Source organism: Kosakonia oryzae (genome assembly GCF_001658025.2).
Lineage (GTDB): Bacteria > Pseudomonadota > Gammaproteobacteria > Enterobacterales > Enterobacteriaceae > Kosakonia > Kosakonia oryzae.
Genome location: NZ_CP014007.2, coordinates 456,108 through 513,190, shown reverse-complemented (window position 1 = coordinate 513,190; position 57,083 = coordinate 456,108). Strand labels below are relative to the sequence as shown.

Sequence of the window (57,083 nt, the reverse complement as noted above, 5' to 3'; positions counted from 1 at the left end):
ACGCGCTAAGCGGAGTATTGTTCGCCGGTTTGATAACGCCGGTACATCCTGCCGCCAGCGCTGGTCCCAGCTTGCGGGTCAGCATCGCCATCGGGAAGTTCCACGGCGTGATGGCAGCCACCACACCTACGGGTTCCCGGGTCGCCAGAATGCGCGAACCCGGCTTGATCGGCGGGATAATTTCACCGTTGGCGCGTTTTGCCTGTTCGGCAAACCACTGAATAAAGCTGGCGGCATACTCGACTTCCCCCTCAGCTTCTTTCAATGGTTTCCCCTGCTCGGTAGTCATCAAGCGCCCTAACCAGCTTTTATTTTCAATGATCAATTCATACCAGCGATAGAGGATGGCGGAACGCTCTTTCGCGGTTTTCGCCCGCCAGCCTGGGAAAGCCCGGCTCGCCGCAGCAATGGCATCTTCAGTCTCTTTTTTTCCTGCTTTAGCGACGCTGGCGATGATTTCACCGGTGGCCGGATTCAGAACGTCAAATGTGGTGTTCAGGGATTTCCAGACGCCATCCACCAGATAGCCGGCCTGAAACAGTGGGTTGTCCTGCAATACCTGCGTTGTCATTTGCTCTCCCGATCGGTGTGTTATCAGCTTCCACAAAGTATAGCCATAAAAAAACCGACGCTTTTTGGCGTCGGTTTTCTGTTTAGTTGCTGGTCAGCGCATGCTGATATTTGTGGAGCATCCCGATTAATCGCTGCACCGGTTCGGTCACCTGCGGCGGCGCATCCCAGATGCGCAGTTTCTCCTGGTAGATATCCAGCTCTTCCAGCAGTTGCGTAAAGTAACGCCGTCGTCTGTTATCCGATCCGGCCGAAATCACTTGCGACGCGGTACGGCGTAACTGGCGATGAAAAGCGGAAAGATCATCGTTGATCGGCACCGGTGCATCGCGCAGACGCTGGTGGGCAATAATCAACGTTAATGCCAGACGGAACTTCGCCACGTCGCCGGGGAATTTGTTCAGCAGTAAAAACAGTTGCTGATATAGCGCGGGCAGATGGTTCTCTTTCCGTCGCGCCGTATTGGTGGTCATTGCCGATACCGCCGCCGAAACAAACTGATTCAACAACGTACGCCCGGTACGTGCCTGCGAGTTATCCCGCACCAGCAGCAGTACCACCATAGCCAGCACCACGCCCACTAACTGGCCGAGCGCATTATCGAGAAACTGGCTGAATTTAAAGGTCATTGGGTTATCAAGCACCAGAATGTTGATGGTGCCCGCCAGCGTCGCCATCGATCCCAGACGGCGCTTCTGTACCTCAATGCCGATGAAGAAGGCCAGCACCGCCAGGCTGATACAGAGCAGCAGCATACTTTGTTGCGTCGAGGGAATAATCACCAGAAAGAACAACGCGCCGATCGGTAACGCCCACAGCATGCCGTAGATAAAGTCTTTTGCCACCATTTTCGGGTTCGGCAGACGCATCGCCAGCGAGGTAACAACGGCAATCATTACCATTGATCCACTGCCGGATGTCCAGCCGGTCCACAGCCAGAAAAGTGTGCCCAGCATGCACGATAAAGTGGTGCGCCAGAAGTTAACCATTGCATGGTGACGTTCGGCGGATTCCGGTTTTACCACCACTTCGCCCTGCAGAACCTCTTCTTCAACCGCACTGATTTTGGCATTACCGATGACACCGCGTTTCAGCAGCAGGTAGCGCGTCGCCGCGCCCACCCAACTGTAGATGGTTACCGGCGTATCGCGCTCACCGGTCCAGGCCACCACCCGGCGCATGCGTTTCAACTGCTTATGCACATCCTGCACATTGTCGATGGGATCCGCGAACAATTCACGGAAAGTATCAGTGACCAGTTCCGGACGCGTATTCTGAATAAGGTAGGTTTCGCAAGCCTGAGTAATCAGCGTTAATGACAGCGTGTTGATGACTTTTAACCGCCGGTTAGCACGCCCCCAGCGAGAGGATTCAATATTCAGGTTACTGCGCATGCCTTCCAGCACGGTGGTACGGCGCACCAGCGCAGCCCACGCTTGATCCACCTCTTCTCTATCGCCGTGCTTGATGCACAATTGCATCAGTTGATAGTGCGCCACCAGCAGAGCATCCAGCTCACGGTCAATCTCACGTTTGATCGAGCGCGGGGAAAACAGCAGATCGGCAACAATGGCACAGAGGATGCCGATGACGATTTCGCTACAACGCTCCACGGCATATTGCGGTGCCAGCAGCGGCTCCGTCTGAATGGTCACGACGATGATTAACGCGGTATACCCTGCCAGCCCCCAGGCGTAGGAGTTTTCAACGCGTACCAGCGAGGAGAGCCAGGTACAAAAACCGGCCCAGATACAACACACCATCAGCATCAGCAGCGGCGTACGGATCAATACAATGATGATCGCCAGCCCGGCAATACAGCCGATAAACGTCCCGACAATACGCAGCATCCCGCGGTAACGGATAGCGCCAGAATAGGGCTCGCCACCGGCGGCAAACGCCGGGCCAGCCGCAACGATCGCGGCGGTCAGCACCGCCCAGCGCGGTGTTTCAAGCTGAAAGTGAAAACCGACAAACAGTGCCAGCACCACGGCAAAGGCCAGCTTGACGGCAAAGCGCAAATGCTGGCTGGCTATCGACAACAGCCCCATAGCGATTACCCCAGCTCACGCAAACGGTGGGCCATTTTACGGAAGAAGGAGTCCTGGCTTTCGTCACGATCGGTTTTCCCGGTCACCACAACGGTCGCGGTCGTGCCCGCAGGCCAGAGATTTCCCGGCTGTTTATCGAGGCGAATACGCACCGGCACGCGCTGGGCCAGCCGCACCCACTCCAGGTTAGAATCGATGGTCGCCATCCCTTTGCTGTCGTTGCTGCTGCTGGAGTTGGTCACACCGGCGGCGATGCTGTCCACCGTGCCTTTCAGCACCCGGTTGCTGCCGAGCGGCGTGATCTCTGCCCGGTAGCCAGGACGAACGCCTTCAAGTTTGGTCTCTTCCATATAAGCCAGAATATAGAAAGAGTTCTGTTTCACCAGCGCCACAGCGGTGGAACCGCGAGTAATAAACTCACCGGCGTAAACATTCAGGTTGGTGACCCAGCCGTCAGCCGGCGCGCGGATGATGGTGCGCTCCAGATCAAGTTTCGCCAGATCACGGGCCGCTTGCGCTTTCGCCAGCTGATGCATCGCCGTTTGCAGTATGTTGTTCGCCTGGTCGATCTCTTCGCGCGACATCGCCTGTACGCCCAACTGGTTACGACGTCCGGCCTCGCGACGCTTCTCGTTGACCAGCGCGTCGTAATAAGCAACATCCGCCTCATCTTCTGCCAGCGCTTTCTGGTAGCGGGGCTGATCGATGGTGAACAGCACTTGCCCCTCTTTTACCAGTTGGTTGTCATGCACGTTGACCGAAGTCACCAGCCCGGTGACATCCGGCGCGATGGCAACCACATCTGCGCTGAAACGCGCATCGCGCGTCCAGGGAGATTCGGTGTAATAGACCCAGGCGTGGAAAATTGCGATGAACGCCAGGATAACCAGAACGACCGTAATAGCGGTACGGGAGATATTTCTTGTTAGTGTTTTCACTTCGACCTCAAACAAACAGACGCGACAGCAGATAAAACAAGCAGCAGTACAGCGCAGTATTAAATAACGCAGGATGCCAGACGAAATCATAGATTCCGGTAGGGATCAGCACCCGTCGCACCAGCCAGAAAATCGCCAGTGACAAAATCAATTCGAAAAAAATCGGTGGGAACGACAAACCGAACACCACGATTACGGGAAACAGACTCATGTTGACCTTGATTCGAGAACAAGCAGGTGAAATTGTTTTTACGTCACCGCAGGAATAGGACAAGGAGTGCCAGGGCGAGAGTGACGTGAATATTCTTCAGAGATAGTATATTAACGTAACTGTTATGCTGTTATCTATATTGTGTGATCTAAATCACTTTTAAGTAAGAGTGAATAATGGAACGACTAAAACGCATGTCGGTGTTTGCCAAAGTGGTGGAATTGGGTTCATTTACCGCCACCGCCCGACAGCTGGAAATGAGCGTTTCGTCCATCAGCCAGACGGTGGCGAAGCTGGAAGATGAATTACAGGTCAAGCTGCTAAACCGCAGCACACGCAGCCTGGGGCTGACCGAAGCCGGAAAAATTTACTATCAGGGATGTCGTCGCATGCTGCATGAAGTGCAGGATGTTCACGAGCAACTTTACGCTTTCAACAACACGCCGATTGGTACGCTGCGCATTGGTAGTTCTTCAACCATGGCGCAAAATGTGCTGGCAAAAATGACGGCAGAGATGCTGAAAGAGCATCCAGGGTTGTCCGTTAACCTGGTAACCGGCATCCCGGCGCCGGATCTAATCGCCGACGGGCTGGACGTGGTGATCCGCGTCGGCGCATTGCAGGATTCCAGCCTCTTCTCCCGCCGCCTCGGCGCGATGCCGATGGTGCTGTGCGCGGCAAAAAACTATCTTGCCCAATACGGCGTGCCGGAAAAACCCACCGATCTGGCAAATCATTCGTGGCTGGAATATAGCGTCCGCCCGGATAACGAATTTGAACTGATCGCGCCAGAAGGGATCTCAACGCGGCTGATTCCGCAGGGACGTTTTGTCACCAACGATCCGATGACGCTGACGCGCTGGCTGACCGCCGGTGCCGGGCTGGCTTATGTCCCGCTGATGTGGGTGATCGATGAAATCAACAGCGGCCAGCTGGAGATCCTGCTGCCGCGCTATCAGTCCGATCCGCGCCCGGTTTATGCGCTGTATACGGAAAAAGATAAGCTCCCGCTGAAAGTGCAGGTCTGTATTAACTACATGACGGAATATTTTATTGAAGTGGGAAAGGTATATCAGGGAATGCAGGGGCGCAGTGCCTGAGCGGATAATCCTCTCCCCGCAGGGAGAGGATTTTAACGATTAAGCCGTACCGCCTACCGTCAGGTTATCTACTTTCAGCGTCGGTTGACCCACGCCAACCGGCAGGCTTTGTCCCTCTTTGCCGCATACGCCGACGCCGTTATCCAGCTTCAGATCGTTACCGACCATCGAGATCTGCTGCATGGCTTCGATCCCGGAGCCAATCAGCGTTGCGCCTTTCACCGCTTTGGTCACTTTACCTTTCTCAATCAGGTACGCTTCCGAGGTGGAGAAGACGAACTTGCCGGAGGTGATATCCACCTGGCCGCCGCCGAAGTTGGGTGCATAGATCCCATAATCAACGGATTCGATAATCTCTTGCGGCGTCGACTTCCCGGCCAGCATATACGTGTTGGTCATGCGCGGCATCGGCAAATGGGCGTAAGATTCACGGCGGCCGTTGCCGGTCGGTTTCATGCCCATCAAACGTGCGTTCATCTTGTCCTGCATGTAGCCTTTCAGCACGCCATTTTCGATCAGCACATTGTACTGCCCCGGCGTGCCTTCATCGTCAATCGCCACGGATCCGCGACGATCGGCAATCGTGCCGTCATCAACCACCGTACAAAGCTCTGAAGCCACCAGTTTGCCCATCTGCCCGCTGAATACCGATGTGCCGCGACGGTTGAAATCGCCTTCCAGACCGTGACCGACCGCTTCGTGCAACAGCACGCCCGGCCAGCCTGCGCCCAGCACCACCGGCAGTGTGCCCGCTGGTGCCGCAACAGCAGACAAGTTCACCAGCGCCATGCGCACGGCCTCTTTCGCCCACGCATCTGCACGTACATCGCCATCAACGTCTTGCAGGAACCAGTCATAACCGAAACGACCGCCACCGCCGCTGGAACCACGTTCGCGTTTACCGTCATCTTCCACCTGCACGCTCACCGAGAGACGCACCAGCGGACGCACATCGGCGGCCAGCGTACCGTCGGTCGCCGCGACAAGAATCAATTCATAAACGCCGGTCAGGCTGGCGGTTACTTCCTGCACGCGCTTGTCGGCCGCGCGCGCCACTTTATCCACGCGACGCAGAATATCCAGCTTCTCTTCGCGGCTCATGCTTTGCAGCGGATCGATGCTGGTATAAAGCGCGGTATGTTCCACCGCGCCCAGCGTCTTCACTTTGCCGTCGCCGTCTTCACGCACAATGGTACGCGCGGCCTGCGCGCTCTGCTCCAGCGCCAGCAGGCTTATCTGGTCGGCATAGGCAAAACCGGTTTTCTCACCGCTCACCGCGCGAACGCCCACGCCCTGATCGATATTGTAAGAGCCATCTTTAATGATGCTGTCTTCTAAAACCCAGGATTCGTGATAGCTCGACTGGAAATAGAGATCGCCATAATCAAGACGACGTGCGGTCAATTGACCGAGAATGGCAAACAGATCCTGATGACTCAGGCCATTCGCTGCCAGCAGTTGTTCACTCACCAGATTAAGACTCATCATTTTTTACTCATCGTTGCCGCCACATCGGGCAATAAAAAAAGCGATACAAGGAGCTTGAGGCAATTCGCCGATGCCGTCAAATCATTGCGTTTTGTCCGTACGCGGCTGGCGCAGGACTTCGTTAATCTGCGGCTGATCGACCGGGCCAGTAATGCGGTAGCGCAGAATAGAGACTTTATTCCATAGCGGCCCCAGCACTTTACTGGCGGCAAACACGGCCGCGCCTACGATCGGGTTGACGGCGAAAGCGGCCGCCACACCTACGGTCGCCGAAATTTCCGGTGCCACGACCGCTTCAACATCCAGCTCGCGACGCACCAGATCGACCGAACCTTTCATCGCGATATCCGCTTCCAGCCCGTCAACCAGCGTATCGTCGCTGTGCAATACGCCATCTTTGATCCATGCGGTGCTGCGGATCGAATCAAACCAGAACCCTTCACTGCTGAAGGTATCGCTAAAATCGAAGCGCAGTTTGCGCAGCAGCGCATCGACGCTGAACAGGCGCAGCACCTGACCCGCATGACCGGTGCTGATATCGGTGATCTGCCCTTTCCCCAGCCGCGTACGCAGAATGCCGTTCAACGACTCTTCCTGCGGCTGCCACGGCGGGCTACGCCAGTGCAGGTCATAATTAATATCGAAAGAGGAGCCACGAACCGGCGTCGGCACGCCAAAGAAACTCATTGCCGCATCGAGTTTCTCACCGCGCAGCACGCCTTTCAGCGATGTGCGTTCCGCTCCCTCCCGGTTCACCCATTCGCCGTCTGCCGTCAGACGCGCGGTGCCGCTGTCCACCAGGCCGTTTGCCAACGTCATCGTATCGCCGTTGATCGAAAAATCACCGTCGATGCGGCCATATTTTTGCCCCCACAGCCAGCATTCAGCACAGCGCAACTGCAAATCCGGCCAGCCGGTAAAATCAATACGGGTTTTGCCACGCAGCAACGTCGACGGCGACGAAATATCATCATCATTTGGCTGCGTATTCGACGGATTGTAATAGAGGTAACGAATGGCCGCCTGCCACGGCGCATTATCATGCAGCGTCAGCGTACCGCTAATTTCCCGCGCCTGCGCTTCAATGGTCGATCCGGAAAGCTGCGGCTGTGAAACGATACTCAGGTTATTCCACTGCTGCCCGCCCAGCGTCAGCGCTGGCGTACGTAACGTGATGCTGGAAGGGAAACTCGTTGAATTGCTGACATTATTCGCCACCCCCTGGCGGAACAGCGCCAGCCACTGCGCGCCGTTCATCGCGGGGAGATTCAGCTCCAGCCCGGCCTGTTCCGGCAATGGCGGAAGGGTGCGGCTATCCGACGTCCAGATCCCACGATCGAGCGTGAGTTTGTTGTTAAGCAGCCAGCGGCTATTGAAGTGATTATTGCTACCGGCGTTGCCGGTCAGCGTAAAGCTACGCAGATCGCCATCCACTTTTAGTTTTACCGGCAGCGCTTTACCTGCGGCTTTATCCAGCGGCGGCGGCAAGGTGCTGGCAATGTTACTCAGATCGCCATCAATATTGACCTTGTAGGTCGCACCGCCGCGATGCGGCAGCTCAATGCCAACATCCCCTTTCCACGCCACGCTGCCGCCGAGCGCAGACTCAAGTTGTGCGGGTAATACGCCCGTGCGCGCTGGCTGCCAGTTGCCATTGAGATTGACCGCAACCTGGTACGCTTTATCGCCTTCGGTGGTGGAAAAATCGAGGTTCAGCGGCTGATTAAACCAGGTTGCTTGTAACGGCTCGCTCTTCAGGGTGCCGTTATCGAAACTGAATTTGCCGCTGAGGTTTTTCAGCGTGCTGTTGAGCGGCTTGATAAACAAACTGTTGTTACGTAGCGCCACATCGCCTTTGGCGACGGTCATCTCGCCATCCAGAGGAATATCAAGATGTAAGCGAGCGCTTACATCACCATCAAGTTGCAGTTCATCCAGCGCGCTGGCCAACGTATCGTGCAGCGGCGTCTCTTTGAAATAGGGGCCAACGGCTTTGCCCGGACCGTTAATATCGGCATCAATCAGCAGCTTCTCTTTTTCGTAATCAGGAATAACCGCGTTCAGATTGCTGGCGGTCACACCGCCGAGAGCCGCCTTATCGCTTTTCATCCACAGACCGTCATTGAGGAAATCCAGCTCGATATCCAGCTTTTGCAGCGCCGGCCAGTCAGGCTGAAAAGCAAAGGTCGCATTGCGCAGCGGCACCAGCACTTCAAACTGACCTTCATTGTGCTTATAGGGGAATAAGTGCGGGTTGCCGCCGTACACCAGCGTGGCATCATGCGCCTGGCCGCCTTTAATGGCGGCGCTGAGATACGACACCAGCGCTTTGCCCATCAGGTTTTGTGGGAAGTAGCGCCAGGACTGCCCGGCGTCGGAAACATCGATCCCCGCCAGAATGCCAAGCCAAGGTTCATCATCCTGCGGCTGGAGATAACGGAAACCACCGTGGGCATGTAGCGCGTTCGCCTGCACATCAATGTTACGCCCATCAAGCTGGAAGCCATGTTCGTTCTTCTGCCAGTTCAGCGTGGCATCCGCTTTCTCAATCTCCAGCGGCGCCGGGAACACGCCGATGTACGGCATTTTCGCCTGTGTCACTGCGCCCGTTAAGCGCCCGTCAGCGAGGCTGCCTTCCAGCTTGCCGCTGAAATGTTCAACCCCCGGCAACAATTGCCACTGTTTCCAGCGGATATCTTTCCACTGTGCCTGGAAACGCGTTTTGTCGGCTGCCTGCAGCGGGATATCCAACGCCAGTTGCTCCAGCGAACCTTCCGGTTGCATGGTGCGCCAGATGTCGTACAGGGACGGCGAGATCTTCTGCGCAATCGGCAGCAGCCCTTCCAGCCCGCTCAGCTCAAGGTTGTTGGCGCGAACGCGTAATTCATCGCTGCGAACGCCGTTCACCTCACTTGCTTCCTGCGCCGGAACCCAGGCGAAACTCAGCGCGCCCTGCGGCCATGCGCGGTCATCAATAGCGATACGTGTTACCGGCACATCAAACTGCCAGCCTTGCTGTTGCCGGGAAACATGGACGGTCAGGTTATCGACCGTCAAACGGTGGGTGGTTGCCTGCTCTCCCTGCCAGCTTGCGCCGCCTTTTTTCAGCCACGCATCGCCGCTTTCCACCACGCCTTTATTCAGCGTCATCCAGCCCTCAAGGCTAAAACGGGCAGAATCGAGCGCCACATTGTCCTGCATCCACGTGCCGAGCCACGGTTTCACATCAATATCATCGGCTTGCAGCCAGACACGGCCATTATTCAGCAGTCCGTTGTCGTCGCGGAGATCCATCCGAACCTGCATCACACCGTGCTGCCCGGTCAGGCTCGAGAGACTGACTTGCCCCTCAGCGCGGTGCCGATCGTTGCCATTAAGCCAGGTAAGCTGCGGGATCGCCAGTTCGGCGCGTTGGCCGGAAAGTGTCAGAAAGCTGATGCGGCTGTCGCGGAGATCGAAATGATCGAACTGGCGTAAGAAGAGATCGCTGATGCGATCGCTGGCAATCGGCTCACCGTTGTCATTCCGTTGCAACGGCGTATTAGTGCGCGCGACCAGTTGATAAAAGGTGAGATTACGGAACTGCCAGCGCAGGTGCAGCAGGCTCTGCCAGACATCCAGCGCCAGCGTCACGCGCTTAACGGAAAGATCGCCGCCATCATTCAGGCGGGCCTGGATATCGCGCACTTCCAGCTCAGGGCCGAAATTCTCCCAGCGCGCCTGCAACTGGCTGGCCGAAACCGGAATGCCGGTTTGCGCCGTGATGCGCGTCAGGATCTCCTCGCGCCAGTTATCCAGGTGCGGCAACACCAGGCGCAAACCGCTCACCAGCAGCGCCGCGATAACAATCAGCGTCGCCCCTGTAAGCAGCAATATCCCCGGCAGTCGCCTCACGCCTCTCTCCTTGTCAACCCAATCAGACCCGCTTGTGTCGCAGCACGCTGCGTATTACATCATGACTACGTCAAACTGCTCCTGATTATAGAGCGGCTCGATTTGCACTTTTACCTGCTTGCCGACGAAGATTTCCACCTCGGCCAGCGCGTGCGACTCTTCGCCTTTCAGGGTTTCCGCTACCGCAGGTGAAGCATAGACCAGGAAGCGATCGGAATCGTAGGCATGGTGGACGCGGACGATCTCGCGCATGATCTCATAGCACACGGTTTCCACGGTTTTCACCGTTCCACGGCCATGACAGGTGGGACATTCGTTGCACAGGACATGCTCCACGCTCTCGCGCGTGCGTTTGCGGGTCATCTCTACCAGCCCAAGCTGGGAAAAACCGTTGATACTGGTTTTTACCCGATCTTTGCTCAGCGCCTGCTCCAGCGAATGCAGCACGCGGCGGCGGTGATCCTCATTATTCATATCAATAAAATCAATAATGATAATGCCGCCAAGGTTACGTAACCGTAGCTGGCGGGCGATCGCCTGAGTGGCTTCGATATTGGTATTGAAGATGGTGTCATCGAGGTTGCGATGACCGACAAATGCGCCGGTATTAATATCGACAGTGGTCATCGCTTCGGTTTGATCGATGATCAGATAGCCGCCCGATTTCAGTTCGACCTTACGCTCCAGCGCGCGCTGAATTTCATTTTCCACATCGTAGAGATCGAAGATCGGCTGACGACCGCTGTAATGTTCCAGTTTGCTGGTCATTTCCGGAATGTATTCGGCCGTAAACTCAAGCAGCGCCTCAAAGGTCAGCCGTGAATCAACGCGGATACGATCCAGATGCGCGTCGGCAAAATCGCGCAGTACGCGCTGCGCCAGCGCCAGTTCGCCGTAGAGCTTGCAGCGCGTCTGTTGGCGCTTCTTGCGCTCCATCACTTTTGTCCAGACACGCTTAAGATAAGCGGCATCAGACGCGAGATCCTCTTCGCACACGCCTTCGGCGGCAGTACGAATAATAAAGCCGCCCTGCTCATCGCAGTAACTGGCGACGACCTGCTTCAGGCGCTCGCGCTCGGCTTCACTTTCAATACGCTGGGAAACGCCAACGTGCGCCGCACCCGGCATAAACACCAGATAACGGGACGGCAGCGTAATATCTGTGGTGAGGCGCGCGCCTTTGGTGCCGAGCGGATCTTTGACCACCTGCACCATCAGATCCTGCCCCTGGCGAACCAGTTCGGAGATATCGCGAACGGTGAAGTTTTTCTGTTCTTCCCCGGCGACGCATTCGGTGTGCGGCATAATGTCGGAGGCGTGTAGAAACGCCGCCTTTTCCAGACCAATATCTACAAAAGCCGCCTGCATACCCGGAAGTACCCTGCTGACCCGACCTTTGTAGATATTGCCTACTATCCCGCGCCGTGCTTCGCGCTCGATGTGAATTTCCTGAAGAATACCGCCGTCAATATAGGCGACGCGTGTTTCCGATGGTGTAACGTTGACCAACAATTCAGCCGTCATGATTATCTCTTCCTTCACGCAGTGCGTTAAAATTGCTCAGCAATTCCCAGGTTTCCACCAGCGGTAAACCCACAACGGCATGATAACTACCGTTAATTTTCCTGACGAAACACCCACCCAGCCCCTGAATGCCGTACGCGCCGGCTTTATCCAGCGGTTCTTTGCTTTCGACGTAGGCGGCAATATCCTTTTCTGATAACACTCTGAAGGTCACTTCTGTTTCCACCAGACAATCAAGCAGATGCTGGCGATCGGCCAGCGCCACAGCGGTCATCACCTGGTGTGTTTGCCCGGAAAGCAGACGTAACATACTGGCAGCATGCGAGGAGTCTTTCGGTTTTTCAAGCACTTCACCATTAAATATCACAATCGTGTCCGCGCCTAACACCGGCAGATCGCGCGGTGCCATCGCTACGCCCGCCTGCGCCTTCTCACGCGCAAGGCGCAGAACGTACTGCTGCGCGCTCTCTTGCGGCTGGCGTTGTTCTTCAATTCCCGGAACGATACGTTCGAAAGCCACACCCAATTGGGTGAGCAGTTCCTGACGACGGGGGGAGCCGGAAGCGAGCCAGATATCTGTCATAACAACCTTTATTGCACCGCAAACTGCTGGCGGATCTTACGCATTAACAGGAAGAGCCATGGCCAGAGCACGCCATTTACGAGGCTGCTCCAGAAAATGTCGGGCTTGAACGAAACGTTAATGACCAGGAACTCAGCCCAGAAAACAATCACTTCGGTCGCCAGCGACAACAACATTACCACCAGCGCCTGTTGCCAGAGCGCCAGATTACGGAATAACTGAAATTTCAGTGCAACCAGATAGGCGACAATGCTTAATGACAATGCACGAACGCCAAGGGTGGATCCGCTAATCAGATCCAGTATGGCACCCATAGCGAAACCCGTACCGACATTTACGCGGTGCGGGAGCGCCAGGATCCAGTAAAGCAGAATAAGCAGCACCCAGTTTGGCCGGTAAACAAGAATGTCGTCCGGCCAGGGCATGATTTGAAGCAACAGAGCAATGAAAAACGAGAGCCAGATAACCCAGCGCCCCTGGCTACGGTAACTTGCCACTATTGCCCTCCCGGAGAGAGTTGCGGCGGCGGCTGTGTAATACCAGTTGCCGGAGCAGGCATCGGCGCAGGCGGCCCCATCACATCAGGCGAAGGCAGAACCTGCGGCATCATTTGCAGCAGACGTTCATTCGCCACGCGGTGCACATCTTCCGGCGTCCGAGGATTGGTGCCGTTACGATCTGCGCCCCACAGCAGCAACAGGTAACGTAAACGTTGCAGGCCCGCCGTCGGACGCGCCTGAATCACCGTGTACGCACGCTGCGTATCCAGTTTCACCGATGAAACAACGGCAACCGGATATCCTTCAGGGAAACGACCGCCAAGACCGGAGGTAACCAGCACATCGCCCACGCGAATATCGGTGTTCGCTGGCAGATGTTCCAGTTGCAGATCATCGGTACAGCCGTTACCGGCGGCAATCACGCGGATGTCGTTACGCAGAACCTGAATCGGCAACGCGTGCGTCGCATCGCAAATCAGCAGCACGCGGCTGGTCAGTTTCGCCACCGCGACGACCTGACCGACGACACCTTTGTCGCTGATCACCGGTTGGCCTTCGTAAACGCCGTTCGCGCTGCCCTTATCGATGACAACCTGATCGCTGTACGGATCGTTTACCGTCGAGATCACTTGGGTCACCATTTTCTGCTCATCCTGACGCAGCGGCGATCCCAGCAGTTCACGCAGGCGCGCGTTCTCCTGTTTGTACTGCCCTAACATCAGCAGTTCGCTGTTTTTCAGCAGCAGTTCCTGACGCAATGCCCGGTTTTCAAGCTCGAGTTGGTCGCGCGATGCCAGCGTTTGCGACACGCTGTCGAGTAATTCACGGGGACCATTGGAAATAAAATAGAAGGGGCTGACGGCAGTATCCATGTACGTTCTGATCTGGCTGAACGTACCGAGGCGGCTGTCGGCGATGATGACTCCAAGCGCCACCAAAACCGCCAGAAAAAGGCGAATCTGTAGCGACGGGCCACGGCTAAAAATTGGCTTCATAGGCTTTGCGTATTCTCAGGCCAGACAGAACCGGAGCGGGATATCACTCCGGTTCTGACGCGGACTATTCTTCGCTGAACAAGTCGCCGCCGTGCATGTCGATCATTTCCAGCGCCTTGCCGCCACCACGCGCTACACAGGTCAGTGGATCTTCTGCAACCACAACAGGAATACCGGTCTCTTCCATCAGCAGGCGATCGAGGTTACGCAGCAGCGCGCCGCCACCGGTCAATACCATACCGCGTTCGGAGATGTCGGAAGCCAGTTCCGGCGGACACTGTTCCAGAGCAACCATCACGGCGCTAACGATGCCGGTCAGCGGTTCCTGCAGCGCTTCCAGGATTTCGTTGGAATTCAGGGTAAAGCCACGCGGTACGCCTTCAGCCAGGTTACGACCACGCACTTCGATTTCACGCACTTCGTCGCCCGGGTAAGCGGAGCCGATTTCGTGTTTGATACGTTCAGCGGTCGCTTCACCAATCAGGGAACCGTAGTTACGACGGACATAATTAATGATCGCTTCGTCGAAGCGGTCGCCGCCAATACGCACGGAAGAGGAGTAAACCACGCCGTTAAGAGAGATAACCGCAACTTCCGTAGTACCACCACCGATGTCCACAACCATAGAACCGGTCGCTTCAGATACCGGCAAGCCTGCGCCGATTGCGGCCGCCATCGGTTCTTCAATCAGGAACACTTCACGCGCGCCTGCGCCCTGTGCGGATTCACGAATCGCGCGGCGTTCAACCTGGGTCGCGCCAACCGGCACACAAACCAGCACACGCGGGCTAGGACGCATAAAACTGTTGCTGTGCACTTGTTTAATAAAGTGCTGCAACATTTTTTCGGTCACGAAGAAGTCAGCAATGACGCCATCTTTCATCGGGCGAATCGCTGCGATGTTGCCCGGTGTACGCCCAAGCATCTGTTTCGCTTCATGACCTACTGCGGCCACACTTTTCGGTGAACCGGCACGATCCTGACGAATGGCCACCACGGACGGCTCATTCAATACGATGCCTTGTCCTTTTACATAAATCAGGGTATTCGCGGTACCCAGGTCAATGGACAGGTCATTGGAAAACATGCCACGAAATTTTTTCAACATACTAAGGGATAATCCTGAAAGCTGGGGCGGATACAAAATCCGCTTACTTTACCAACCACACGCAGCAGCGACAAGGCGTAAGAATCATCTGCTACGGTGAAAATTAGTGCAGTTTGTTTCCTTTGTCGCAAAACGACACGACTTCGGCCGGAAGCAGAAAAAACTCTTCTGTTCCAGCGTATTACTTTTGCGTTAATTCAAAGGTCAAACCGGTTTTTTATTACTGTCGCAATCCGGCGGGCAGGCAAGCACACCCCCAAAAATGACAGCGCGCATTATTCTACGTGAAAACGACTCAAACAGCAGTTCAAACCGAATATCTTTGCGAATATTTTTTCACATTGGTATCGAGCGGTAGAGAAGACGCGAAAAAATCGCCCTGTCCCCCGACAACGCCCCGATCCACCAGCGTCTGCCATTCAGCCCGCGCGCGAACGCCTGTCGCGAAAACGCGTGTCCGCGTGCCTTTGCACGCCTCCACAAGGCTTTGAACCAGCAACTGATTTTCGGTACGCTTTTCAATGTTCCTGACCAGTCCCGGATGCAGCTTTAATAACTCCACATCCAACACTTTAATCCAACTGGTGCTCACCAACGTCAGACCCGCCTGTACTACCGCTACGCGCGCGCCCAGAGCGTTAATTAATCGCACCACCGACTGTAACCGGCTGATATGTTGACAAACATCAGCCTCAGCAAGTTCAAAAATAATCCGTTTACGTTGAGATTTTTCGCATTCCATTAATGTGTCGCGCAGCCAGCGTTGAAAACGCGGGCGTACCAGAGACTGAACTGTCACCTGCATCGCCAGATTTTCTTCCGGCCAGAATCCCAGGAAGGGAATAAGACGGGTGATCTGCTGGCGGTCATACTCTTCGGAGAGGCCAAACTGGAGCACCATCGGCATATATTCTTCGGCGATCACTTCTTGTTCACCGTCGAAAATACGACACATCAGCTCACGGTGATGCACCAGCCCATCGCGATTGACCGCGGGTTTCTGATAAACGCGCGGCCCGCCCCGGCTCAACATCTGCTCTATCAGCGTCCGCCAGCGCACATTGCCACGCCCTTGCTCGGGTAAGGAATCATCATAAACCGACCAACTGTTACCACCCTGCAATACCGCATTGCGCGCCGCCGCTTCCGCGTGCTCCATCACTTGTTCCGTTGACTGGCCGCTACGCCATGCACAAACGCCGATGTGCATAATATCTTCGCGATTCTGCGCCTTATTGTGCGGCAGCCCATCGACAGATTTCAGGATCTGCCCGGCGATACTTTCCGCTTCCTTTAATGTCCGGTGCGGCAACAACACGGCAAAATCGCTGCGATGATAGCGTGCGAGCAGCGCGCCAGGGTAACGCATAATAAAAGTAGAAAGTAAGTTGATGAGGGTGAAGAAATACTCTTCCGCCGCCGTGGTCAGCCCCCAGCTCTCGCGCATGAGATCAAAATCCGGCAGGCGGATCATCATCACGACCCCGTGCGAACCGACTTTTTCCTGATCTTCCAGCAGTGTCGCCAGTTGATTATCAAAAAACAGACGGTTGTTCAGGCCAGTACGCGTATCTTGCGCCGCATAAGAGCGGATCAGCGTATCCATCCGGCTGCGCTGATCGCTGGCAAACTGGATATCTGTCAGCAGCACATCCAGCGCGCTGCTGGTGCGTGATGGCCACTCGTAGATGCTGCCGCGAACCTGCGGGCCCCGCTCGCCATTAAGGATACGCGTCGCCCGTCCTTCCAGCAGTTCCTGTCCGGAAAGCTGACGACGCAGCCAGCGCACAGCAAGAAAGATAATGACAATCATAAAACCGATCGCGACAGTCAACGGCGCCGTATTGACCAGCGAACGAAAGTAGTTGGCCATCGGATCCAGGTAGATAAGCGAAATCGTGAGGCCGGGGTTTTTCAGCGCCGGAACGGACAATTCACGGATCTGTAAACTACTGCCTGCCGGACGGTAGATGCCGTTGTGCGCATAGCTGAGCAGGGTTTTCTTCCCCTGCTTGATCTCAACTTTAATGATATCCAGCGGCACCATCAGTTCATCAAGCTGAGGCGAAAGCCGGTTGGCAGGGGTAGAAATCAGGCGGGTATCCACAACCGCAGCGACCGCCGCCACGCGGTTAGCCACCTTGTTTTGTATGGCATTATAAAAGCTCAGTGAGGAACCGATCAGCGTGACGAAAATCGCCAACGCGGTCAGCAGCGTCACAAAAGCGGAAAATTTCGTCGTTAATCGCATCCCTGTGTTAACTCCGTTGTATTAAAGAACAAGACGATACCGCCCCGGAGCTTCTTAAAAAGTAAGCACTAACTTTCAAATCTAACTGCGATATGGAATAGTCAGGAGTAAAGTTAGAAAAATCCGAGGACGTTTTACCCCTGCGAGTATAGTCCTCATAAATATTTTTCCAATCAGCAATCGTCCGGATGATTGTTTTCAGCAAAGAATCCCCAATGTTTGGTAACACACTCCCACTCGCGCTATCGCATCGCTTACACCATGCTTATTAACAAAATTCGCGGAGGATGCAATGAAGAAAAAACTGACTGAAGCCGACGTAACCGCTGAATCCGTATTTATGTTGCAGCGCCGTCAGGTACTAAAAATGCTCGGTATTGGCGCGACAACGCTAAGTTTGTCGCCGATGGCGCAGGCGGATCTGCTGGATTGGTTTAAAGGTCATGACCGTCCAAAAGCTCCCGCAGGAAAACCCCTCGACTTCAGCCAGCCTGCACAGTGGCAAGCCAAACTTGCGTTAACACCGGAAGATAAGGTCACTGGCTACAATAACTTTTATGAATTTGGTCTGGATAAAGCCGATCCCGCCGCTAATGCCGGGGGGATGAAAACCGATCCCTGGACACTGACCATTGATGGCGAAGTGGCGAAACCGTTAACCCTTGATCACGCAGCCCTGACGTCGCGTTTCCCACTGGAAGAGCGCATTTACCGCATGCGCTGTGTCGAGGCGTGGTCGATGGTGGTGCCGTGGATTGGTTTCCCGCTGCATAAGCTGCTGGCGCTGGTCGAACCCACCAGTAACGCAAAGTATGTCGCTTTCGAAACCCTTTACGCACCAGAGGAGATGCCGGGGCAAAAAGATCGGTTTATCGGCGGCGGGTTGAAATACCCTTATGTCGAAGCGCTCCGTATAGATGAAGCAATGCATCCGTTAACGCTGCTGACGGTGGGTGTCTACGGCAAAGCGCTACCGCCGCAAAATGGCGCGCCGATCCGGCTAACGGTACCGTGGAAGTACGGTTTTAAAGGCATCAAATCAATCGTCAGTATTAAGCTCACCAGTAAACGGCCCCCCACCACGTGGAACCTCGCCGCGCCAGACGAATATGGTTTTTACGCTAATGTGAATCCACATGTCGATCACCCGCGCTGGTCGCAAGCAACGGAGCGCTTTATTGGTTCCGGCGGCGCGCTGGATGTAAAACGCCAGCCAACATTACTGTTTAACGGCTACGCTGAGGAAGTGGCTTCGCTTTATCACGGGCTGGATCTACGGGAGAATTTTTGAGTGCGTTTAACAGCAAAACAGGTTACCTGGCTTAAAGTCGCGTTACATCTGGCGGGACTACTGCCTTTTCTTTGGCTCTTCTGGGCGGTAAATCAGGGTTACTTCAGCGCCGATCCGGCGAAAGATATTCAGCATTTTACCGGCAGAATGGCGCTGAAATTCCTGCTGGCGACGTTATTGGTAACACCACTGGCGCGCTATGCGAAACAACCTTTATTGATCCGCACGCGGCGACTGCTCGGGCTGTGGTGTTTTGCCTGGGCGACGCTTCATTTGACCAGCTATACGCTGCTGGAGCTGGGCATCAATAATCTGGCGCTGCTCGGCCAGGAACTGGTCACGCGTCCTTATTTAACGCTGGGAGCCGTAAGCTGGCTGATCTTGCTGGCGCTGGCGGCCACATCAACGCAGTGGGCACAGCGCAAAATGGGCAAACGCTGGCAACAATTACATAACTTCGTCTATCTGGTGGCGATCCTCGCACCGATTCACTATCTCTGGTCCGTAAAGATTCTCTCCCCGCAACCGCTGCTGTACGCCGCTGCCGCGATCGTGCTTTTAGCATGGCGTTACAAGAAGTTCCGCCAATGGTGGTGTTAATGCGGCAATCTGTGCACTTTCCCGCAAAATTATTATCATCCGCGTCCATATGTCAGCCGGGTGGTTAATAATCTTCCCTGATAAGACCAGTATTTAGCTGCCAAATGCTACGAAATCGTTATAATGTGCGACCTTGGTTTTCACGGCAGGGTTTTCGGACTTTAACAACGTGACAACCACGCAACGAAGGTATATTTTGTTTTTTACCGGAAAATTGCAGGAGATAGCAGCACAATGGCGGACAAATTGCGTATTTTGCTTTTGAACGGCCCCAATCTGAATATGCTGGGAACCCGTGAACCAAAAACCTACGGTTCACTCACCCTGCAGCAGATTGTTAACCGTTTAACAAATGAAGCGGAAGCGCTAAACGTCACGCTCACGCATTTTCAGTCGAACGCCGAGTTTGCGTTGATCGACCGTATTCATCAGGCAAAAGATACAATGGACTTCATCCTGATCAATCCGGCCGCTTTTACGCATACCAGCGTCGCGATTCGTGATGCACTGCTGGCGGTGGATATCCCGTTTATCGAGATCCATCTGAGTAATGTCCATGCGCGCGAGCCATTCAGACATCACTCTTATCTCTCCGATATCGCTGTCGGTGTTATCTGTGGATTAGGCGCCGATGGTTATACATACGCTTTACAGACGGCGGTAAAACGCCTGTCACAAACACACTAAACAAGAGTACGGAACCCACTCATGGATATTCGTAAGATTAAAAAACTGATCGAGCTGGTTGAAGAATCAGGCATCTCCGAACTGGAAATTTCTGAAGGCGAAGAGTCTGTTCGCATCAGCCGCAGCACGCCGAATGTTGGTTACCCGATGATGCAGCAGGCTTATGCTGCGCCGGTAGCCCAGCCTCTGGCAGCCGCTGTCGCACCAGCCGCAACCGCTACGGAAGCACCCGCTGCCGCAGCAGAAATCAGTGGCCACATCGTACGTTCCCCGATGGTTGGAACCTTCTATCGCACTCCGAGCCCGGACGCGAAAGCGTTTATCGAAATCGGCCAGAAAGTCAACGTGGGCGACACCCTGTGCATCGTTGAAGCCATGAAAATGATGAACCAGATCGAAGCAGATAAAGCAGGCGTGGTGAAAGCCATTCTGGTGGAAAGTGGCCAACCGGTTGAATTTGACGAGCCGCTGGTCGTCATCGAGTAACGAGGCGCACATGCTGGATAAAATTGTTATCGCTAACCGCGGCGAGATCGCTCTGCGTATTCTTCGTGCCTGTAAAGAACTGGGCATCAAGACTGTCGCCGTGCACTCCACCGCGGATCGCGATTTAAAACACGTACTGCTGGCGGACGAAACGGTCTGTATCGGTCCGGCACCGTCCGTGAAAAGCTATCTGAACATCCCGGCGATTATCTCGGCTGCCGAAATCACCGGCGCCGTGGCAATTCACCCGGGTTACGGCTTCCTTTCAGAGAACGCCAACTTTGCTGAGCAGGTTGAACGCTCCGGCTTTATCTTTATCGGCCCGAAAGCCGACACCATTCGCCTGATGGGCGACAAAGTGTCCGCGATTACCGCCATGAAGAAAGCCGGCGTGCCGACCGTTCCGGGTTCTGACGGCCCGCTGGGCGATGATAATGACGCTAACCGCGCGCATGCCAAACGCATCGGTTATCCGGTCATTATCAAAGCCTCCGGCGGCGGCGGCGGTCGCGGCATGCGCGTTGTGCGCAAAGATGCCGACCTGGCGCAGTCCATCGCCATGACCCGTGCGGAAGCGAAAGCCGCTTTCAACAACGACATGGTGTACATGGAGAAATACCTGGAAAATCCTCGCCACGTCGAGATCCAGGTGCTGGCCGACGGCCAGGGCAATGCCATCTATCTGGCCGAGCGCGACTGCTCCATGCAGCGCCGCCACCAGAAAGTGGTCGAAGAAGCGCCGGCACCGGGCATCACCCCGGAACTGCGTCGCTATATCGGCGAACGCTGCGCCAAAGCCTGTGTCGATATCGGTTATCGCGGGGCGGGTACGTTCGAGTTCCTGTTTGAAAACGGCGAGTTCTACTTCATTGAAATGAACACCCGTATTCAGGTTGAGCACCCGGTTACCGAGATGATCACCGGTGTTGACCTGATCAAAGAGCAGCTGCGCATTGCAGCCGGTCAGCCGCTCTCCATCAAGCAGGATGAAGTTGTGGTCAGGGGCCATGCGGTGGAATGCCGTATCAACGCCGAAGATCCGAACACCTTCCTGCCAAGCCCGGGTAAAATCACGCGCTTCCACGCGCCGGGCGGCTTTGGCGTTCGCTGGGAATCGCACATCTACGCCGGCTATACCGTGCCGCCGTATTACGATTCCATGATCGGCAAACTGATCTGCTACGGCGAGAGCCGCGATGTGGCGATTGCGCGCATGAAGAATGCGTTGCAGGAGCTGATTATCGACGGTATCAAAACCAATGTGGATTTGCAGACCCGCATCATGAACGACGAGAATTTCCAGCACGGTGGCACCAACATCCACTACCTGGAGAAAAAACTCGGCTTGCAGGAAAAATAATCTGCAATCACCGCAAGAGGCCGGATTTTCCGGCCTTTTTTCTTTTTCTCTCCCCTCATCTTTTCCATAGGGTACAATCCCCGCTTTCTTCATCCACAAGGGAAAAAAATGGACAACCGTTTTGTTCAGGCCCACAAAGAAGCCCGCTGGGCGCTGTGGCTGACCCTTCTCTATCTTGCTGCATGGTTAGTGTGCGCTTACCTACCTGGTACGGAGCAGGGATTCACCGGGCTGCCGCGCTGGTTTGAGCTGGCCTGCCTGTTGACGCCGCTGGTCTTTGTGCTGCTGTGCTGGGCCATGGTGCGCTTTATCTTCCGTGATATTCCGCTGGAGGATAACGATGCAGAGTGAAATTATCGCCGTACTGGTTATCTACTTGCTCGTAGTATTCGGCCTCTCCTTTTATGCTATGCGCCAGCGCAGCAAAGGCACGTTCCTGAGTGAATACTTCCTTGGCAGCCGTTCGATGGGCGGTTTTGTGCTGGCAATGACGCTAACGGCCACCTATGTCAGCGCCAGTTCATTTATCGGCGGACCGGGCGCGGCCTATAAATTTGGCCTCGGCTGGGTGCTGCTGGCGATGATCCAGGTGCCGACTATCTGGCTCTCTTTGGGTATCCTCGGCAAAAAGTTCGCCATCCTGGCGCGCCGTTACAATGCGATTACCCTGAATGATATGCTGATGGCCCGCTACCAGAACCGTGCGGTTGTGTGGATCGCCAGCCTTAGCCTGCTGGTTGCCTTTGTCGGCGCCATCGCCGTGCAATTTATCGGCGGCGCGCGTCTGCTGGAAACCGCCGCCGGGATCAAGTACGAATCCGGTCTGCTGATCTTTGGCATCACCATTGCGCTGTACACCGCATTTGGCGGTTTTCGCGCCAGCGTACTCAACGATACGATGCAAGGGATGGTGATGTTGATTGGCACGCTGGTGCTGCTCGTCGGCGTGATCCATGCCGCTGGCGGGCTGCACAGTGCGGTAGCAACGCTGCAACAGATCGATCCGCAACTGGTAAGCCCGCACGGCGCCCATGATATCCTTTCACCGGCATTTATGACCTCATTCTGGGTGCTGGTCTGTTTTGGCGTGATCGGCCTGCCGCACACCGCCGTTCGCTGTATTTCCTATAAAGACAGTAAATCGGTTCATCGCGGCATTATTATCGGCACTATTGTCATCGCGCTATTAATGCTGGGAATGCATCTCGCTGGCGCACTCGGCCGCGCCGTGTTGCCACATCTTTCGGTACCCGATCAGGTGATCCCGACGCTGATGGTCGAGGTCTTACCGCCGTGGGCTGCCGGGCTGTTTCTTGCTGCACCGATGGCTGCAATCATGTCGAACGTTAATGCGCATTTGTTGCAGGCTTCGGCCACGATCATCAAAGATCTGTGGTTAAGCGCCCAGCCGACTAAAATTCGTCATGAACCGCGTTTGAAACGGATCTCCACCGTGACAACCCTGGTGCTCGGCGTGCTGATGATGCTGGCGGCATGGCGTCCGCCAGAGATGATTATCTGGTTAAACCTGCTGGCGTTTGGCGGTCTGGAAGCGGTATTCCTGTGGCCGCTGGTTTTGGGGTTGTACTGGGAGCGGGCGAATGCTGCTGGCGCATTGAGCGCCATGGTCACGGGCGGCGTACTGTATGCCGTTCTCGCCACCTTTAATATTCAGTACCTGGGCTTTCATCCGATTGTGCCCTCGTTGCTGTTAAGTTTGCTGGCCTTCATCGTCGGGAACCGTTTTGGTCAACCGTCGTCGCAGGCTCCGACTGTTTCTGTTAATGAATAAAGAGTTACGACATGCCATGGATCCAACTGAAACTGAACACCACCGGCGCAAATGCTGAAGATCTGAGCGATGCTTTGATGGAGGCGGGTGCGGTATCCATTACCTTCCAGGATACGCACGACACGCCCGTGTTTGAACCATTGCCGGGCGAAACTCGCTTGTGGGGCGATACCGACGTTATCGGCCTGTTTGACGCCGAAACAGATATGGCTAATGTGGTCGCCCAGCTTGCACTGCACCCGCTGCTGGGTGAAGGCTTTGCCCATAAAATCGAGCAGCTGGAAGATAAAGACTGGGAGCGCGAATGGATGGATAACTTCCACCCGATGCGCTTTGGCGAGCGGCTATGGATCTGCCCAAGCTGGCGCGATGTACCGGACGAAAACGCGGTCAACGTGATGCTCGATCCGGGCCTGGCGTTCGGCACCGGCACTCATCCAACGACGGCGCTGTGCCTGCAATGGCTGGACAGCCTCGATCTGAGCGGTAAGACGGTGATCGACTTTGGCTGCGGCTCGGGGATCCTGGCGATCGCGGCGCTGAAACTGGGTGCCGCAAAGGCGATCGGCATTGATATCGATCCTCAGGCGATCCAGGCCAGCCGCGACAACGCCGAACGTAACGGCGTCTCCGATCGTCTGGATCTCTATCTCCCCAATGACCAGCCAGAGGTGATGAAAGCGGATGTCGTGGTCGCGAATATCCTGGCTGGCCCTCTGCGCGAACTGGCGCCATTAATCAGCGTACTGCCCGTTGAGGGCGGCCTGCTGGGGCTTTCCGGTATCCTCGCCAGCCAGGCAGAAAGCGTCTGCGAAGCTTATGCCGATCTCTTTACGCTCGATCCGGTGGTCGAGAAAGAGGAGTGGTGCCGTATCACCGGCCAGAAGAAGTAATGCTCAAGCGTGGCCTGCGGGCCACGCTTTTTATCTCCCCCGCCTTTGATCTGCCGCTAGTCTGTGGGCGAAACACCCTTTGACAATTTTCCCGCCGCAATCCGGACGCTGTTCACGCACATCATCGCCCGCTAAAGCCGATGTATGGCGGCCTGGCCACGAAAAACCATCGGCATAAAAATGGGAGCAAGTTCGCAAAATCCGCTTTTTTATGCTGTAAAAAACAGCAATTCTGCCCCTGATGGCCCGGTAAAAAACGATAACTCGCGCGAATTTATTAGTTACGTGAAATTTTTATCTTCATCATAACCACATGAAATATATAATTTAATTTTAAAATCACTCTGGCGGACTGGCGATTCCTTGATCTACAACAGAGGATTGCTCAAAGTTTGGCCTTTCATCTCGTGCAAAAAATGCGTAATATACGCCGCCTTGCAGTCACAGTATGGTCATTTCTTAACTCATGCGTATCGGACATCACCAGCTCAGAAATCGCCTGATCGCAGCGCCTATGGCTGGCATTACTGACAGACCATTCCGGACGTTGTGCTACGAGATGGGAGCAGGTTTGACCGTATCCGAGATGATGTCGTCTAACCCGCAAGTGTGGGAAAGCGACAAATCCCGACTGCGGATGGTGCACATTGATGAACCCGGTATTCGCACCGTGCAAATTGCAGGGAGCGATCCGGATGAAATGGCGGAAGCCGCACGTATTAACGTGGAAAGTGGCGCCCAGATTATTGATATCAATATGGGTTGTCCGGCGAAAAAGGTGAATCGCAAGCTGGCAGGCTCGGCTCTGCTGCAGTACCCGGATCTGGTGAAGTCTATCCTGACCTCGGTAGTGAATGCAGTGGATGTGCCTGTTACGCTGAAGATTCGCACGGGCTGGGCTCCGGAACACCGTAACTGCGTAGAAATTGCCCAACTGGCTGAAGAATGTGGCATTCAGGCTCTGACCATTCATGGACGCACCCGCGCCTGTTTGTTCAACGGAGAAGCTGAGTACAACAGTATTCGGGCAGTTAAGCAGAAAGTTTCCATTCCGGTTATCGCGAATGGCGACATTACTGACCCGCTAAAAGCCAGAGCTGTGCTCGACTATACAGGGGCGGATGCCCTGATGATAGGCCGCGCAGCTCAGGGAAGACCCTGGATCTTCCGGGAAATCCAGCACTATCTGGACACTGGGGAGCTGCTGGCCCCGCTGCCTTTGGCAGAGGTTAAGCGCTTGCTTTGCGCGCATGTTCGGGAACTGCATGACTTTTATGGTCAGGCAAAAGGTTACCGAATCGCACGTAAACACGTCTCCTGGTATCTTCAGGAGCACGCTCCGAATGACCAGTTTCGGCGCACATTCAACGCCATTGAGGATGCCAGCGAACAGCTGGAGGCGTTGGAGGCATACTTCGAAAATTTTGCGTAAACAGAAATAAAGAGCTGACAGAACTATGTTCGAACAACGCGTAAATTCTGACGTACTGACCGTTTCTACCGTTAACTCTCAGGATCAGGTAACCCAAAAACCGCTCCGTGACTCGGTAAAACAGGCACTGAAGAACTATTTTGCTCAACTGAATGGTCAGGATGTTAATGACCTGTATGAGCTGGTATTGGCTGAAGTAGAACAGCCACTGTTGGACATGGTGATGCAATACACCCGTGGTAATCAGACCCGCGCGGCGCTGATGATGGGCATCAACCGCGGCACGCTGCGTAAAAAACTGAAAAAATACGGCATGAACTGATTTTGAATCAGTAAGTTGTATTGATAAAAAGGCGCTAACCGGCATGGGGAAGCGCCTTTTTTATTGCCTGAAATGACGCTAAAAATCCCGCTTTCCCGCTCTTTATACGGTTGCGGATTCGTGTATATTTTCAGCCAATGGTTGCAAGAAAGGGAGATACGGAATGATTCGCAAATATTGGTGGCTGGTCGTTTTCGCCCTCTCAATCCTTGCGCTGGATGGCTTAATCATGCACTGGGTGGAGTACATCACCACCGAAGTCGATAAATGCCGCAATATGAATTCCGTCAATCCTCTCAAACTGGTGAATTGCGATAATCTGTAAGTGATTGCTTGTAGCGAAATTTCGCGAACGTGCTGCTATCCCCTGCATATATCGGGGATTTAAAATCATTTTGCGTCATCTTTAGTCGATGATAATGTCTCAGCCCTTTTCGCCCGTACGACCGTAGTAATACGTAACGATCCTAGTGAATGAGTTGATGACATCATGCTGGTTAGCCAATACGACTATATCCTTGTTGTTGTTTCTTTTATTGTCGCCATTCTGGCCTCTTACACCGCCCTGAATATGGCCGGACGCGTCACCTCCAGCAGCGGAACCGCGTCGTGGGTCTGGCTAAGCGGCGGCGGCGTGGCGATGGGGATCGGCATCTGGGCGATGCATTTTATTGGCATGCTGGCGATGAACATTTCGATGAGCATGCTGTATGAACCCGTTCTGACTGCCCTTTCGATGGTTATCGCCATCGGCTCATCACTGTTCGCCCTTTGGCTCGTCAGCGGTCCGCAGCTTCACCTCCAACGCCTGATACCCGGCGCCATTATTATGGGGTTGGGGATTGTCGCTATGCATTACACCGGCATGGCTGCATTACAGGTTTCACCGGCTATCGTCTGGAATATGAACTGGGTCGCGCTGTCGGTGGTGATTGCCCTGGCAGCATCCTTCGCTGCATTGTGGCTCACTTTCCGTCTGCGTCATGAAGCCGCTCAAGTGGCGCTGATGCGCTTTGGCGCGGCGATCCTGATGGGGATTGCCATTGCCGGAATGCACTATACCGGCATGATGGCGGCGCAATTTCCTCCACAGCATGCAACAGGGCACCACGGATTCAACAATAACTGGCTGGTCATTCTGGTCAGTATGATGGCGTTCTCTGTGCTCGGCATTACGCTGCTGGTCTCAATGTTCGATGCCCGTTTACAGGCGCGGACTTCCCTGCTGGCGGCGTCACTGGCGGCGGCTAACCGCGAGCTGGCGCGTCTGGCCCTGCATGATACGCTGACCCGTCTGCCAAACCGCGTATTGCTGGAAGATCGCCTTGAACAAGCGATTAATAAAGCCAGACGCGAAGGATCTTTCTTTGCGCTGATGTTTATGGATCTGGATGGTTTCAAAACCGTAAATGATGCCTGGGGGCATGATGTTGGCGATAAGCTTCTGGTAGCGGTTACCGATCGTCTGCGGCAGCCGCTGAAAGGGCAATATACGCTGGCGCGTATCGGCGGCGATGAGTTTGTTCTGCTGGCGGAAGTCAGTGCCCCGGATGAAGCAGCAACCCTTGCCAATGCGCTGGTTCGGGCAATTGATAAACCCTTCAATATCGATCCTTACGATGTGATCGTCACGCTGAGTGTTGGGATTGCCCTCTATCCACATGATGGTAAAAACGAGCGCGAACTGATGTTTAACGCCGATGCGGCGATGTATCACACCAAACATATGGGGCGTAACGGCTATCACTTCTTCCAGCCCTCGATGAATACGCTGGCGCAAACCCAACTGCAACTGCTCAATGATTTGTGGTTAGCGCTGGAACGCCAGGAGTTTCGCCTGGTCTACCAACCGAAATTTAAAGCGCCGTCCGGGCCGGTCATTGGTTTTGAAGCGCTATTACGCTGGCATCATCCTTTTCAGGGTGTTCTGTCGCCGGACGTGTTTCTTCCGCTGGCGGAGAAAACCGGTCTGATAGTTCCGCTAGGTAACTGGGTGGTGGATGAAGCGTGTCGGCAGCTTAGCGAATGGCGCAAACAGGGCCATCTGGAGTGGTCGATTGCCGTTAATCTTTCCACTATGCAATTCGAGCAAAATGGGCTGGTACAGACCATTTTGGACGCGCTGAAAAAGCATGATGTTCCGCCAGAAAAATTGATTCTCGAGGTGACGGAAACCACCGCCATGAGCAATCCTGATGAGAGCGTGCGCGTATTAACCGCGTTGACTGATGCCGGTGTGCAGGCATCGATTGATGATTTCGGCACCGGTTATTCCAGCTTGCTTTATTTGAAACGTCTGCCGGCTTGCGAATTAAAAATCGATCGCGCCTTTGTTCGAGAACTGTGTAAAGAAGGCGAGGATGCTACGATTGTTTCGGCAATCATCGCGCTGGCCAAAACGCTGAACCTGAAAGTTGTGGCGGAAGGGGTGGAAACGGAAGAACAACAGGCTTTTCTCACTGAACTGGGCTGCAACACGCTGCAAGGTTATTTATTAGGGAAACCAGTAAGTGCGGAATCCATTACTGCTTATGGTAATAAACTTAGCCCAACGGATACCCTTTCCTGAAAATAATTAAGCAGTTAAATCAAGGCGCTTAACGGCGCTTTTATTTTACCAGAGCGATAAACTGAATTATTAGTTCACAGTTAATTTCACCATGCCGCGCCCGGTTGGTCATTAATCAATACGTTATAGTGGAACCGGCGCTATTTTTATTGTCTGCTTCATCTTTTCTGCATTTTCTTTTCCCGGCAGCACTTTTCTCTCCATGATGTTTACACTGCACATACTTTGAGATTATTACACCAGGGAATCACTGTTACCGGATGGTAAAATAATCAACATCGACTCAGTAGAGATATCACGGGTATTGATATCGGGAGTTGTGTTTATTTCGAGGTAACATTATGAAAAATTTCATCGCTGTAGCATTACTGACAACACTGCTTGCTGGTTGTGCTCATGATTCTCCTTGTGTGCCAGTGTATGACGATCAGGGGCGCCTGGTGCATACCAATACCTGTATGAAAGGAACAACGCAGGATAACTGGGAAACTGCCGGAGCGATTGCGGGTGGCGCAGCAGCGCTGGCCGGTCTGACGCTCGGCATCGTGGCGTTGACCCGATAACTTATCAAAAGCGCGGCTCACCGCGCTTTTGCTTTATTATGGTGCACTCTTTTTTCCGCCAGTAAATGTCCGACATTTCATATCTGCCATTATTCAAAAAATAAAACATTAACCGCCACGTATTAATATCCTGTTTTTATATATCTGCCTTTTCTTCGTGAGCTGATTCACACCCCCTACCCATTCACTCTCTTGCTTATATTCACCTGCGAAACTTGTCTGTTAATAAAAAGTAATTTCTGTGATTTTTTTGCTCCATTTTGTGGCGCAGGTTGTAGTTTTGCACCATGACGGGGCACTGGTTTTATTTTTTCCTGTCTACACTCTCAATATTGCGTATACGCCCCTTTCAAACACGTCATTCGCAATATTGGCATTCCCTTTGCTTAAAAGAGAATGGCCATAGCCACAGACAGGTTTCAGGCGTTTCCCGGACGCCTTTTATATAACGATAAATTTTTCGCCACACAGGATACATTATGAAAAAGATGATGATCGCCAGCCTGGTCGCTGCCGGTGCGCTGTTTGCCCTTGCAAATCAGGCGCATGCGGGTACAACGCTGGATGCCGTTAAAAAGAAAGGTTTTGTACAATGCGGTATCAGCGACGGCCTGCCTGGCTTCTCCTACGCGGACGCGAGCGGTAAATTCACCGGTATCGACGTAGACGTTTGCCGTGGCGTTGCCGCCGCCGTTTTCGGTGACGACAGCAAAGTGAAATACACCCCGCTGACTGCGAAAGAGCGTTTTACCGCATTGCAGTCCGGCGAAGTGGATATTCTTTCCCGTAATACCACCTGGACTTCTTCCCGCGATGGCGGCATGGGGCTGTCATTTACTGGCGTAACTTATTACGACGGTATCGGCTTCCTGACCCATAACAAAGCGGGTCTGAAAAGCGCAAAAGAGCTGGATGGCGCAACCGTTTGTATTCAGGCCGGTACAGATACCGAGCTGAACGTGGCGGATTACTTTAAGTCCAACAACATGAAATATACCCCGGTCACCTTCGATCGTTCTGACGAATCAGCAAAAGCGCTGGAGTCAGGCCGTTGCGATACCCTGGCTTCCGACCAGTCTCAGCTGTATGCGCTGCGCATCAAACTGAGCAATCCGGCTGAGTGGATCGTTCTGCCGGAAGTGATTTCGAAAGAGCCGCTGGGTCCGGTTGTTCGCCGTGGCGACGACGACTGGTTTGCCATCGTGCGCTGGACGCTGTTCGCGATGCTGAATGCGGAAGAGATGGGCGTTAACTCGAAGAACGTTGATGAGAAAGCCGCAAACCCGGCGACACCGGATATGGCTCACCTGCTGGGCAAAGAAGGCGACTTTGGTAAGGATCTGAAGCTTGATAATAAATGGGCTTACAACATCATCAAGAAAGTCGGCAACTATTCCGAAATCTTTGAACGTAACGTCGGTTCTGAAAGCCCGCTGAAAATCAAACGTGGCCAGAACAACCTCTGGAATAACGGCGGTATCCAGTACGCTCCGCCAGTGCGTTAATCCGCAAGTGCTGTAACGGGCACCACCTCGCGTGGTGCCCAGCCCAGAGTCATGGTTACTGAGGTTTTTGCTATGTCCCATCGCCGCCCAACCGTGAAAGGCTCCTTCTCCCTTTCTAACCCTGCGGTTCGTGCCTGGCTGTTTCAAATCCTTGCGATTGTCGCCGTGGTCGTTATCGCAATCTATTTGGTACACAACACGGTTACTAACCTGAACAATCGCGGAATCACCTCCGGCTTTGCGTTCCTCGATCGCGCCGCTGGTTTTGGTATTGTTCAACACTTGATTGATTATGAGCAGGGCGACACCTATGGCCGGGTGTTCCTTGTTGGTTTACTTAACACCTTGCTGGTCTCGGCATTGTGCATTGTATTCGCCTCTTTCCTCGGCTTTTTCCTTGGCCTGGCGCGCCTGTCGGAAAACTGGTTACTGCGAAAACTGTCGACGATTTATATCGAAACCTTCCGCAATATCCCGCCGCTGCTGCAAATCTTTTTTTGGTACTTTGCGGTACTGCGTAACCTGCCCGGCCCGCGCCAGGCAGTTAATGCGATGGATTTGCTGTTTTTGAGCAACCGTGGCCTCTATATCCCTTCTCCACAAATGGGTGAAGGTCTGTTGGCCTTTGCTGCCGCGGTTATCGTGGCAGTGATCATTTCTGTCGGTCTGTTTCGTTTTAATAAAGCACATCAGATCAAGACCGGTCAGCTGCGTCGTACCTGGCCGGCTGCGCTAGGATTGATCATTGCGCTGCCGTTGCTGGCGCACTGGGTTTTCGGCGCAGCATTGCACTGGGAAATCCCGCAACTGCACGGCTTTAACTTCCAGGGCGGAATGGTACTGATCCCGGAACTTGCTGCGCTGACGCTTGCGTTATCGGTTTATACCTCAGCGTTTATCGCTGAGATTATCCGTTCAGGCATTCAGTCCGTTCCCCATGGTCAGCATGAGGCCGCGCGTTCTTTGGGGCTGCCAAATCCGGTGACGCTGCGCCAGGTCATTATCCCTCAGGCATTGCGCGTCATCATTCCGCCGCTGACCAGCCAGTACCTGAATATTGTGAAAAACTCCTCTCTGGCGGCCGCTATCGGCTACCCGGATATGGTGTCACTTTTCGCGGGAACGGTACTGAACCAGACCGGTCAGGCCATTGAAACCATCGCTATCACCATGTCTGTTTATCTGCTTATCAGTCTGTCGATCTCGCTACTGATGAACATTTATAACCGTCGCATTGCACTGATTGAGCGCTAAGGAATTACGATGACAAAAGCTATTCTGTCTCCCTCTGCGCGCCAGACACCTGCAAGAAGCAATGGCGCGGTGTTGTGGGTACGAAAAAATTTGTTCTCCAGTTGGTCTAACTCACTGCTAACGATCGTTTGCCTGTGGCTGATGTGGGAATTGATTCCGCCGCTGCTGGAGTGGGCGTTCTTTCAGGCGAACTGGGTGGGTTCAACGCGGGCGGACTGCACAAAGGCAGGCGCTTGCTGGGTGTTTATTCATGAGCGTTTTGGCCAGTTTATGTATGGCCTCTACCCGCATGAACAGCGTTGGCGTATTAATCTGGCGTTGATTATTGGCCTGCTGTCGATTGTGCCGATGTTCTGGAAAGCTTTACCGCATCGTGGCCGCTACATTGCCTGCTGGGCTGTTATCTACCCGATCGTTGTCTGGTGGTTAATGTTTGGCGGCTTTCTGGGACTGGATCGCGTTGAAACCCGCCAGTGGGGCGGCCTAACGCTGACACTGATTATCGCTTCTGTCGGTATTGCCGGCGCACTGCCGCTGGGCATTTTGCTGGCGCTGGGGCGCCGTTCAAAAATGCCGGTCGTGCGTATTTTGTCGGTGGTGTTTATTGAGTTCTGGCGCGGGGTGCCGCTGATCACCGTTCTGTTTATGTCCTCGGTCATGCTGCCGCTGTTTATGTCGGAAGGAACCAGCATTGATAAGCTGATCCGCGCGCTGGTCGGCGTGATCCTGTTCCAGTCTGCTTATGTGGCGGAAGTGGTGCGCGGCGGTTTGCAGGCGCTGCCAAAAGGCCAGTACGAAGCCGCAGAATCTCTGGCGCTGGGCTACTGGAAAACACAAGGTCTGGTGATTTTGCCGCAGGCGCTGAAGCTGGTGATCCCGGGCCTGGTGAACACCATTATTGCGCTGTTTAAAGATACCAGCCTGGTGATCATCATCGGCCTGTTCGATCTTTTCAGCAGCGTGCAACAGGCTACGGTCGATCCGGCATGGCTCGGCATGTCGACTGAGGGTTATGTTTTCGCCGCGTTAGTTTATTGGGTTTTCTGTTTTAGCATGTCGCGCTACAGCCAGCATCTGGAAAAGCGCTTTAACACCGGGCGTACACCGCACTGAGGAACACCATGAGTAATATGATTATGCAACCTGCCGACGCGATGATTACGCTCGATAATGTGAACAAGTGGTACGGGCAGTTCCATGTCCTGAAGGACATCAATCTGAACGTTAAGCAGGGTGAACGTATTGTACTCTGCGGCCCTTCCGGTTCAGGGAAATCAACGACTATCCGTTGTATCAACCATCTGGAAGAGCATCAGCAGGGCCGTATCGTTGTTGATGGTATCGAGCTGAACGAAGATATTCGCAATATTGAAAAGATTCGCCAGGAAGTGGGCATGGTTTTCCAGCACTTCAATCTGTTTCCGCATCTCACCGTATTACAGAACTGTACGCTGGCACCAATTTGGGTGCGCAAAATGCCGAAGAAGGAAGCTGAAGCGCTGGCAATGCACTATCTTGAGCGCGTGCGTATTGCCGAGCATGCGCACAAATTTCCCGGACAGATTTCGGGTGGTCAGCAGCAGCGTGTGGCGATTGCCCGTTCGCTTTGCATGAAGCCAAAGATCATGCTTTTTGATGAGCCCACGTCAGCGCTGGATCCGGAAATGGTGAAAGAAGTGCTGGATACGATGATTGGCCTCGCACAATCTGGTATGACGATGCTGTGCGTAACCCATGAAATGGGCTTTGCCCGCACCGTCGCTGATCGCGTGATCTTTATGGATCGCGGTGAGATTGTTGAGCAGGCGCCGCCTGAAGAGTTCTTTGCGAACCCGAAATCAGAACGTACCCGCGCTTTCCTGTCGCAAGTTATCCACTGATCGTTATCGCCGCGTTTCAGGGCCACCCGCAGGTGGCCTTTTTTATCGCTCTTGTTTGATGTCAGAGTGTTTTACGAGAGGTCGTTGCAGCGCAACATTTGAGGCACTGAACACGAAATAATTTTTACCAAGAGATAGTGTTTGTGGATAAGCAACAGATAAAACAAAAGGCCCCGTCTTTCGACAGGGCCTTTTGTTTTGTTTGATGCCTGGCAGTTCCCTACTCTCGCATGGGGAGACCCCACACTACCATCGGCGCTACGGCGTTTCACTTCTGAGTTCGGCATGGGGTCAGGTGGGACCACCGCGCTAATGCCGCCAGGCAAATTCTTTCTAAATGCCGAACTTTAACCGCTATAACTGGTGCTGATACCCAGAGTCGAACTGGGGACCTCACCCTTACCAAGGGTGCGCTCTACCAACTGAGCCATATCAGCACGCTAAATTTGATGCCTGGCAGTTCCCTACTCTCGCATGGGGAGACCCCACACTACCATCGGCGCTACGGCGTTTCACTTCTGAGTTCGGCATGGGGTCAGGTGGGACCACCGCGCTAGTGCCGCCAGGCAAATTCTGTTCACCGCCATGCCACCAGGGCACACCGGTCTAATCTGTATCACGCTGAAAATTCTCTCTCACGCCAAAACATCTTCGGCGTTGTAAGGTTAAGCCTCACGGTTCATTAGTACCGGTTAGCTCAACGCATCGCTGCGCTTACACACCCGGCCTATCAACGTCGTCGTCTTCAACGTTCCTTCAGGAGACTCGAAGTCTCAGGGAGAACTCATCTCGGGGCAAGTTTCGTGCTTAGATGCTTTCAGCACTTATCTCTTCCGCATTTAGCTACCGGGCAGTGCCATTGGCATGACAACCCGAACACCAGTGATGCGTCCACTCCGGTCCTCTCGTACTAGGAGCAGCCCCCCTCAGTTCTCCAGCGCCCACGGCAGATAGGGACCGAACTGTCTCACGACGTTCTAAACCCAGCTCGCGTACCACTTTAAATGGCGAACAGCCATACCCTTGGGACCTACTTCAGCCCCAGGATGTGATGAGCCGACATCGAGGTGCCAAACACCGCCGTCGATATGAACTCTTGGGCGGTATCAGCCTGTTATCCCCGGAGTACCTTTTATCCGTTGAGCGATGGCCCTTCCATTCAGAACCACCGGATCACTATGACCTGCTTTCGCACCTGCTCGCGCCGTCACGCTCGCAGTCAAGCCAGCTTATGCCATTGCACTAACCTCCTGATGTCCGACCAGGATTAGCTGACCTTCGTGCTCCTCCGTTACGCTTTAGGAGGAGACCGCCCCAGTCAAACTACCCACCAGACACTGTCCGCAACCCGGATCACGGGTCAACGTTAGAACATCAAACATTAAAGGGTGGTATTTCAAGGCTGGCTCCACGCAGACTGGCGTCCACGCTTCAAAGCCTCCCACCTATCCTACACATCAAGGCTCAATGTTCAGTGTCAAGCTATAGTAAAGGTTCACGGGGTCTTTCCGTCTTGCCGCGGGTACACTGCATCTTCACAGCGAGTTCAATTTCACTGAGTCTCGGGTGGAGACAGCCTGGCCATCATTACGCCATTCGTGCAGGTCGGAACTTACCCGACAAGGAATTTCGCTACCTTAGGACCGTTATAGTTACGGCCGCCGTTTACCGGGGCTTCGATCAGGAGCTTCTCCTTACGGATAACCCCATCAATTAACCTTCCGGCACCGGGCAGGCGTCACACCGTATACGTCCACTTTCGTGTTTGCACAGTGCTGTGTTTTTAATAAACAGTTGCAGCCAGCTGGTATCTTCGACTGATTTCAGCTCCACGAGCAAGTCGCTTCACCTACGCATCAGCGTGCCTTCTCCCGAAGTTACGGCACCATTTTGCCTAGTTCCTTCACCCGAGTTCTCTCAAGCGCCTTGGTATTCTCTACCTGACCACCTGTGTCGGTTTGGGGTACGATTTCGTGTTACCTGGAGCTTAGAGGCTTTTCCTGGAAGCAGGGCATTTGTTGCTTCAGCACCGTGGTGCCTCGTCATCACGCCTCAGTGTTAAAGCACTCCGGATTTGCCTGGAGCACACACCTTCACGCTTAAACCGGGACAACCGTCGCCCGGCCAACATAGCCTTCTCCGTCCCCCCTTCGCAGTAACACCAAGTACAGGAATATTAACCTGTTTCCCATCGACTACGCCTTTCGGCCTCGCCTTAGGGGTCGACTCACCCTGCCCCGATTAACGTTGGACAGGAACCCTTGGTCTTCCGGCGAGCGGGCTTTTCACCCGCTTTATCGTTACTTATGTCAGCATTCGCACTTCTGATACCTCCAGCAGCCCTCACAGGCCACCTTCGCAGGCTTACAGAACGCTCCCCTACCCAACAACACATCAGTGTCGCTGCCGCAGCTTCGGTGCATGGTTTAGCCCCGTTACATCTTCCGCGCAGGCCGACTCGACCAGTGAGCTATTACGCTTTCTTTAAATGATGGCTGCTTCTAAGCCAACATCCTGGCTGTCTGGGCCTTCCCACATCGTTTCCCACTTAACCATGACTTTGGGACCTTAGCTGGCGGTCTGGGTTGTTTCCCTCTTCACGACGGACGTTAGCACCCGCCGTGTGTCTCCCGTGATAACATTCTCCGGTATTCGTAGTTTGCATCGGGTTGGTAAGCCGGGATGGCCCCCTAGCCGAAACAGTGCTCTACCCCCGGAGATGAATTCACGAGGCGCTACCTAAATAGCTTTCGGGGAGAACCAGCTATCTCCCGGTTTGATTGGCCTTTCACCCCCAGCCACAGGTCATCCGCTAATTTTTCAACATTAGTCGGTTCGGTCCTCCAGTTAGTGTTACCCAACCTTCAACCTGCCCATGGCTAGATCACCGGGTTTCGGGTCTATACCCTGCAACTTAACGCCCAGTTAAGACTCGGTTTCCCTGCGGCTCCCCTATTCGGTTAACCTTGCTACAGAATATAAGTCGCTGACCCATTATACAAAAGGTACGCAGTCACACCCGAAGGTGCTCCCACTGCTTGTACGTACACGGTTTCAGGTTCTTTTTCACTCCCCTCGCCGGGGTTCTTTTCGCCTTTCCCTCACGGTACTGGTTCACTATCGGTCAGTCAGGAGTATTTAGCCTTGGAGGATGGTCCCCCCATATTCAGACAGGATACCACGTGTCCCGCCCTACTCATCGAGCTCACAACCTGTGCGTTTTCGTGTACGGGGCTGTCACCCTGTATCGCGCGACTTTCCGGACGCTTCCACTAACACACAAGCTGATTCAGGCTCTGGGCTCCTCCCCGTTCGCTCGCCGCTACTGGGGGAATCTCGGTTGATTTCTTTTCCTCGGGGTACTTAGATGTTTCAGTTCCCCCGGTTCGCTTCACAGCACTATGGATTCATGCTGTGATGATGCACCGAAGTGCACCGGGTTTCCCCATTCGGACATCGCCGGGTCAAGGGTTCATATCACCTCGCCGGCGCTTTTCGCAGATTAGCACGTCCTTCATCGCCTCTGACTGCCAGGGCATCCACCGTGTACGCTTAGTCGCTTAACCTCACAACCCGAAGATGTTTCTTCCGATTCATCATCGCATTGCGAAAATTTGAGAGACTCACGAACAACTTGCGTTGTTCAGTGTTTCAATTTTCAGCTTGATCCAGATTTTTAAAGAGCATATATCTCAAACATGACTCGTAAGTCAGTTTTGAGATACGGATGGGCAACGCCTTTCACACATTCCCGCGCAAGTGGCGTCCCCTAGGGGATTCGAACCCCTGTTACCGCCGTGAAAGGGCGGTGTCCTGGGCCTCTAGACGAAGGGGACACATAGTCTGCTTCGCAAGACGCCTTGCTTTTTACTTTTCATCAGACAATCTGTGTGAGCACTTCAGGGAAGGGTTCTTTTAAGGTAAGGAGGTGATCCAACCGCAGGTTCCCCTACGGTTACCTTGTTACGACTTCACCCCAGTCATGAATCACAAAGTGGTAAGCGCCCTCCCGAAGGTTAAGCTACCTACTTCTTTTGCAACCCACTCCCATGGTGTGACGGGCGGTGTGTACAAGGCCCGGGAACGTATTCACCGTGACATTCTGATTCACGATTACTAGCGATTCCGACTTCATGGAGTCGAGTTGCAGACTCCAATCCGGACTACGACGCACTTTATGAGGTCCGCTTGCTCTCGCGAGGTCGCTTCTCTTTGTATGCGCCATTGTAGCACGTGTGTAGCCCTGGTCGTAAGGGCCATGATGACTTGACGTCATCCCCACCTTCCTCCAGTTTATCACTGGCAGTCTCCTTTGAGTTCCCGGCCGGACCGCTGGCAACAAAGGATAAGGGTTGCGCTCGTTGCGGGACTTAACCCAACATTTCACAACACGAGCTGACGACAGCCATGCAGCACCTGTCTCACAGTTCCCGAAGGCACCCCGGCATCTCTGCCAGGTTCTGTGGATGTCAAGACCAGGTAAGGTTCTTCGCGTTGCATCGAATTAAACCACATGCTCCACCGCTTGTGCGGGCCCCCGTCAATTCATTTGAGTTTTAACCTTGCGGCCGTACTCCCCAGGCGGTCGATTTAACGCGTTAGCTCCGGAAGCCACGCCTCAAGGGCACAACCTCCAAATCGACATCGTTTACGGCGTGGACTACCAGGGTATCTAATCCTGTTTGCTCCCCACGCTTTCGCACCTGAGCGTCAGTCTTCGTCCAGGAGGCCGCCTTCGCCACCGGTATTCCTCCAGATCTCTACGCATTTCACCGCTACACCTGGAATTCTACCTCCCTCTACGAGACTCCAGCCTGCCAGTTTCGAATGCAGTTCCCAGGTTGAGCCCGGGGATTTCACATCCGACTTGACAGACCGCCTGCGTGCGCTTTACGCCCAGTAATTCCGATTAACGCTTGCACCCTCCGTATTACCGCGGCTGCTGGCACGGAGTTAGCCGGTGCTTCTTCTGCGGGTAACGTCAATCAGCACGGTTATTAACCGTACCGCCTTCCTCCCCGCTGAAAGTGCTTTACAACCCGAAGGCCTTCTTCACACACGCGGCATGGCTGCATCAGGCTTGCGCCCATTGTGCAATATTCCCCACTGCTGCCTCCCGTAGGAGTCTGGACCGTGTCTCAGTTCCAGTGTGGCTGGTCATCCTCTCAGACCAGCTAGGGATCGTCGCCTAGGTGGGCCGTTACCCCACCTACCAGCTAATCCCATCTGGGCACATCTGATGGCAAGAGGCCCGAAGGTCCCCCTCTTTGGTCTTGCGACGTTATGCGGTATTAGCTACCGTTTCCAGTAGTTATCCCCCTCCATCAGGCAGTTTCCCAGACATTACTCACCCGTCCGCCACTCGTCACCCGAGAGCAAGCTCTCTGTGCTACCGTTCGACTTGCATGTGTTAGGCCTGCCGCCAGCGTTCAATCTGAGCCATGATCAAACTCTTCAATTTAAAAGTTTGATGCTCAATGAATTAAACTTCGTAATGAATTACGTGTTCACTCGTTGAGACTTGGTATTCATTTTTTGTCCGAAGACATCAAGAATCCGCGTCACCTGAGTGCCCACACAGATTGTCTGATAAATTGTTAAAGAGCAGTTGCGACGCGGCTTTCAGCGCTTCGTCGCGAGGTGGCGTATATTACGCCTTCCTCTTTCAGAGTCAACCCTGAATTTCAGGATTTTTCTCTTTCGTTACCCGACCATCTCGTGAAGTGATTCACGTTGTCGTGTCAACGGAGGCGCATTATAGGGATCCCAATTTTAAGCACAAGTCTTTTTGCGATCTTTTTTTCTGACTGCTGTTTTTTCATTCTTTTTGCTGCGATCCCGTACGATCTGCGCATTTAATGACGCGTAAAAGGCTTGCAGAAGGCCTTTCTAACGATCAAAGTTTCTATCTCAGCCCGTTTTTGATGAGGTAGCTATGTCAGTTGTTTTACGTCCTTATAAGGATTTCTTCCCTAAAATCGGCTTGCGGGTCATGGTTGATAGCAGCAGCGTGGTAATTGGCGATGTCAGAATTGCCGATGATGTAGGCATCTGGCCGCTGGTCGTCATTCGCGGTGATGTGAACTATGTAGAGATCGGTGCCCGCAGCAATATTCAGGATGGTAGCGTTCTGCATGTTACGCATAAATCCTCTTCTAACCCAGAGGGAAACCCCCTCATCATCGGCGAGGATGTCACCGTTGGGCACAAAGTGATGCTGCACGGCTGCATCATTGGCAATCGCGTGCTGGTTGGAATGGGATCTATTTTGCTGGATGGCGCGGTTATTGAAGACAACGTCATGATCGGCGCGGGTAGTCTGGTGCCGCAAAATAAGCGGCTGGAGAGTGGATATTTGTATCTGGGAAGCCCGGTAAAACAGATCCGCCCCCTGAAGAAAGCGGAAATAGAAGGATTAAAGTACTCGGCGAACAACTATGTGAAATGGAAAGATGAGTATCTGGATCAGGATAACCAGACAATACCCTGATCATCTTCCTTCTGTTGGCGGATCAACTGTTCCGCCTCTTCTTCCAGATCCCAGCGATAGTCACGAAATGTCGCCAGAAACTGTTCCGGTGTTTCAGCATCGAAACGTTGCTTTAGATCATCGCCTTTAATGGCGCATATCATCTGCATTCCATTAACCAGTGCCGGAAAGCAGACAGCCTGCATTAAGGAATCCCACTCTTCGCGATCCGGAAACTGGATAGCCTGATTCATTTCGCCAGCTCCTGCTTCAGCATCTGAATGACTGGTTCAACATCCGGCAACACGCCGTGCCACAGCAATACCGCATGTGCAGCCTGCCCCACCAGCATACCCAAACCATCGGCGCACTGTTTTGCTCCCAGGTTTATACACCAGTCCAGAAACGGTGTGTTCCCTTTTTGGTAGAACATGTCGTAGCAGTAAAGCCTGGCATGAACGAGCGACGACGGTAATGCCGGAATTTTCCCACCAATCCCGCTGGAAGTTGCATTAATGATCAGATCGAATTCATGCCCCTGAAGATCAGCCATTTGCACGGCAACGACGCTACCGGTATGAGCAAAGAGCTTCTCCAGCTCTTCCGCCCGTGAAAACGTTCGGTTAGTAATCGTTATCGCACAATCCATGGATAACAGAGGAAGTAATACGCCGCGCGCCGCACCTCCCGCGCCAACCAACAGGATACGAAATCCCGGGCGGATAAAGCCCAGCCGTTGCAAATCGCTGAGCAAACCGATGCCATCGGTGTTATCTCCGACCAAGCGCCCATCATCAAGGCGCTTTAATGTATTTACCGCGCCGGCCAGAGCTGCGCGTTCTGTCAGCTCATCGGCTCGAGCAAATGCCTCTTCTTTAAAGGGAACCGTAACGTTCGCGCCTTTACCACCAGCAGTAAAGAAGGCATCCAGCGTATTCACGAAGTCATCCACTGGAGCAAGCACCCGCCCATAGGGATGGTCGATGCCAAGCTGAAGGGCAAACTGTTGATGGATAAAGGGTGACTTACTATGAGCAATAGGGTTACCGAAGACTGCGTAGGATTCCATACTATTATCCCTGGCGAAAAAGTTCGCCGGTGAGGGCATCACGGATTTCAGAAGGGTTCTGCCGGCCGCCCGTTGGCGCATCAATCACCGGAAAGCTGGCACCAAATTGCTCGATAACCTCTTGCGCCGTTCTGCAAGGTGGCAGCCCGGATAAATTGGCACTTGTCGAAACCAGCGGTTTACCGTAAGCCGTGCAAAGTGCAATGACCATTGGGTGATCGGTGACACGTACCGCCAGCGAGTCAAAACGCCCGGTTAACCAGCGCGGTGTGGTTGGTTTTGCCGGAAACACAAAGGTTACCGGGCCAGGCCAGCATTTGAAGACGGCCTGGCGTTGTTCGTCCGTCAGCATGCTGTCATCAATATAGGGTTTCAGCTGATCAAAGTTGGCAGCAATCAGGATTAATCCTTTATCAACCGGACGCTGCTTCAGTTCAAGCAGACGATAGACGGCAGTTTCACTGTCCGGGTCGCAGCCGACGCCAAAAACAGCTTCAGTTGGATAAGCGATGACTTCTTCTTTATTCAGGACCTCAATCGCTGAAGCGACAGGATCTGTTGGCAGGTTATTCTTCACGAGTTTGTTCCGCCGTTACCGGCTGTCCACATTGTTTACTGGCGCAGAAGCGTTTTACACCTTGCGCGGTTTTCTTTTCGATAAGCAGCGGGTAGTGGCATGCAGGACATTCACCCGCCACCGGTTTGAAATTGATAACGAACTGGCAATCAGGATAGCGATCGCAGGAATAGAAGGTTTTGCCGTATCGGGAACGGCGCTGCACCAGATGTCCGCTCTGACACTGCGGGCAGGTAATGGCGGTCTCGTCAGGCTTATCAATCAGCTCGGTATGTTCACATTCCGGATACTGGCTACAACCGATAAACATACCAAAACGCCCTTGCCGTAATACCATCGGCGCGCCGCAGTCCGGGCACGGATGCCCATCCAGAACTTTAACAATATGTCCATCCGCCTGGCTCTTCAGGGGACGAACGTAGTCACATTCCGGATAATGGGAACATCCGAGAAACGGGCCGTGTTTCCCGGAACGGATAACAAGTTCAGCCCCGCATTGTGGGCAGGGCTCGTTGTTGCGCACCGAAAACAGTGCTGATTTGGCCATAACGACTCTTGAAGCTGCAAAAATGATTAGTGCAGCATACCTTCATTCACTTCAAAGAGTAATTCTTCCATCTGCTGGTATGCGTTTTCACATCCTGGAATATTGAAGAGTACCATCAGAATGACCCATTTAAGATCTTCCAGATCGAACTCTGCCGTATCCAGCGCCAGCACACGTTCTATCACCATTTCTCGGGTTTCGAGGTTTAGCACCTGAATCTGCTCAAGGAACAACAAAAATCCCCGGCAACTGGCATCCAGCCTTTCGCACTCTTCAGCAGTATAGATACGCACTGAGAGTGGATCAGAAGCAAGCTGCATCGGTTCGGCGAGGCCTTCCTGATAATCAGCCAGCTTTTCCAGCCACAAAAGAGCGTTGTAGATATCTTCACGATCAAATCCGGCGTCGGTAAGATCCCGTTCCAGTTTGTCTTGATCCACACGCATTTCAGCTTCGTTATGGATGTAAGTCTCAAACAAGTACATTAGTACGTCGAACATGGCTTGCCCTCCTCAATCGGACATAGCCGCCGGGTACAGCTGCGATCCATCCTGCTAACTCCAGTTCAAGCAATTGAGCAGCTGTGACTGGCACAGGTTGGCCGGCACGTTCAGCGACGACGTCAACAGGTGTTACCTCATCTCCTACGTTAGCCAGGAGCTCAGGAAATGGCAATGCCACCTCTTCTTGATCTGAAGAATAAAATGAATTTCCACCTGGTTCAGGTAGCCAGCTTAGCCCGTATTGCAAACTTTCGAGGATCTCGCCGGCAGATGTCACCAAAGTTGCCCCTTGTTTGATTAACCAGTGCGGCCCCTCACTACCGGGACTCCCAATCGGGCCGGGCAGCGCAAAAACCTCACGACCTTGCTCAAGTGCACTTCGGGCGGTGACGAGCGATCCGCTGCGTAGCGCTGCCTCAACAACCAGAACTCCACGACTAAGCCCGCTGATAATGCGATTTCGTCGAGGAAAATGTTCCCGTTTGGGATGCGCCGCAAGGGGAAATTCAGAAACGAGTGCGCCACCGGAATCAATAAGTTGGCTGGCAAGCGCCGAGTGCCGTCGGGGATAGAGGCTAAAAAGGCCATTTCCCAACACAGCTACGCTTTTGCCTCCAACATTCAACGCGGCCCGGTGGGCAATACTGTCGATCCCCAGAGCCATACCGCTGGTAATGGTAAAACCACTTCGGGCAAGCACCTCGCAAAACAGACGTCCCCAGCGCTCTCCATACCAGGAATGGGCACGGCTGCCAACAACTGCCAGTTGCTGAGTTTTTAGCGCTGAGACTTCGCCCTTCACCAAAATGGCCCCCGGATAATCAGCAATAGCGCGTAGAGATTCGGGATATGCCGCATCACTGGCACTAATGAGATGATGGTTAGCCTGGCTCAACCAGTCCAGGCCCCTCTCCAGGTCCTGCGCTGATAAAGAGAAAAAACGCCTGACCTGCGCTGTTGTCAGCCCGAAATGCTCAAGCTCTTCAGACGTTGCTCCCTTGTTTTGCTCCAGCCATTGTGCTGTTCGTAGCCATTTATCGCCGCACAGGTCTCCGACCTGTAGTAAACGTAATCTTATCTCTGTGGATGTCATCCATTTCCCCTGCCACAAGCCGTCCTGGCAATCCTTGCGATTGGTCACCGATGCTGTCAATCAGTGGGGGTTTTGTCTAGAATAGAGATAATATTCTCACCAACTCCTGAACACGACTCTGGATATTTATGGCAGTTTTGCATGTGTTACATATTCCGGACGAGCGTCTTCGCAAAGTCGCCGAGCCGGTTAAAGAAGTGAATGCGGACATTCAACGTATTGTGGATGATATGTTTGAAACCATGTACGCAGAAGAAGGTATTGGTCTTGCGGCAACGCAGGTTGATATCCATCAGCGCATTATCGTGATCGACGTTTCTGAAAATCGCGACGAACAACTGGTACTGATTAACCCGGAACTGCTGGAAAAAAGCGGTGAAACAGGCATCGAAGAAGGCTGTCTGTCCATTCCGGAACAACGAGCATTAGTACCGCGCGCTGAAAAAGTGAAAATCCGTGCGCTGGATCGTGACGGAAAAACATTCGAACTGGAAGCTGATGGGCTGCTGGCTATCTGTATTCAGCACGAGATGGATCATCTGGTAGGTAAACTGTTCATTGATTACCTGTCGCCGATGAAACGTCAGCGCATTCGCCAGAAAGTTGAAAAACTGGATCGCATGAACGCTCGCGCTTAAACGCAGGCAAAAAGGGATAAACGTGTCAGATTCTCTACGTATTATTTTCGCCGGCACACCTGACTTCGCAGCGCGTCACCTTGACGCGCTGTTGTCTTCTGAGCATCAGGTCGTTGGGGTTTTCACCCAGCCAGATCGCCCCGCCGGCCGCGGTAAAAAACTGATGCCCAGCCCGGTGAAAGTGCTGGCAGAAGAAAAAGGCTTGCCGGTGTTTCAGCCAGCATCTCTGCGCCAACAGGAAAATCAGCAACTGATCGCCGACCTCAACGCCGATGTCATGGTCGTAGTGGCATATGGTTTGATTCTTCCCAAAGCCGTTCTGGATATGCCGCGCAAGGGCTGCATCAATGTGCATGGTTCTCTGCTGCCGCGCTGGCGCGGTGCGGCGCCGATCCAGCGCTCATTATGGGCTGGAGATGAGGAAACTGGCGTCACTATTATGCAGATGGATGTGGGGCTCGATACTGGCGATATGCTATATAAGCTTTCATGCCCTATTACCGCACAAGACACCAGCGCCACGCTATATGCGAAATTAGCGGAGCTTGGCCCGCAGGGGCTGCTTGTCACATTGCAACAGCTCGCTCAGGGCAATGCGCAGCCGCAGGTGCAGGACGAAGCGCTGGTCACTTACGCAGAGAAACTGAGCAAAGAAGAGGCTCGCATTGACTGGTCGCTCAGCGCCGCGCAGCTGGAACGCTGCATCCGTGCTTTCAACCCGTGGCCAATGAGCTGGTTCATGATTGATGAGCAGCCGGTGAAAATATGGCAAGCCTCGGTGATTCCTTTAGCTACCCGTGCTGAGCCCGGTACGATTCTGGATGCTTCAAAAGCGGGTATTCAGGTCGCTACCGTCGACGGAATACTGAATCTTGAATCTCTACAGCCAGCAGGTAAAAAAGCCATGAGCGCGCAGGATCTCCTGAACTCACGGCGTGAGTGGTTTGTCCCCGGCAATCGCCTGGCGTGACACGCATTTCTTAGCCCGGTTTTGCCGGGCATTTTTATGTTTGTGGTTATGAAAAAACAGAACAATTTACGCAGTATGGCTGCGCAGGCTATCGAGCAGGTGATGGAACAAGGGCAATCGCTCAGCAATATCCTGCCGCCACTTCAACAGAAAGTCTCTGAAAAAGATAAGGCACTGCTCCAGGAGTTGTGCTTCGGTGTTTTACGCGTGCTGCCACAGCTCGACTGGCTGATCAATAAGCTGATGTCGCGTCCGATGACCGGAAAACAGCGCACAGTACACTACCTGATCATGGTCGGGTTTTATCAGCTTCTACATACCCGAATTCCTGCGCATGCGGCGCTGGCAGAAACGGTAGAAGGTGCGGTTGCTATCAAACGGCCACAGCTTAAGGGATTGATTAATGGCGTGTTGCGCCAGTTTCAACGTCAGCAAGAGGAATTACTGGCGGAATTCGCTAGCAGCGATAACCGCTATCTGTTTCCGGCATGGCTGCTAAAACGAGTACAAAAAGCTTATCCGCAGCAATGGCAGCAGGTTATCGAGGCCAGCAACCAACGCCCACCAATGTGGCTGCGCGTGAACCGCCAACACCATACCCGTGACGGCTGGCTGGCATTACTGGAAGAACATGGTTTGCAAGGGTTTACCCATGCGGATTACCTGGATGCCGTTCGTCTGGCGGTGGCAGCTCCCGTTACCGCACTTCCTGGATTTGCGGAAGGCTGGGTCACCGTGCAGGATGCGTCAGCCCAGGGTTGTATCAAATTCCTCGCCCCGCAAAATGGCGAACGCATTCTCGACCTTTGTGCTGCACCAGGCGGCAAAACAACGCATATTCTTGAAGCGGCGCCGGAAGCCAGCGTCCTGGCAGTGGATGTTGACGAACTACGCTTATCCCGCGTTTACGACAACCTGAAACGTCTGGGTATGAAAGCGCAGGTTAAACAGGGAGACGGTCGTTTCCCGTCACAGTGGTGTGGCGATGAAGCCTTTGACCGTATTCTGGTAGATGCGCCTTGTTCTGCGACAGGGGTCATTCGTCGACACCCGGACATCAAGTGGCTGCGTCGCGATCGTGATATTCCTGAATTGGTGCAATTGCAGTCTGAAATTCTGGATGCTATCTGGCCGCATCTAAAATCCGGCGGCACACTGGTATACGCGACCTGTTCGATCCTGCCGGAAGAGAACAGCCAGCAGGTTGCAGCTTTCCTCAAGCGTACGCCAGATGCGCAGCTTAGCCTGACCGGTACGCCGGAACAGCCAGGGTTGCAGAAATTGCCGGGAGCGGAAGAAGGTGACGGATTCTTTTACGCTAAGATAATCAAACAGTGATGAGAACAACGGGCCACAGCAGATGAAAATAATTATTCTGGGCGCAGGACAGGTTGGCGGCACGCTGGCGGAAAACCTGGTCGGGGAGAATAACGACATTACCGTTGTCGACACTAATGGCGATCGTTTGCGCAGCCTGCAGGACAAGTTTGATCTGCGCGTTGTGCAGGGGCATGGCTCGCATCCACGTGTATTACGTGAAGCCGGCGCAGATGATGCCGATATGCTGGTCGCTGTGACCAGTTCAGATGAAACCAATATGGTTGCCTGTCAGGTTGCTTACTCGCTGTTTAATACGCCGAACCGCATTGCACGTATTCGTTCGCCAGACTATGTGCGCGATGCCGATAAGCTGTTCCATTCAGAAGCTGTGCCAATCGACCACTTAATCGCACCGGAACAGTTGGTTATCGATAGTATCTATCGGCTGATCGAATATCCGGGAGCGCTGCAAGTAGTGAATTTCGCTGAGGGGAAAGTCAGCCTTGCCGTAGTTAAAGCCTACTACGGTGGGCCGCTCGTTGGTAATGCCTTATCGACCATGCGCGAACATATGCCGCATATTGATACCCGCGTTGCGGCCATATTCCGCCACGACCGTCCTATCCGCCCGCAAGGTTCTACCATCGTTGAGGCCGGAGATGAGGTGTTCTTTATTGCCGCATCGCAGCATATTCGTGCAGTAATGAGCGAGCTACAGCGTCTGGAAAAACCTTATAAACGCATCATGCTGGTTGGCGGCGGGAATATAGGTGCAGGTCTGGCACGCCAGCTGGAGAAAGATTACAGCGTCAAATTGATCGAACGCGATCAGCAGCGTGCCGCAGAGCTGGCAGAAAAATTACAAAACACCATCGTTTTCTATGGGGATGCTTCGGATCAAGAATTGCTGGCTGAAGAACACATCGATCAAGTTGATCTATTTATTGCCGTCACCAACGATGACGAAGCGAATATTATGTCGGCAATGCTGGCCAAACGTATGGGAGCGAAAAAGGTGATGGTGCTCATCCAGCGCCGCGCTTACGTCGATCTGGTGCAGGGCAGCGTAATTGATATTGCGATTTCACCACAGCAGGCAACTATCTCCGCGCTGCTTAGCCACGTGCGCAAAGCCGATATTGTCGGGGTTTCTTCGTTGCGTCGTGGCGTCGCCGAGGCGATCGAAGCTGTCGCTCACGGTGATGAAACGACCTCTCGCGTGGTGGGTCGTGTTATTGATGAGATTAAACTCCCACCCGGCACGATTATTGGCGCAGTGGTACGTGGCAACGATGTGATGATTGCTAATGATAATTTGCGTATTGAGCAAGGCGACCACGTAATTATGTTTTTAACCGACAAAAAATATATTACGGATGTTGAAAGGCTCTTCCAGCCAAGCCCCTTCTTCCTTTAATCATCAAAGGATGCGAATACCCGCATCCTTTCTTAATCCATGAATTAATAAGGGATTAAGAAATCTGGTTAGTTATCCCTTCAAATGGAAATTGAACGGTAATTTGTTAAACTTATCCAGACAGCCTGCACATGGAGAAGGATATGAGTATTTTGAAAGAGTTCCGCGAGTTCGCAATGCGCGGCAATGTAGTGGATTTGGCCGTTGGTGTGATCATCGGTGCAGCATTCGGTAAAATCGTATCTTCACTGGTAGCAGATATCATTATGCCGCCACTTGGATTATTAATTGGCGGAATTGATTTCAAACAGTTTGCATTAACGTTGCGTGATGCTCAGGGCGATGTGCCCGCAGTCGTAATGCATTACGGCGTGTTTATCCAGAATGTATTTGATTTTATCATCGTTGCTTTTGCCATCTTCCTTGCGATCAAGGTAATTAATAAGCTGAAACGCAATCAGGAAGAAGAGCCTAAAGCCCCACCGGCGCCAAGCAAAGAAGAAGTATTGCTGAGTGAAATCCGAGACCTGCTGAAAGAGCAGAATAACCGTAATTAATTAAGCAGAAACCAGAAGGCCAGTGGTAAATAAGCGATATGCTTGCTTGCCACTGGCCTCCTTATATCCCCGGTTTGCATGTTTTTCTTTTCGCAGATAACTCCCTTTCCCTTTCTTATTTTTCTCAACACGCTGCCTGAACAGTGGATCATGCAACAATGCCTCAATGGCATTATCATTAATCTGCCCTTTGGTATGCTGATAGCGGCTCATAATTTCTCCAGTTTGTGTAATTAAAACGGCCGAAGTGTAGATCTTTGCGCAGAGAAGATCAACATGTCGACGAATCAGTCTTACCACTCGCGCCCTGTTCCAACGCTTCCAGAATGGAACAATAGACACTGCTATGCGCAGTACCACAACAGGCATCGTTCAGTTTCTGTAGGGAACGCCGCATTGTCTGGAGTTCATCGATACGCGCTTCCACTTCAGCCAGACGGGTCTGCACAATACTCTTTGATTCCTGGCATGTGTGATGTTCGGGATCAATTCGGATCGACAGTAATTCACGTATCGCTTCTAACGTAAATCCTAACTGGCGCGCATGGCGAATAAATTTTAGACGTTGCAAATCTCTGTCCGTATAAAGACGAAAACCGCCTTCCGTCCGTATTTCATGATCCATCATTTGTTGTTTTTCGTAGTAGCGGATGGTATCGGGCGTCACTTCAGCTAGCTTTGCAATTTCACCAATGCGGTACATAGGCTACTCCTCATTTAACTTTTGCTGCAGTTTTATGGCGTAATCACCGCGCAAAAAATCAGTACTTAAACCGGCCTGGCGCAATTTGAGCTCAAGTAAAGATAAGCGGCGTAGCAGCTCTCGATGCTGTGGGTGATTTTCCCCCACGCTATTTAACAAATCAGCCAGCGCAATAGCTTCTCTACGATATTCAAGCTCTGGCGGTAGACAGCCAGCATTCTTCAATAAACGGTACCCAGCTCGAAGCTCCGGAGGAACATGAGAATCATCATCCAGAGTGAGCGGCTCGCCGCAACCGGGAAGGTTGTCGAATTCACCTTTATTTTGGGCGTCAAGAATATGCCGTTCTGCCCACTGATCAAGCAACCACATAATGGGTCTCCAGGGATGAGCAAGAAAGATACGAGCATTGTAGGAAAGTGATAATGCTTAGGATATAAAAAAACCCGCCGAAGCGGGTCTTTTTACGTTACTACAGATTACTCTGCAGCAGCTTCTGCTTTCGGCTCGGCGCGATCAACCAGCTCGATGTAAGCCATCGGAGCATTGTCACCAGCACGGAAGCCACACTTCAGAATGCGAGTGTAACCACCGGCACGGCTCGCGAAACGCGGGCCCAGCTCGTTAAACAGTTTTGCCACGATCTCGTTATCACGAGTACGGGCGAATGCCAGACGACGATTAGCAACGCTATCAGTCTTGGCAAGAGTAATCAGCGGCTCAACTACGCGACGCAGCTCTTTCGCTTTCGGCAGAGTCGTCTTGATGATCTCATGACGAACCAGAGAACCTGCCATGTTACGGAACATGGCCTGGCGATGGCTGCTGTTGCGGTTCAGTTGACGACCACTCTTACGATGGCGCATGACCTTATCCTTCTCAGTAAAACCTTAACCTGTGATCCGGTTACTCGTCAGCAATGCTTGCCGGCGGCCAGTTTTCCAGGCGCATGCCCAGAGACAGACCACGTGAGGCCAGCACGTCTTTAATCTCAGTAAGAGATTTTTTACCCAGGTTCGGCGTTTTCAGCAACTCAACCTCGGTACGCTGTACCAGATCACCGATATAGTGGATAGCTTCTGCCTTGAGGCAGTTAGCAGAGCGGACAGTCAATTCCAGATCGTCAACAGGGCGCAGCAGGATCGGATCGAATTCTGGTTTCTCTTCTTTAACTTCCGGCTGACGTACATCACGTAAATCAACGAAAGCTTCCAGTTGTTCTGCCAGGATGGTTGCCGCACGACGAATCGCCTCTTCAGGATCGATTGTGCCATTGGTTTCCATTTCGATGACCAGCTTGTCCAGGTCGGTGCGCTGTTCAACACGTGCTGCTTCAACATTGTAGGCAATTCGCTCTACAGGGCTGTAGCACGCATCAACCAGTAAACGGCCGATCGGGCGCTCATCTTCTTCCGAATGAATTCGGGCAGACGCCGGCACATAACCACGACCGCGCTGAACTTTGATACGCATATTGATAGATGCGTTTTCATCGGTCAGGTGGCAGATCACATGCTGCGGCTTGACGATTTCGACATCACCGTCGTGGGTAATGTCGGCTGCAGTCACAGGGCCAATGCCAGATTTATTCAGAGTAAGAATAACATCATCTTTCCCCTGAACTCTCACCGCCAGCCCTTTCAGGTTGAGCAGGATTTCAAGGATATCTTCCTGAACGCCTTCTTTGGTGCTGTACTCATGAAGTACACCATCAATCTCAACCTCAGTCACCGCGCAACCCGGCATCGATGAGAGCAGAATACGGCGCAGTGCGTTACCCAGAGTATGGCCAAAGCCACGCTCTAAAGGCTCAAGGGTCACCTTGGCGTGCGTCGAACTCACTTGCTCGATATCTACCAGGCGCGGTTTTAGAAACTCTGTCACAGAACCCTGCATTGTGTCCTCTCTTTGGTACTAAGCTTTACTTGGAGTAAAGCTCGACGATCAGGTGTTCGTTAATGTCCGCAGACAGATCAGAACGCTCCGGCTTACGCTTGAACGTACCTTCCATCTTGCCAGCATCAACTTCCAGCCAGGTTGGCTTTTCACGCTGCTCAGCCAGCTCCAGAGCGGCTTTCACGCGAGACTGCTTTTTCGCTTTCTCACGAATGCTAACCACGTCATTCGGACTAACCTGATAAGAAGCGATGTTAACAACACGACCGTTTACCATGATTGCTTTGTGGCTAACCAGCTGGCGTGCTTCTGCACGAGTGGCGCCAAAGCCCATACGGTATACAACGTTGTCCAGACGACCTTCCAGCAGACCCAGCAGGTTTTCACCTGTGTTGCCTTTCAGACGTGCTGCTTCTTTGTAGTAGTTACGGAACTGACGCTCCAGCACACCGTAGATACGGCGAACTTTTTGCTTTTCACGCAACTGCACACCATAGTCAGACAGACGCGGTTTACGCGCACCGTGCTGGCCAGGAGCTTGTTCAATTTTACACTTGGTATCGATCGCGCGAACGCCAGACTTAAGGAACAGGTCTGTGCCCTCACGACGGCTCAGCTTGAGCTTAGGACCCAAATATCTTGCCATTTTCTTTCTCCAACAATCCTAGAAAACGAGCGCGTTATACGCGACGTTTTTTCGGCGGACGACAACCGTTGTGAGGGATCGGAGTCACATCAGTAATATTAGTGATGCGGAAACCAGCGGCGTTCAGAGCACGAATAGTAGATTCGCGACCCGGACCCGGTCCCTTAACCATAACTTCCAGATTCTTGATACCGTATTCTTTTACGGCTTCAGCGCAACGCTCTGCTGCAACCTGAGCTGCAAACGGAGTGGATTTGCGAGAACCACGGAAACCGGAACCACCGGCTGTTGCCCAACCCAGCGCGTTACCCTGACGATCAGTAATAGTAACGATGGTGTTGTTGAAAGAAGCATGGATATGAGCCACGCCGTCAGAGACTTGTTTTCTTACACGTTTACGTGCACGAATTGGTGCCTTTGCCATTATTCAATCACCCCGATTATTTCTTGATCGGTTTGCGCGGACCCTTACGGGTACGTGCGTTGGTCTTGGTACGCTGACCGCGAACCGGGAGACCACGACGATGACGCAAACCGCGATAGCAACCAAGATCCATCAGGCGCTTGATGCTCATGCTAACTTCACGGCGCAGATCACCTTCAACGACAAATTTGGCAACTTCGTCACGCAGCGTGTCGATTTGTTCTTCAGACAGCTCACTGATCTTAACATTTTCAGCGATGCCCGCAGCAGCCAGAATGGCTTGGGAGCGGGTTTTACCGACGCCATAGATCGAAGTTAATGCGATCACAGCATGTTTCTGATCAGGAATGTTAATGCCTGCTATACGGGCCACTATGCACTCCTATAATTTTACTTGTACGTACCATGCTGAAAAGCCCGTTTTCAGGATACTCAAATGGAAACGTACAGACATACAAAAGATTGGCTGGCTAATCTAGCCAGCTCAACCCAACTTTGCAAGAAAAATATGCGAAATAATCAGCCTTGGCGCTGTTTATGCTTCGGCTCGGCACTGCAAATCACACGGATGACGCCATCACGTTTAACGATTTTGCAGTTACGGCATAATTTCTTGACGGAAGCACGAACTTTCATTTTTACTCTCCGTAACTTCTCGGGCGACCATTAACGACCGTAGCCTTTCAGGTTCGCCTTCTTCAATGCAGACTCATACTGACTGGACATCATCAGAGTTTGCACTTGAGCCATAAAGTCCATAATCACGACAACAACGATAAGCAGAGAAGTCCCACCGAAGTAGAACGGAACTTTCATTGCATCACGCATGAACTCCGGGATCAGGCAGATAAAAGTAATATACAGCGCACCAACCAGAGTCAGACGAGTCATTACTTTATCGATATACTTCGCCGTTTGCTCTCCCGGACGAATTCCTGGTACGAATGCACCGGACTTCTTCAGGTTATCTGCTGTTTCACGCGGGTTGAAAACCAACGCCGTATAGAAGAAACAGAAGAAGATGATTGCAGACGCATAGAGTAACACATAAAGCGGTTGCCCAGGCTGCAAATACAGCGAAATTGTTGTCAGCCAGTTCCAACCAGTACCGCCCCCGAACCATGATGCGATGGTCGCCGGGAACAGAATAATACTGGAAGCAAAAATAGCCGGGATTACCCCCGCCATATTTACTTTCAGCGGCAAATGTGTGCTCTGAGCAGCATAGACACGACGACCTTGCTGGCGTTTCGCGTAGTTTACCACAATGCGGCGTTGACCACGTTCAACGAAAACAACAAAGAACGTCACTGCGAATACTAATACTGCAACCAACAGCAACAGGAGGAAGTGCAGGTCGCCTTGACGCGCTTGCTCGATAGTATGGGCAATGGCTGGCGGAAGACCCGCCACAATGCCGGCGAAAATAATGATCGAGATACCGTTACCGATACCACGTTCAGTGATTTGTTCGCCGAGCCACATCAGGAACATGGTTCCTGTAACCAGACTTACAACAGCAGTGAAGTAGAATGCAAAGCCCGGATTCATTACCAGGCCCTGCATCCCGGGCATATTCGGCAAACCGGTAGCAATACCGATCGACTGGAATATAGCCAACACCAGGGTACCGTAGCGGGTGTACTGGCTAATCTTACGACGGCCAGACTCCCCTTCTTTCTTTAACTCCGCCAGGGCCGGGTGAACGACCGTTAGCAGTTGGATAATAATTGACGCCGAAATATACGGCATAATACCCAGAGCAAAAATAGAAGCACGGCTGAGAGCACCACCAGAGAACATGTTAAACATTTCAATGATGGTGCCACGCTGTTGTTCAAGCAGTTTGGCAAGTACAGCGGCATCAATACCAGGGATCGGAATAAAAGAGCCAATACGGAACACAATCAGCGCACCGATAACAAACAGCAGTCTGCGTTTCAGTTCGCCAATTCCACCTTTGGCACTTTGGAAATCTAACCCCGGTTGTTTAGCCATCTGCTACTTATTCCTCAATTTTACCGCCAGCAGCTTCGATAGCAGCACGAGCGCCTTTAGTAACACGCAGGCCACGAACAGTTACCGGACGAGCTACTTCACCAGCCAGGATCACTTTCGCGAACTCGATCTGGATGCCGATAATGTTAGCTGCTTTCAGCGTGTTCAGGTCTACAACGTCGCCTTCTACTTTAGCCAGATCGGACAGACGAATCTCTGCCGTGATCATTGCTTTACGAGAAGTGAAACCGAATTTCGGCAGACGACGATACAGTGGCATCTGGCCACCCTCGAAACCGCGACGTACGCCACCGCCAGAACGAGATTTCTGACCTTTGTGACCACGACCACCGGTTTTACCGAGGCCAGAACCGATACCACGACCCAGGCGTTTACCCGCCTTTTTGGAGCCTTCGGCCGGAGACAGAGTATTTAAACGCATCTCTTACTCCTCAACTTTAACCATGAAGGAAACCGCGTTGACCATACCGCGAACCGCAGGAGTATCCTCACGTTCTACTGTATGACCAATACGACGCAGACCCAGGCCAAGCAGCGTTGCCTTGTGTTTCGGCAGACGACCGATTGCACTGCGGGTTTGAGTGATTTTAATAGTCTTTGCCATGGTCAATTACCCCAGAATTTCTTCAACGGATTTACCACGCTTGGCAGCGACCATTTCCGGAGATTTCATATTTTCCAGACCAGCAATAGTTGCACGAACCACGTTGATCGGGTTGGTGGAACCATATGCTTTAGCCAGAACGTTATGAACCCCAGCGACTTCCAGAACGGCGCGCATTGCACCACCGGCAATAATACCGGTACCTCTGGTAGCCGGCTGCATGAATACACGAGAACCCGTGTGAGTACCCTTAACCGGGTGCTGCAGGGTGCCGTCGTTCAGCGCGACGTTAATCATATTGCGACGGGCTTTTTCCATCGCCTTTTGGATCGCTGCCGGAACTTCGCGGGCTTTACCGTAGCCAAAACCAACGCGACCGTGACCATCACCAACAACAGTCAGAGCTGTGAAGGAGAAAATACGACCACCTTTAACGGTTTTAGATACGCGGTTTACCGCGATCAGCTTTTCCTGCAGTTCGCCAGCTTGTTTTTCGATGTGAGCCATCTTACACCTCTACCTTAGAACTGAAGGCCAGCTTCACGGGCAGCATCTGCCAGTGCCTGGACGCGACCATGATATTGGAACCCGGAACGGTCAAAAGACACATCTTTAATGCCTTTTTCCAGAGCGCGTTCAGCTACAGCTTTACCCACAGCTGCGGCCGCGTCTTTGTTGCCGGTGTACTTCAGTTGCTCAGCGATAGCTTTTTCTACAGTAGAAGCAGCTACCAGAACTTCAGAACCATTCGATGCGATTACCTGGGCGTAAATATGACGCGGGGTACGATGTACCACCAGGCGGATCGCACCAAGCTCTTTGAGCTTGCGGCGTGCGCGGGTCGCACGACGGATACGAGCAGATTTCTTATCCATAGTGTTACCTTACTTCTTCTTAGCCTCTTTGGTACGCACGACTTCGTCGGCGTAACGAACACCCTTGCCTTTATACGGCTCAGGACGACGGTAGGCGCGCAGATCTGCTGCTACCTGGCCGATCACCTGCTTATCAGCGCCTTTCAGCACGATTTCAGTTTGAGTCGGACATTCAGCAGTGATACCGGCCGGCAGCTGATGTTCTACAGGATGAGAGAAACCCAGTGCCAGGTTTACTACGTTCCCTTTGACCGCTGCACGATAACCTACACCAACCAGCTGCAGCTTCTTAGTGAAGCCTTCGGTAACACCGATAACCATTGAGTTCAGCAGGGCACGCGCGGTACCAGCCTGAGCCCAACCATCCACGTAACCAGTACGCGGACCGAAGGTCAGAGCATTGTCTGCATGATTAACTTCAACAGCATCGTTCAGGGTACGAGTCAGCTCGCCGTTTTTACCTTTGATCGTGATAACCTGACCGTTGATTTTTACATCAACGCCGGCAGGAATAACGACCGGTGCTTTAGCAACACGAGACATTTTTTCCTCCGATTAGGCTACGTAGCAGATAATTTCGCCACCAAGACCAGCCTGGCGCGCTGCACGATCAGTCATAACACCTTTAGAGGTAGAAACAACCGCGATACCCATACCACCCATAACTTTCGGCAGCTCATCTTTTTTCTTATAGATGCGCAGACCTGGGCGGCTGATACGCTGAATGCTTTCTACCACTGCTTTACCCTGGAAGTACTTGAGAGTCAGTTCCAGTTCCGGCTTGGTGTCGCCTTCAATTTTAAAATCTTCAATAAAACCTTCTTCCTTCAGCACGTTGGCAATTGCCACTTTCAGCCTGGAGGAAGGCATGGTGACCGCAGCTTTGTTCGCGGCCTGACCGTTACGGAT

At 53.0% G+C, this 57,083-nt stretch carries 58 protein-coding genes, 2 tRNA genes and 4 rRNA genes (2 of these 64 cut by a window edge); 24 read left to right on the top strand and 40 right to left on the bottom strand.

The features are described from left to right. The 4 genes from AWR26_RS02455 to aaeX form a co-directional block, all read right to left on the bottom strand. Positions 1-571, bottom strand: the beginning of a protein-coding gene (locus AWR26_RS02455; RefSeq protein WP_064563350.1) for an NAD-dependent succinate-semialdehyde dehydrogenase. 884 nt of this gene lie to the left of the window's left edge; 571 of the gene's 1,455 nt are visible here — the first part of the coding sequence; its start codon is at positions 569-571; the stop codon falls past the left edge of the window. 82 nt (positions 572-653) lie between these two features. Beyond that, on the bottom strand, positions 654-2,621 hold the full coding sequence (aaeB, locus tag AWR26_RS02450; RefSeq protein WP_064563348.1) for a p-hydroxybenzoic acid efflux pump subunit AaeB: 1,968 nt from the start codon (positions 2,619-2,621) through the stop codon (positions 654-656). A 5-nt stretch (positions 2,622-2,626) separates the two neighbouring features. Further along, positions 2,627-3,559 carry a p-hydroxybenzoic acid efflux pump subunit AaeA gene (gene aaeA, locus AWR26_RS02445; protein ID WP_064568941.1) on the bottom strand — a complete coding sequence of 311 codons (933 nt, stop codon included), beginning with the start codon at positions 3,557-3,559 and terminating at the stop codon, positions 2,627-2,629. 7 nt (positions 3,560-3,566) lie between these two features. Continuing rightward, positions 3,567-3,770 carry a p-hydroxybenzoic acid efflux pump operon protein AaeX gene (gene aaeX / locus AWR26_RS02440; RefSeq protein WP_007369870.1) on the bottom strand — a complete coding sequence of 68 codons (204 nt, stop codon included), beginning with the start codon at positions 3,768-3,770 and terminating at the stop codon, positions 3,567-3,569. Positions 3,771-3,946: 176 nt separating this feature from the next. Here aaeX and aaeR point away from each other — a divergent pair, with 176 nt between their 5' ends. Beyond that, on the top strand, positions 3,947-4,870 hold the full coding sequence (gene aaeR, locus AWR26_RS02435; protein WP_064563346.1) for an HTH-type transcriptional activator AaeR: 924 nt from the start codon (positions 3,947-3,949) through the stop codon (positions 4,868-4,870). Between the two features lie 39 nt (positions 4,871-4,909). Here aaeR and tldD read toward each other — a convergent pair whose 3' ends face one another. The 8 genes from tldD to csrD all read right to left on the bottom strand — a co-directional run bounded on the left by tldD (position 4,910) and on the right by csrD (position 17,213). Then, a complete protein-coding gene (gene tldD, locus AWR26_RS02430; RefSeq protein WP_064568940.1) occupies positions 4,910-6,355 on the bottom strand; it encodes a metalloprotease TldD in 1,446 nt (481 codons plus the stop codon). 84 nt (positions 6,356-6,439) lie between these two features. Then, a complete protein-coding gene (gene yhdP / locus AWR26_RS02425) occupies positions 6,440-10,252 on the bottom strand; it encodes an AsmA2 domain-containing protein YhdP (RefSeq protein WP_064563344.1) in 3,813 nt (1,270 codons plus the stop codon). A gap of 54 nt (positions 10,253-10,306) precedes the next feature. Next, positions 10,307-11,776, bottom strand: coding sequence for a ribonuclease G (rng, locus tag AWR26_RS02420; RefSeq protein WP_007369866.1), 1,470 nt, complete (start codon positions 11,774-11,776; stop codon positions 10,307-10,309). Next, the gene (locus tag AWR26_RS02415) at positions 11,766-12,359 is read right to left on the bottom strand and encodes a Maf family protein (protein ID WP_064563342.1); all 594 of its coding nucleotides are present in this window, start codon (positions 12,357-12,359) and stop codon (positions 11,766-11,768) included. Before AWR26_RS02415 ends, rng begins: the two co-directional genes overlap by 11 nt. 8 nt (positions 12,360-12,367) lie before the next feature. Further along, positions 12,368-12,856 carry a rod shape-determining protein MreD gene (gene mreD / locus AWR26_RS02410; protein ID WP_007369864.1) on the bottom strand — a complete coding sequence of 163 codons (489 nt, stop codon included), beginning with the start codon at positions 12,854-12,856 and terminating at the stop codon, positions 12,368-12,370. Then, positions 12,856-13,854 carry a rod shape-determining protein MreC gene (gene mreC, locus AWR26_RS02405; RefSeq protein ID WP_007369863.1) on the bottom strand — a complete coding sequence of 333 codons (999 nt, stop codon included), beginning with the start codon at positions 13,852-13,854 and terminating at the stop codon, positions 12,856-12,858. The genes mreD and mreC overlap by 1 nt, the downstream gene beginning before the upstream one ends. Before the next feature lie 64 nt (positions 13,855-13,918). Then, entirely contained in the window at positions 13,919-14,962 is a 1,044-nt protein-coding gene (gene mreB / locus AWR26_RS02400) for a rod shape-determining protein MreB (RefSeq protein WP_006818047.1), read from the bottom strand. 307 nt (positions 14,963-15,269) lie between these two features. Further along, the gene (gene csrD, locus AWR26_RS02395) at positions 15,270-17,213 is read right to left on the bottom strand and encodes an RNase E specificity factor CsrD (RefSeq protein ID WP_064563340.1); all 1,944 of its coding nucleotides are present in this window, start codon (positions 17,211-17,213) and stop codon (positions 15,270-15,272) included. Positions 17,214-17,505: 292 nt separating this feature from the next. Here csrD and msrP point away from each other — a divergent pair, with 292 nt between their 5' ends. The 17 genes from msrP to AWR26_RS02310 all read left to right on the top strand — a co-directional run bounded on the left by msrP (position 17,506) and on the right by AWR26_RS02310 (position 33,847). Then, positions 17,506-18,504, top strand: a complete 999-nt coding sequence (gene msrP / locus AWR26_RS02390) for a protein-methionine-sulfoxide reductase catalytic subunit MsrP (RefSeq protein WP_064563338.1) — start codon at positions 17,506-17,508, stop codon at positions 18,502-18,504. After that, a complete protein-coding gene (gene msrQ / locus AWR26_RS02385; RefSeq protein WP_064563336.1) occupies positions 18,505-19,104 on the top strand; it encodes a protein-methionine-sulfoxide reductase heme-binding subunit MsrQ in 600 nt (199 codons plus the stop codon). Positions 19,105-19,338: 234 nt separating this feature from the next. Further along, positions 19,339-19,791, top strand: coding sequence for a type II 3-dehydroquinate dehydratase (aroQ, locus tag AWR26_RS02380; protein WP_064563334.1), 453 nt, complete (start codon positions 19,339-19,341; stop codon positions 19,789-19,791). A 21-nt stretch (positions 19,792-19,812) separates the two neighbouring features. Then, positions 19,813-20,277, top strand: coding sequence for an acetyl-CoA carboxylase biotin carboxyl carrier protein (gene accB / locus AWR26_RS02375; protein ID WP_064563332.1), 465 nt, complete (start codon positions 19,813-19,815; stop codon positions 20,275-20,277). Between the two features lie 10 nt (positions 20,278-20,287). Next, the gene (gene accC / locus AWR26_RS02370; protein WP_043956351.1) at positions 20,288-21,637 is read left to right on the top strand and encodes an acetyl-CoA carboxylase biotin carboxylase subunit; all 1,350 of its coding nucleotides are present in this window, start codon (positions 20,288-20,290) and stop codon (positions 21,635-21,637) included. 108 nt (positions 21,638-21,745) lie between these two features. After that, positions 21,746-21,988, top strand: a complete 243-nt coding sequence (locus tag AWR26_RS02365) for a YhdT family protein (protein ID WP_007369856.1) — start codon at positions 21,746-21,748, stop codon at positions 21,986-21,988. Beyond that, entirely contained in the window at positions 21,978-23,429 is a 1,452-nt protein-coding gene (gene panF / locus AWR26_RS02360) for a sodium/pantothenate symporter (protein WP_064563330.1), read from the top strand. Before AWR26_RS02365 ends, panF begins: the two co-directional genes overlap by 11 nt. 11 nt (positions 23,430-23,440) lie before the next feature. Next, positions 23,441-24,322 carry a 50S ribosomal protein L11 methyltransferase gene (gene prmA / locus AWR26_RS02355; RefSeq protein ID WP_064563327.1) on the top strand — a complete coding sequence of 294 codons (882 nt, stop codon included), beginning with the start codon at positions 23,441-23,443 and terminating at the stop codon, positions 24,320-24,322. 466 nt (positions 24,323-24,788) lie between these two features. Then, positions 24,789-25,754: a tRNA dihydrouridine synthase DusB gene (gene dusB, locus AWR26_RS02350; RefSeq protein WP_035888013.1), complete on the top strand. Its 966-nt coding sequence runs from the start codon at positions 24,789-24,791 to the stop codon at positions 25,752-25,754. A gap of 25 nt (positions 25,755-25,779) precedes the next feature. Then, complete coding sequence (fis, locus tag AWR26_RS02345) at positions 25,780-26,076, top strand: DNA-binding transcriptional regulator Fis (protein ID WP_000462905.1); 297 nt, start codon at positions 25,780-25,782, stop codon at positions 26,074-26,076. A gap of 163 nt (positions 26,077-26,239) precedes the next feature. Continuing rightward, a complete protein-coding gene (locus AWR26_RS02340; protein WP_007369851.1) occupies positions 26,240-26,401 on the top strand; it encodes a DUF2556 family protein in 162 nt (53 codons plus the stop codon). Between the two features lie 165 nt (positions 26,402-26,566). Further along, on the top strand, positions 26,567-28,645 hold the full coding sequence (locus tag AWR26_RS02335) for a putative bifunctional diguanylate cyclase/phosphodiesterase (protein WP_064563325.1): 2,079 nt from the start codon (positions 26,567-26,569) through the stop codon (positions 28,643-28,645). A 341-nt stretch (positions 28,646-28,986) separates the two neighbouring features. Continuing rightward, positions 28,987-29,208, top strand: coding sequence for a putative periplasmic lipoprotein (locus tag AWR26_RS02330; RefSeq protein ID WP_035888016.1), 222 nt, complete (start codon positions 28,987-28,989; stop codon positions 29,206-29,208). A gap of 479 nt (positions 29,209-29,687) precedes the next feature. Then, positions 29,688-30,713, top strand: a complete 1,026-nt coding sequence (locus AWR26_RS02325) for an amino acid ABC transporter substrate-binding protein (RefSeq protein ID WP_043956347.1) — start codon at positions 29,688-29,690, stop codon at positions 30,711-30,713. Positions 30,714-30,785: 72 nt separating this feature from the next. Continuing rightward, the gene (locus AWR26_RS02320; protein WP_064563323.1) at positions 30,786-31,967 is read left to right on the top strand and encodes an amino acid ABC transporter permease; all 1,182 of its coding nucleotides are present in this window, start codon (positions 30,786-30,788) and stop codon (positions 31,965-31,967) included. A gap of 9 nt (positions 31,968-31,976) precedes the next feature. After that, complete coding sequence (locus AWR26_RS02315) at positions 31,977-33,080, top strand: amino acid ABC transporter permease (RefSeq protein ID WP_043956345.1); 1,104 nt, start codon at positions 31,977-31,979, stop codon at positions 33,078-33,080. An 8-nt stretch (positions 33,081-33,088) separates the two neighbouring features. Next, positions 33,089-33,847, top strand: a complete 759-nt coding sequence (locus AWR26_RS02310) for an amino acid ABC transporter ATP-binding protein (RefSeq protein ID WP_064563321.1) — start codon at positions 33,089-33,091, stop codon at positions 33,845-33,847. A 207-nt stretch (positions 33,848-34,054) separates the two neighbouring features. Here the strand turns inward: AWR26_RS02310 and rrf (AWR26_RS02305) are convergent. The 6 genes from rrf (AWR26_RS02305) to AWR26_RS02280 all read right to left on the bottom strand — a co-directional run bounded on the left by rrf (AWR26_RS02305) (position 34,055) and on the right by AWR26_RS02280 (position 39,308). Continuing rightward, positions 34,055-34,170: ribosomal RNA gene (rrf, locus tag AWR26_RS02305) — 5S ribosomal RNA — on the bottom strand. Positions 34,171-34,208: 38 nt separating this feature from the next. Next, positions 34,209-34,284 (bottom strand) — tRNA-Thr (locus AWR26_RS02300). A gap of 14 nt (positions 34,285-34,298) precedes the next feature. Beyond that, a 5S ribosomal RNA gene (gene rrf, locus AWR26_RS02295) occupies positions 34,299-34,414 on the bottom strand. A gap of 94 nt (positions 34,415-34,508) precedes the next feature. Next, positions 34,509-37,413: ribosomal RNA gene (locus tag AWR26_RS02290) — 23S ribosomal RNA — on the bottom strand. A gap of 194 nt (positions 37,414-37,607) precedes the next feature. Then, positions 37,608-37,683: transfer RNA gene (locus AWR26_RS02285), tRNA-Glu, on the bottom strand. Positions 37,684-37,768: 85 nt separating this feature from the next. Further along, positions 37,769-39,308 (bottom strand): 16S ribosomal RNA (locus AWR26_RS02280). The 16S, 23S and 5S rRNA genes sit together here with 2 tRNA genes alongside, the layout of an rRNA operon. 474 nt (positions 39,309-39,782) lie before the next feature. On the opposite strand from AWR26_RS02280, the gene AWR26_RS02275 reads away from it, so the two are divergent. Next, a complete protein-coding gene (locus AWR26_RS02275) occupies positions 39,783-40,337 on the top strand; it encodes a gamma carbonic anhydrase family protein (protein ID WP_064563319.1) in 555 nt (184 codons plus the stop codon). Here the strand turns inward: AWR26_RS02275 and AWR26_RS02270 are convergent. From AWR26_RS02270 to dprA, 6 genes are read right to left on the bottom strand one after another with little or no spacing between them, the layout of a single operon-like run. Beyond that, positions 40,313-40,570, bottom strand: coding sequence for a DUF1488 family protein (locus AWR26_RS02270; RefSeq protein ID WP_064563317.1), 258 nt, complete (start codon positions 40,568-40,570; stop codon positions 40,313-40,315). The two genes, AWR26_RS02275 and AWR26_RS02270, sit on opposite strands and share 25 nt — an antisense overlap. Then, positions 40,567-41,385, bottom strand: a complete 819-nt coding sequence (aroE, locus tag AWR26_RS02265) for a shikimate dehydrogenase (protein WP_064563315.1) — start codon at positions 41,383-41,385, stop codon at positions 40,567-40,569. Before aroE ends, AWR26_RS02270 begins: the two co-directional genes overlap by 4 nt. A gap of 4 nt (positions 41,386-41,389) precedes the next feature. Next, positions 41,390-41,962 (bottom strand): L-threonylcarbamoyladenylate synthase type 1 TsaC, encoded by a 573-nt coding sequence (gene tsaC, locus AWR26_RS02260; protein WP_064563313.1) that lies wholly within the window; start codon positions 41,960-41,962, stop codon positions 41,390-41,392. Next, positions 41,952-42,509, bottom strand: coding sequence for a DNA topoisomerase family protein (locus AWR26_RS02255; RefSeq protein WP_064563311.1), 558 nt, complete (start codon positions 42,507-42,509; stop codon positions 41,952-41,954). Before AWR26_RS02255 ends, tsaC begins: the two co-directional genes overlap by 11 nt. 26 nt (positions 42,510-42,535) lie before the next feature. After that, positions 42,536-43,009: a DUF494 family protein Smg gene (gene smg / locus AWR26_RS02250; RefSeq protein WP_007369835.1), complete on the bottom strand. Its 474-nt coding sequence runs from the start codon at positions 43,007-43,009 to the stop codon at positions 42,536-42,538. Further along, positions 42,981-44,105, bottom strand: coding sequence for a DNA-protecting protein DprA (gene dprA / locus AWR26_RS02245; RefSeq protein WP_064563309.1), 1,125 nt, complete (start codon positions 44,103-44,105; stop codon positions 42,981-42,983). Before dprA ends, smg begins: the two co-directional genes overlap by 29 nt. A 128-nt stretch (positions 44,106-44,233) precedes the next feature. Between dprA and def the strand changes: the two genes are divergently transcribed. From def to mscL, 5 genes are all read left to right on the top strand, one after another. Beyond that, positions 44,234-44,743, top strand: a complete 510-nt coding sequence (gene def, locus AWR26_RS02240; protein ID WP_007369833.1) for a peptide deformylase — start codon at positions 44,234-44,236, stop codon at positions 44,741-44,743. Between the two features lie 22 nt (positions 44,744-44,765). Beyond that, complete coding sequence (fmt, locus tag AWR26_RS02235; RefSeq protein ID WP_064563307.1) at positions 44,766-45,713, top strand: methionyl-tRNA formyltransferase; 948 nt, start codon at positions 44,766-44,768, stop codon at positions 45,711-45,713. A gap of 48 nt (positions 45,714-45,761) precedes the next feature. Beyond that, positions 45,762-47,051 carry a 16S rRNA (cytosine(967)-C(5))-methyltransferase RsmB gene (gene rsmB, locus AWR26_RS02230; RefSeq protein WP_064568939.1) on the top strand — a complete coding sequence of 430 codons (1,290 nt, stop codon included), beginning with the start codon at positions 45,762-45,764 and terminating at the stop codon, positions 47,049-47,051. A 22-nt stretch (positions 47,052-47,073) separates the two neighbouring features. Further along, a complete protein-coding gene (gene trkA / locus AWR26_RS02225; RefSeq protein WP_007369830.1) occupies positions 47,074-48,450 on the top strand; it encodes a Trk system potassium transporter TrkA in 1,377 nt (458 codons plus the stop codon). 143 nt (positions 48,451-48,593) lie between these two features. Then, a complete protein-coding gene (mscL, locus tag AWR26_RS02220) occupies positions 48,594-49,007 on the top strand; it encodes a large-conductance mechanosensitive channel protein MscL (RefSeq protein ID WP_035890470.1) in 414 nt (137 codons plus the stop codon). Here the strand turns inward: mscL and AWR26_RS02215 are convergent, their stop codons facing one another. From AWR26_RS02215 to rpsH, 16 genes are all read right to left on the bottom strand, one after another. After that, positions 49,008-49,220 (bottom strand): alternative ribosome-rescue factor A, encoded by a 213-nt coding sequence (locus tag AWR26_RS02215; protein WP_064563305.1) that lies wholly within the window; start codon positions 49,218-49,220, stop codon positions 49,008-49,010. Positions 49,221-49,278: 58 nt separating this feature from the next. Next, positions 49,279-49,710: a Zn(2+)-responsive transcriptional regulator gene (zntR, locus tag AWR26_RS02210; protein WP_043956336.1), complete on the bottom strand. Its 432-nt coding sequence runs from the start codon at positions 49,708-49,710 to the stop codon at positions 49,279-49,281. A 3-nt stretch (positions 49,711-49,713) separates the two neighbouring features. Further along, positions 49,714-50,082 (bottom strand): DnaJ family domain-containing protein, encoded by a 369-nt coding sequence (locus AWR26_RS02205; protein ID WP_064563303.1) that lies wholly within the window; start codon positions 50,080-50,082, stop codon positions 49,714-49,716. A 107-nt stretch (positions 50,083-50,189) separates the two neighbouring features. Continuing rightward, on the bottom strand, positions 50,190-50,576 hold the full coding sequence (gene rplQ, locus AWR26_RS02200) for a 50S ribosomal protein L17 (RefSeq protein ID WP_002919206.1): 387 nt from the start codon (positions 50,574-50,576) through the stop codon (positions 50,190-50,192). 40 nt (positions 50,577-50,616) lie between these two features. Beyond that, complete coding sequence (locus tag AWR26_RS02195) at positions 50,617-51,606, bottom strand: DNA-directed RNA polymerase subunit alpha (RefSeq protein WP_007369825.1); 990 nt, start codon at positions 51,604-51,606, stop codon at positions 50,617-50,619. Between the two features lie 25 nt (positions 51,607-51,631). After that, a complete protein-coding gene (rpsD, locus tag AWR26_RS02190) occupies positions 51,632-52,252 on the bottom strand; it encodes a 30S ribosomal protein S4 (RefSeq protein ID WP_003031138.1) in 621 nt (206 codons plus the stop codon). A 34-nt stretch (positions 52,253-52,286) separates the two neighbouring features. Continuing rightward, on the bottom strand, positions 52,287-52,676 hold the full coding sequence (rpsK, locus tag AWR26_RS02185) for a 30S ribosomal protein S11 (protein WP_002919257.1): 390 nt from the start codon (positions 52,674-52,676) through the stop codon (positions 52,287-52,289). A gap of 16 nt (positions 52,677-52,692) precedes the next feature. Then, positions 52,693-53,049, bottom strand: coding sequence for a 30S ribosomal protein S13 (gene rpsM, locus AWR26_RS02180; protein ID WP_023479435.1), 357 nt, complete (start codon positions 53,047-53,049; stop codon positions 52,693-52,695). A 146-nt stretch (positions 53,050-53,195) separates the two neighbouring features. Beyond that, entirely contained in the window at positions 53,196-53,312 is a 117-nt protein-coding gene (rpmJ, locus tag AWR26_RS02175) for a 50S ribosomal protein L36 (protein WP_000868187.1), read from the bottom strand. Positions 53,313-53,342: 30 nt separating this feature from the next. Then, positions 53,343-54,674, bottom strand: coding sequence for a preprotein translocase subunit SecY (secY, locus tag AWR26_RS02170; RefSeq protein WP_007369823.1), 1,332 nt, complete (start codon positions 54,672-54,674; stop codon positions 53,343-53,345). A 7-nt stretch (positions 54,675-54,681) separates the two neighbouring features. Beyond that, a complete protein-coding gene (gene rplO / locus AWR26_RS02165; RefSeq protein ID WP_007369822.1) occupies positions 54,682-55,116 on the bottom strand; it encodes a 50S ribosomal protein L15 in 435 nt (144 codons plus the stop codon). A gap of 3 nt (positions 55,117-55,119) precedes the next feature. Then, positions 55,120-55,299 (bottom strand): 50S ribosomal protein L30, encoded by a 180-nt coding sequence (rpmD, locus tag AWR26_RS02160; RefSeq protein ID WP_001140434.1) that lies wholly within the window; start codon positions 55,297-55,299, stop codon positions 55,120-55,122. Positions 55,300-55,305: 6 nt separating this feature from the next. Further along, a complete protein-coding gene (gene rpsE, locus AWR26_RS02155) occupies positions 55,306-55,806 on the bottom strand; it encodes a 30S ribosomal protein S5 (protein WP_064563302.1) in 501 nt (166 codons plus the stop codon). 14 nt (positions 55,807-55,820) lie between these two features. Continuing rightward, positions 55,821-56,174: a 50S ribosomal protein L18 gene (rplR, locus tag AWR26_RS02150; RefSeq protein ID WP_064563300.1), complete on the bottom strand. Its 354-nt coding sequence runs from the start codon at positions 56,172-56,174 to the stop codon at positions 55,821-55,823. Positions 56,175-56,183: 9 nt separating this feature from the next. Beyond that, positions 56,184-56,717, bottom strand: coding sequence for a 50S ribosomal protein L6 (rplF, locus tag AWR26_RS02145; protein WP_064563298.1), 534 nt, complete (start codon positions 56,715-56,717; stop codon positions 56,184-56,186). A gap of 12 nt (positions 56,718-56,729) precedes the next feature. Continuing rightward, positions 56,730-57,083, bottom strand: the 3' portion of a protein-coding gene (rpsH, locus tag AWR26_RS02140) for a 30S ribosomal protein S8 (protein WP_043956332.1). 39 nt of this gene lie beyond the right edge of the window; only the last 354 of its 393 coding nucleotides appear in the window; the start codon falls outside the window, past its right edge — the gene reads right to left on this strand; its stop codon occupies positions 56,730-56,732.

What these genes read in the sequence shown, in the direction of transcription:
- aaeB (WP_064563348.1), bottom strand. Translation starts at nt 2,621, where the DNA reads ATGGGGCTGTTGTCGATAGCCAGCCAGCATTTGCGCTTTGCCGTCAAG.
- aaeX (WP_007369870.1), bottom strand. Translation starts at nt 3,770, where the DNA reads ATGAGTCTGTTTCCCGTAATCGTGGTGTTCGGTTTGTCGTTCCCACCG.
- aaeR (WP_064563346.1), top strand. Translation starts at nt 3,947, where the DNA reads ATGGAACGACTAAAACGCATGTCGGTGTTTGCCAAAGTGGTGGAATTG.
- tldD (WP_064568940.1), bottom strand. Translation starts at nt 6,355, where the DNA reads ATGAGTCTTAATCTGGTGAGTGAACAACTGCTGGCAGCGAATGGCCTG.
- rng (WP_007369866.1), bottom strand. Translation starts at nt 11,776, where the DNA reads ATGACGGCTGAATTGTTGGTCAACGTTACACCATCGGAAACACGCGTC.
- AWR26_RS02415 (WP_064563342.1), bottom strand. Translation starts at nt 12,359, where the DNA reads ATGACAGATATCTGGCTCGCTTCCGGCTCCCCCCGTCGTCAGGAACTG.
- mreC (WP_007369863.1), bottom strand. Translation starts at nt 13,854, where the DNA reads ATGAAGCCAATTTTTAGCCGTGGCCCGTCGCTACAGATTCGCCTTTTT.
- mreB (WP_006818047.1), bottom strand. Translation starts at nt 14,962, where the DNA reads ATGTTGAAAAAATTTCGTGGCATGTTTTCCAATGACCTGTCCATTGAC.
- csrD (WP_064563340.1), bottom strand. Translation starts at nt 17,213, where the DNA reads ATGCGATTAACGACGAAATTTTCCGCTTTTGTGACGCTGCTGACCGCG.
- msrP (WP_064563338.1), top strand. Translation starts at nt 17,506, where the DNA reads ATGAAGAAAAAACTGACTGAAGCCGACGTAACCGCTGAATCCGTATTT.
- aroQ (WP_064563334.1), top strand. Translation starts at nt 19,339, where the DNA reads ATGGCGGACAAATTGCGTATTTTGCTTTTGAACGGCCCCAATCTGAAT.
- accB (WP_064563332.1), top strand. Translation starts at nt 19,813, where the DNA reads ATGGATATTCGTAAGATTAAAAAACTGATCGAGCTGGTTGAAGAATCA.
- accC (WP_043956351.1), top strand. Translation starts at nt 20,288, where the DNA reads ATGCTGGATAAAATTGTTATCGCTAACCGCGGCGAGATCGCTCTGCGT.
- AWR26_RS02365 (WP_007369856.1), top strand. Translation starts at nt 21,746, where the DNA reads ATGGACAACCGTTTTGTTCAGGCCCACAAAGAAGCCCGCTGGGCGCTG.
- panF (WP_064563330.1), top strand. Translation starts at nt 21,978, where the DNA reads ATGCAGAGTGAAATTATCGCCGTACTGGTTATCTACTTGCTCGTAGTA.
- prmA (WP_064563327.1), top strand. Translation starts at nt 23,441, where the DNA reads ATGCCATGGATCCAACTGAAACTGAACACCACCGGCGCAAATGCTGAA.
- dusB (WP_035888013.1), top strand. Translation starts at nt 24,789, where the DNA reads ATGCGTATCGGACATCACCAGCTCAGAAATCGCCTGATCGCAGCGCCT.
- fis (WP_000462905.1), top strand. Translation starts at nt 25,780, where the DNA reads ATGTTCGAACAACGCGTAAATTCTGACGTACTGACCGTTTCTACCGTT.
- AWR26_RS02340 (WP_007369851.1), top strand. Translation starts at nt 26,240, where the DNA reads ATGATTCGCAAATATTGGTGGCTGGTCGTTTTCGCCCTCTCAATCCTT.
- AWR26_RS02335 (WP_064563325.1), top strand. Translation starts at nt 26,567, where the DNA reads ATGCTGGTTAGCCAATACGACTATATCCTTGTTGTTGTTTCTTTTATT.
- AWR26_RS02330 (WP_035888016.1), top strand. Translation starts at nt 28,987, where the DNA reads ATGAAAAATTTCATCGCTGTAGCATTACTGACAACACTGCTTGCTGGT.
- AWR26_RS02325 (WP_043956347.1), top strand. Translation starts at nt 29,688, where the DNA reads ATGAAAAAGATGATGATCGCCAGCCTGGTCGCTGCCGGTGCGCTGTTT.
- AWR26_RS02320 (WP_064563323.1), top strand. Translation starts at nt 30,786, where the DNA reads ATGTCCCATCGCCGCCCAACCGTGAAAGGCTCCTTCTCCCTTTCTAAC.
- AWR26_RS02315 (WP_043956345.1), top strand. Translation starts at nt 31,977, where the DNA reads ATGACAAAAGCTATTCTGTCTCCCTCTGCGCGCCAGACACCTGCAAGA.
- AWR26_RS02310 (WP_064563321.1), top strand. Translation starts at nt 33,089, where the DNA reads ATGAGTAATATGATTATGCAACCTGCCGACGCGATGATTACGCTCGAT.
- AWR26_RS02275 (WP_064563319.1), top strand. Translation starts at nt 39,783, where the DNA reads ATGTCAGTTGTTTTACGTCCTTATAAGGATTTCTTCCCTAAAATCGGC.
- AWR26_RS02270 (WP_064563317.1), bottom strand. Translation starts at nt 40,570, where the DNA reads ATGAATCAGGCTATCCAGTTTCCGGATCGCGAAGAGTGGGATTCCTTA.
- aroE (WP_064563315.1), bottom strand. Translation starts at nt 41,385, where the DNA reads ATGGAATCCTACGCAGTCTTCGGTAACCCTATTGCTCATAGTAAGTCA.
- AWR26_RS02255 (WP_064563311.1), bottom strand. Translation starts at nt 42,509, where the DNA reads ATGGCCAAATCAGCACTGTTTTCGGTGCGCAACAACGAGCCCTGCCCA.
- smg (WP_007369835.1), bottom strand. Translation starts at nt 43,009, where the DNA reads ATGTTCGACGTACTAATGTACTTGTTTGAGACTTACATCCATAACGAA.
- dprA (WP_064563309.1), bottom strand. Translation starts at nt 44,105, where the DNA reads ATGACATCCACAGAGATAAGATTACGTTTACTACAGGTCGGAGACCTG.
- def (WP_007369833.1), top strand. Translation starts at nt 44,234, where the DNA reads ATGGCAGTTTTGCATGTGTTACATATTCCGGACGAGCGTCTTCGCAAA.
- rsmB (WP_064568939.1), top strand. Translation starts at nt 45,762, where the DNA reads ATGAAAAAACAGAACAATTTACGCAGTATGGCTGCGCAGGCTATCGAG.
- trkA (WP_007369830.1), top strand. Translation starts at nt 47,074, where the DNA reads ATGAAAATAATTATTCTGGGCGCAGGACAGGTTGGCGGCACGCTGGCG.
- mscL (WP_035890470.1), top strand. Translation starts at nt 48,594, where the DNA reads ATGAGTATTTTGAAAGAGTTCCGCGAGTTCGCAATGCGCGGCAATGTA.
- AWR26_RS02215 (WP_064563305.1), bottom strand. Translation starts at nt 49,220, where the DNA reads ATGAGCCGCTATCAGCATACCAAAGGGCAGATTAATGATAATGCCATT.
- zntR (WP_043956336.1), bottom strand. Translation starts at nt 49,710, where the DNA reads ATGTACCGCATTGGTGAAATTGCAAAGCTAGCTGAAGTGACGCCCGAT.
- AWR26_RS02205 (WP_064563303.1), bottom strand. Translation starts at nt 50,082, where the DNA reads ATGTGGTTGCTTGATCAGTGGGCAGAACGGCATATTCTTGACGCCCAA.
- rplQ (WP_002919206.1), bottom strand. Translation starts at nt 50,576, where the DNA reads ATGCGCCATCGTAAGAGTGGTCGTCAACTGAACCGCAACAGCAGCCAT.
- AWR26_RS02195 (WP_007369825.1), bottom strand. Translation starts at nt 51,606, where the DNA reads ATGCAGGGTTCTGTGACAGAGTTTCTAAAACCGCGCCTGGTAGATATC.
- rpsD (WP_003031138.1), bottom strand. Translation starts at nt 52,252, where the DNA reads ATGGCAAGATATTTGGGTCCTAAGCTCAAGCTGAGCCGTCGTGAGGGC.
- rpsK (WP_002919257.1), bottom strand. Translation starts at nt 52,676, where the DNA reads ATGGCAAAGGCACCAATTCGTGCACGTAAACGTGTAAGAAAACAAGTC.
- rpmJ (WP_000868187.1), bottom strand. Translation starts at nt 53,312, where the DNA reads ATGAAAGTTCGTGCTTCCGTCAAGAAATTATGCCGTAACTGCAAAATC.
- secY (WP_007369823.1), bottom strand. Translation starts at nt 54,674, where the DNA reads ATGGCTAAACAACCGGGGTTAGATTTCCAAAGTGCCAAAGGTGGAATT.
- rplO (WP_007369822.1), bottom strand. Translation starts at nt 55,116, where the DNA reads ATGCGTTTAAATACTCTGTCTCCGGCCGAAGGCTCCAAAAAGGCGGGT.
- rpmD (WP_001140434.1), bottom strand. Translation starts at nt 55,299, where the DNA reads ATGGCAAAGACTATTAAAATCACTCAAACCCGCAGTGCAATCGGTCGT.
- rpsE (WP_064563302.1), bottom strand. Translation starts at nt 55,806, where the DNA reads ATGGCTCACATCGAAAAACAAGCTGGCGAACTGCAGGAAAAGCTGATC.
- rplR (WP_064563300.1), bottom strand. Translation starts at nt 56,174, where the DNA reads ATGGATAAGAAATCTGCTCGTATCCGTCGTGCGACCCGCGCACGCCGC.
- rplF (WP_064563298.1), bottom strand. Translation starts at nt 56,717, where the DNA reads ATGTCTCGTGTTGCTAAAGCACCGGTCGTTATTCCTGCCGGCGTTGAT.